41 protein-coding genes and 15 pseudogenes (1 of these 56 running past the window's edge) are annotated in these 57,671 nt (G+C 59.0%); 29 read left to right on the top strand and 27 right to left on the bottom strand.

Going from position 1 to position 57,671, the window contains the following annotated elements:
• A protein-coding gene (locus tag RHE_RS29685; RefSeq protein ID WP_011053319.1) for a hypothetical protein crosses the window boundary here: on the bottom strand, window positions 1–776 show its beginning. Its footprint begins 1,834 nt before the window's first position; only the first 776 of its 2,610 coding nucleotides appear in the window; it begins with the start codon at window positions 774–776; the stop codon falls past the left edge of the window.
• A 323-nt stretch (window positions 777–1,099) separates the two neighbouring features.
• Between RHE_RS29685 and RHE_RS29680 the strand changes: the two genes are divergently transcribed.
• From RHE_RS29680 to istB, 6 genes and pseudogenes are all read left to right on the top strand, one after another.
• Window positions 1,100–1,285, top strand: coding sequence for a hypothetical protein (locus RHE_RS29680; RefSeq protein ID WP_042120089.1), 186 nt, complete (start codon window positions 1,100–1,102; stop codon window positions 1,283–1,285).
• A gap of 169 nt (window positions 1,286–1,454) precedes the next feature.
• A pseudogene (locus RHE_RS29675) lies at window positions 1,455–2,022 on the top strand (DUF6088 family protein).
• A pseudogene (locus RHE_RS33945) lies at window positions 2,015–3,028 on the top strand (nucleotidyl transferase AbiEii/AbiGii toxin family protein). Before RHE_RS29675 ends, RHE_RS33945 begins: the two co-directional pseudogenes overlap by 8 nt.
• Before the next feature lie 94 nt (window positions 3,029–3,122).
• The gene (locus tag RHE_RS34930; protein WP_257784634.1) at window positions 3,123–3,248 is read left to right on the top strand and encodes a hypothetical protein; all 126 of its coding nucleotides are present in this window, start codon (window positions 3,123–3,125) and stop codon (window positions 3,246–3,248) included.
• A 1,477-nt stretch (window positions 3,249–4,725) separates the two neighbouring features.
• Window positions 4,726–6,231 carry an IS21-like element ISRel5 family transposase gene (istA, locus tag RHE_RS29655; RefSeq protein WP_042120085.1) on the top strand — a complete coding sequence of 502 codons (1,506 nt, stop codon included), beginning with the start codon at window positions 4,726–4,728 and terminating at the stop codon, window positions 6,229–6,231.
• Window positions 6,228–7,121, top strand: coding sequence for an IS21-like element ISRel5 family helper ATPase IstB (gene istB, locus RHE_RS29650; RefSeq protein ID WP_004672573.1), 894 nt, complete (start codon window positions 6,228–6,230; stop codon window positions 7,119–7,121). The genes istA and istB overlap by 4 nt, the downstream gene beginning before the upstream one ends.
• A gap of 812 nt (window positions 7,122–7,933) precedes the next feature.
• On the opposite strand, the gene RHE_RS29645 is transcribed toward istB, so the two are convergent.
• Window positions 7,934–10,378, bottom strand: a complete 2,445-nt coding sequence (locus RHE_RS29645) for a beta-glucosidase (protein WP_004674391.1) — start codon at window positions 10,376–10,378, stop codon at window positions 7,934–7,936.
• Between the two features lie 468 nt (window positions 10,379–10,846).
• Between RHE_RS29645 and RHE_RS35180 the strand changes: the two are divergent.
• A pseudogene (locus RHE_RS35180) lies at window positions 10,847–11,027 on the top strand (hypothetical protein); the annotation flags it as partial.
• Between the two features lie 409 nt (window positions 11,028–11,436).
• Here RHE_RS35180 and RHE_RS29635 read toward each other — a convergent pair.
• The 4 genes and pseudogenes from RHE_RS29635 to RHE_RS29620 form a co-directional block, all read right to left on the bottom strand.
• Entirely contained in the window at window positions 11,437–12,303 is an 867-nt protein-coding gene (locus RHE_RS29635) for an ISAs1 family transposase (RefSeq protein ID WP_237353332.1), read from the bottom strand.
• Window positions 12,304–12,589: 286 nt separating this feature from the next.
• Entirely contained in the window at window positions 12,590–13,495 is a 906-nt protein-coding gene (locus RHE_RS29630; RefSeq protein ID WP_004674388.1) for a LysR family transcriptional regulator, read from the bottom strand.
• Window positions 13,496–13,831: 336 nt separating this feature from the next.
• Window positions 13,832–14,574, bottom strand: a pseudogene (locus RHE_RS29625) (SDR family oxidoreductase).
• An 11-nt stretch (window positions 14,575–14,585) separates the two neighbouring features.
• A complete protein-coding gene (locus tag RHE_RS29620; protein ID WP_011053310.1) occupies window positions 14,586–15,368 on the bottom strand; it encodes an SDR family NAD(P)-dependent oxidoreductase in 783 nt (260 codons plus the stop codon).
• A gap of 467 nt (window positions 15,369–15,835) precedes the next feature.
• Here RHE_RS29620 and RHE_RS29615 point away from each other — a divergent pair, with 467 nt between their 5' ends.
• The 5 genes from RHE_RS29615 (at window position 15,836) to RHE_RS29600 (ending at window position 20,414) form a co-directional block, all read left to right on the top strand.
• A complete protein-coding gene (locus tag RHE_RS29615; protein ID WP_009991591.1) occupies window positions 15,836–16,687 on the top strand; it encodes an SDR family NAD(P)-dependent oxidoreductase in 852 nt (283 codons plus the stop codon).
• A gap of 31 nt (window positions 16,688–16,718) precedes the next feature.
• Window positions 16,719–17,420, top strand: coding sequence for a RibD family protein (locus RHE_RS29610; RefSeq protein ID WP_004674381.1), 702 nt, complete (start codon window positions 16,719–16,721; stop codon window positions 17,418–17,420).
• Window positions 17,421–17,442: 22 nt separating this feature from the next.
• A complete protein-coding gene (locus tag RHE_RS34925) occupies window positions 17,443–17,565 on the top strand; it encodes a hypothetical protein (protein WP_009982859.1) in 123 nt (40 codons plus the stop codon).
• Window positions 17,566–18,045: 480 nt separating this feature from the next.
• Window positions 18,046–19,995, top strand: a complete 1,950-nt coding sequence (locus RHE_RS29605) for a multicopper oxidase family protein (protein WP_018446454.1) — start codon at window positions 18,046–18,048, stop codon at window positions 19,993–19,995.
• Between the two features lie 26 nt (window positions 19,996–20,021).
• Window positions 20,022–20,414 (top strand): hypothetical protein, encoded by a 393-nt coding sequence (locus RHE_RS29600; protein ID WP_004674379.1) that lies wholly within the window; start codon window positions 20,022–20,024, stop codon window positions 20,412–20,414.
• A gap of 42 nt (window positions 20,415–20,456) precedes the next feature.
• Here the strand turns inward: RHE_RS29600 and RHE_RS32495 are convergent.
• From RHE_RS32495 to RHE_RS29585, 4 genes and pseudogenes are all read right to left on the bottom strand, one after another.
• Window positions 20,457–21,159, bottom strand: a pseudogene (locus RHE_RS32495) (IS66 family transposase zinc-finger binding domain-containing protein); the annotation flags it as partial.
• A 47-nt stretch (window positions 21,160–21,206) separates the two neighbouring features.
• Window positions 21,207–21,494, bottom strand: coding sequence for a hypothetical protein (locus RHE_RS32490; RefSeq protein WP_008534161.1), 288 nt, complete (start codon window positions 21,492–21,494; stop codon window positions 21,207–21,209).
• 326 nt (window positions 21,495–21,820) lie between these two features.
• A pseudogene (gene tnpB / locus RHE_RS34920) lies at window positions 21,821–22,060 on the bottom strand (IS66 family insertion sequence element accessory protein TnpB); the annotation flags it as partial.
• Between the two features lie 212 nt (window positions 22,061–22,272).
• Entirely contained in the window at window positions 22,273–22,740 is a 468-nt protein-coding gene (locus RHE_RS29585; protein ID WP_004674376.1) for an avidin/streptavidin family protein, read from the bottom strand.
• 195 nt (window positions 22,741–22,935) lie between these two features.
• Here RHE_RS29585 and RHE_RS35220 point away from each other — a divergent pair.
• From RHE_RS35220 to RHE_RS29560, 6 genes and pseudogenes are all read left to right on the top strand, one after another.
• Window positions 22,936–23,109: pseudogene (locus RHE_RS35220) on the top strand (transposase domain-containing protein); the annotation flags it as partial.
• A gap of 242 nt (window positions 23,110–23,351) precedes the next feature.
• Window positions 23,352–23,957, top strand: coding sequence for an FAD binding domain-containing protein (locus RHE_RS29580; RefSeq protein ID WP_237353339.1), 606 nt, complete (start codon window positions 23,352–23,354; stop codon window positions 23,955–23,957).
• 186 nt (window positions 23,958–24,143) lie between these two features.
• Complete coding sequence (locus RHE_RS29575) at window positions 24,144–24,428, top strand: (2Fe-2S)-binding protein (RefSeq protein WP_004674373.1); 285 nt, start codon at window positions 24,144–24,146, stop codon at window positions 24,426–24,428.
• Window positions 24,425–25,186 (top strand): N-acyl homoserine lactonase family protein, encoded by a 762-nt coding sequence (locus RHE_RS29570; RefSeq protein ID WP_004674371.1) that lies wholly within the window; start codon window positions 24,425–24,427, stop codon window positions 25,184–25,186. The genes RHE_RS29575 and RHE_RS29570 overlap by 4 nt, the downstream gene beginning before the upstream one ends.
• Window positions 25,183–25,507 (top strand): annotated as a pseudogene (locus tag RHE_RS32470) (xanthine dehydrogenase family protein molybdopterin-binding subunit); the annotation flags it as partial. The gene RHE_RS29570 and the pseudogene RHE_RS32470, both read left to right, overlap by 4 nt.
• Before the next feature lie 189 nt (window positions 25,508–25,696).
• Window positions 25,697–26,085: pseudogene (locus tag RHE_RS29560) on the top strand (transposase); the annotation flags it as partial.
• On the opposite strand, the gene RHE_RS29555 reads toward RHE_RS29560, so the two are convergent.
• The 3 genes from RHE_RS29555 to RHE_RS29545 form a co-directional block, all read right to left on the bottom strand.
• The gene (locus RHE_RS29555) at window positions 26,036–26,356 is read right to left on the bottom strand and encodes a hypothetical protein (protein WP_008534157.1); all 321 of its coding nucleotides are present in this window, start codon (window positions 26,354–26,356) and stop codon (window positions 26,036–26,038) included. The pseudogene RHE_RS29560 and the gene RHE_RS29555 overlap by 50 nt on opposite strands.
• Before the next feature lie 504 nt (window positions 26,357–26,860).
• Window positions 26,861–27,118, bottom strand: a complete 258-nt coding sequence (locus tag RHE_RS29550; protein ID WP_029875514.1) for a BON domain-containing protein — start codon at window positions 27,116–27,118, stop codon at window positions 26,861–26,863.
• 154 nt (window positions 27,119–27,272) lie between these two features.
• A complete protein-coding gene (locus RHE_RS29545; protein WP_008534154.1) occupies window positions 27,273–27,482 on the bottom strand; it encodes a CBS domain-containing protein in 210 nt (69 codons plus the stop codon).
• Between the two features lie 270 nt (window positions 27,483–27,752).
• Here RHE_RS29545 and RHE_RS29540 point away from each other — a divergent pair, with 270 nt between their 5' ends.
• Window positions 27,753–28,805, top strand: a complete 1,053-nt coding sequence (locus RHE_RS29540) for a type III polyketide synthase (protein WP_008534153.1) — start codon at window positions 27,753–27,755, stop codon at window positions 28,803–28,805.
• A 220-nt stretch (window positions 28,806–29,025) separates the two neighbouring features.
• On the opposite strand, the gene RHE_RS32455 is transcribed toward RHE_RS29540, so the two are convergent.
• A complete protein-coding gene (locus RHE_RS32455; protein WP_257784652.1) occupies window positions 29,026–29,163 on the bottom strand; it encodes a hypothetical protein in 138 nt (45 codons plus the stop codon).
• 775 nt (window positions 29,164–29,938) lie between these two features.
• Between RHE_RS32455 and RHE_RS29535 the strand changes: the two genes are divergently transcribed.
• Window positions 29,939–30,817 carry a response regulator gene (locus tag RHE_RS29535; RefSeq protein WP_029875515.1) on the top strand — a complete coding sequence of 293 codons (879 nt, stop codon included), beginning with the start codon at window positions 29,939–29,941 and terminating at the stop codon, window positions 30,815–30,817.
• Here RHE_RS29535 and RHE_RS29530 read toward each other — a convergent pair.
• The 3 genes and pseudogenes from RHE_RS29530 to RHE_RS29520 form a co-directional block, all read right to left on the bottom strand.
• Window positions 30,783–31,430, bottom strand: coding sequence for a BON domain-containing protein (locus RHE_RS29530; protein ID WP_011053300.1), 648 nt, complete (start codon window positions 31,428–31,430; stop codon window positions 30,783–30,785). The genes RHE_RS29535 and RHE_RS29530 overlap by 35 nt on opposite strands.
• Before the next feature lie 123 nt (window positions 31,431–31,553).
• Window positions 31,554–32,909 carry a trypsin-like peptidase domain-containing protein gene (locus RHE_RS29525; RefSeq protein ID WP_011053299.1) on the bottom strand — a complete coding sequence of 452 codons (1,356 nt, stop codon included), beginning with the start codon at window positions 32,907–32,909 and terminating at the stop codon, window positions 31,554–31,556.
• Window positions 32,910–33,017: 108 nt separating this feature from the next.
• Window positions 33,018–33,901 (bottom strand): annotated as a pseudogene (locus RHE_RS29520) (zinc-binding alcohol dehydrogenase family protein); the annotation flags it as partial.
• Window positions 33,902–34,037: 136 nt separating this feature from the next.
• On the opposite strand from RHE_RS29520, the gene RHE_RS29515 reads away from it, so the two are divergent.
• From RHE_RS29515 to RHE_RS34670, 3 genes are read left to right on the top strand one after another with little or no spacing between them, the layout of a single operon-like run.
• Entirely contained in the window at window positions 34,038–34,337 is a 300-nt protein-coding gene (locus RHE_RS29515; RefSeq protein ID WP_029875516.1) for a hypothetical protein, read from the top strand.
• Window positions 34,338–34,379: 42 nt separating this feature from the next.
• Window positions 34,380–34,634 carry a hypothetical protein gene (locus tag RHE_RS29510; protein ID WP_225880286.1) on the top strand — a complete coding sequence of 85 codons (255 nt, stop codon included), beginning with the start codon at window positions 34,380–34,382 and terminating at the stop codon, window positions 34,632–34,634.
• Complete coding sequence (locus tag RHE_RS34670; RefSeq protein WP_237353325.1) at window positions 34,631–34,741, top strand: hypothetical protein; 111 nt, start codon at window positions 34,631–34,633, stop codon at window positions 34,739–34,741. Before RHE_RS29510 ends, RHE_RS34670 begins: the two co-directional genes overlap by 4 nt.
• Before the next feature lie 426 nt (window positions 34,742–35,167).
• Here the strand turns inward: RHE_RS34670 and RHE_RS29500 are convergent.
• A pseudogene (locus RHE_RS29500) lies at window positions 35,168–35,623 on the bottom strand (pyridoxamine 5'-phosphate oxidase family protein).
• Between the two features lie 129 nt (window positions 35,624–35,752).
• Here RHE_RS29500 and RHE_RS29495 point away from each other — a divergent pair.
• Complete coding sequence (locus RHE_RS29495) at window positions 35,753–36,574, top strand: universal stress protein (RefSeq protein WP_008534144.1); 822 nt, start codon at window positions 35,753–35,755, stop codon at window positions 36,572–36,574.
• 76 nt (window positions 36,575–36,650) lie between these two features.
• Here RHE_RS29495 and RHE_RS34665 read toward each other — a convergent pair.
• From RHE_RS34665 to RHE_RS32435, 4 genes and pseudogenes are all read right to left on the bottom strand, one after another.
• A pseudogene (locus RHE_RS34665) lies at window positions 36,651–37,518 on the bottom strand (HAD-IC family P-type ATPase); the annotation flags it as partial.
• A 167-nt stretch (window positions 37,519–37,685) separates the two neighbouring features.
• Window positions 37,686–38,780 carry a nucleotidyltransferase family protein gene (locus tag RHE_RS29485; protein WP_011053293.1) on the bottom strand — a complete coding sequence of 365 codons (1,095 nt, stop codon included), beginning with the start codon at window positions 38,778–38,780 and terminating at the stop codon, window positions 37,686–37,688.
• 135 nt (window positions 38,781–38,915) lie between these two features.
• Window positions 38,916–39,469, bottom strand: a pseudogene (locus RHE_RS29480) (hypothetical protein).
• 129 nt (window positions 39,470–39,598) lie between these two features.
• The gene (locus RHE_RS32435; RefSeq protein WP_011053291.1) at window positions 39,599–40,273 is read right to left on the bottom strand and encodes a transcriptional regulator; all 675 of its coding nucleotides are present in this window, start codon (window positions 40,271–40,273) and stop codon (window positions 39,599–39,601) included.
• A gap of 920 nt (window positions 40,274–41,193) precedes the next feature.
• Here RHE_RS32435 and RHE_RS31310 point away from each other — a divergent pair.
• Complete coding sequence (locus RHE_RS31310) at window positions 41,194–45,609, top strand: NACHT domain-containing protein (RefSeq protein WP_011053289.1); 4,416 nt, start codon at window positions 41,194–41,196, stop codon at window positions 45,607–45,609.
• A gap of 782 nt (window positions 45,610–46,391) precedes the next feature.
• Here the strand turns inward: RHE_RS31310 and RHE_RS29465 are convergent.
• Window positions 46,392–47,462 carry a hypothetical protein gene (locus tag RHE_RS29465; RefSeq protein WP_011053288.1) on the bottom strand — a complete coding sequence of 357 codons (1,071 nt, stop codon included), beginning with the start codon at window positions 47,460–47,462 and terminating at the stop codon, window positions 46,392–46,394.
• A gap of 182 nt (window positions 47,463–47,644) precedes the next feature.
• On the opposite strand from RHE_RS29465, the gene RHE_RS29460 reads away from it, so the two are divergent.
• Complete coding sequence (locus RHE_RS29460; RefSeq protein ID WP_155248993.1) at window positions 47,645–48,133, top strand: hypothetical protein; 489 nt, start codon at window positions 47,645–47,647, stop codon at window positions 48,131–48,133.
• Window positions 48,134–48,155: 22 nt separating this feature from the next.
• Here the strand turns inward: RHE_RS29460 and RHE_RS29455 are convergent, their stop codons facing one another.
• Together RHE_RS29455 and RHE_RS29450 are read right to left on the bottom strand one after the other, a co-directional pair.
• Window positions 48,156–50,627: a S8 family peptidase gene (locus RHE_RS29455; protein ID WP_011053286.1), complete on the bottom strand. Its 2,472-nt coding sequence runs from the start codon at window positions 50,625–50,627 to the stop codon at window positions 48,156–48,158.
• Window positions 50,627–51,631 (bottom strand): AAA family ATPase, encoded by a 1,005-nt coding sequence (locus tag RHE_RS29450; protein WP_011053285.1) that lies wholly within the window; start codon window positions 51,629–51,631, stop codon window positions 50,627–50,629. Before RHE_RS29450 ends, RHE_RS29455 begins: the two co-directional genes overlap by 1 nt.
• Before the next feature lie 715 nt (window positions 51,632–52,346).
• On the opposite strand from RHE_RS29450, the gene RHE_RS29445 reads away from it, so the two are divergent.
• Entirely contained in the window at window positions 52,347–53,264 is a 918-nt protein-coding gene (locus RHE_RS29445) for a recombinase family protein (RefSeq protein WP_008534020.1), read from the top strand.
• Window positions 53,265–54,310: 1,046 nt separating this feature from the next.
• Here RHE_RS29445 and RHE_RS29440 read toward each other — a convergent pair.
• A complete protein-coding gene (locus tag RHE_RS29440; protein ID WP_011053284.1) occupies window positions 54,311–55,279 on the bottom strand; it encodes an IS481-like element ISRel2 family transposase in 969 nt (322 codons plus the stop codon).
• Between the two features lie 84 nt (window positions 55,280–55,363).
• Window positions 55,364–55,998 (bottom strand): annotated as a pseudogene (locus tag RHE_RS33065) (integrase core domain-containing protein); the annotation flags it as partial.
• 98 nt (window positions 55,999–56,096) lie between these two features.
• Between RHE_RS33065 and RHE_RS29430 the strand changes: the two are divergent.
• The gene (locus RHE_RS29430) at window positions 56,097–57,056 is read left to right on the top strand and encodes an IS4 family transposase (RefSeq protein ID WP_011053283.1); all 960 of its coding nucleotides are present in this window, start codon (window positions 56,097–56,099) and stop codon (window positions 57,054–57,056) included.
• A pseudogene (locus RHE_RS33935) lies at window positions 57,010–57,221 on the top strand (IS3 family transposase); the annotation flags it as partial. The gene RHE_RS29430 and the pseudogene RHE_RS33935, both read left to right, overlap by 47 nt.
• Window positions 57,222–57,671: the final 450 nt, after the last annotated feature.

Here is a 57,671-nt window from a genome sequence, read left to right as displayed (position 1 = left end):
AAGAAGCGCCCGCGATCTGAGCCGTTGGCCGCAATGCCCTTGCCGGCCAGCCCGGTGCCGATCATGATTGCCGCCATGACGTCGTTGAACGAATAGCTGGCGAGATTGCTGGAGGGTAGCGGCGAGACGCTCTTGTCCCACTCGGCATTGGCCGGGAGCTTCGAGACCAGGCTGGCGCCCATGACGAGCCCTTCGAGCGCGGTCTGTACCGCGTGGCGGTAACCCCAGACTTCCTTGCCGCCGGGAGCGCTCAGACGCGAGGTCAGGCGCTCCAGAAGGCCGCCAAGATCAGCCTGACTGACCTCTCCGGCGCCTACCTTGTCGAGCAGCGGACCGAGAAGCGCCTTGACGTCGGCCTTGAACTGATCGCGCACCGCGGGGCTGTCTCCCCCGTAAAACTGCTTGGCCATCGCCTGGATGGTCGGGTTGAACAGGTGGGTGATGTTGTTGGGAACGGTGCTGCCGAATTCGGAAGCGGCAACCTTTTTCAAACCGTCCAGGTCGATCTTGAGATCGTTGCCCGGGTCGGTTTCGGGCGTGCTCACCTTTGCATCGACCAGGATCGCGGTGGCGCCGCTTTTGCTCTGGGTAAACCCGACGAAGCCCCGCGCAGCGGAGATGTCGAGTGCCTGCCCGTTGCCGCTCGGCGCGATCTTGCGTATTTCGCCGGCGTCGATGGTTTTTGTCGATGCAGAACGGCCAGTCACGTCTTTCTGGTCGAGGTCCACGACCAGGGTTTCGACCTCTTTCGATCCGCTGCCAACACGTTCCAACATGATTTCGTCACTCCTGATCGACGGCCGCACCCTGAACGGAGGCCCGGAAAGCCTCGTTAGGTCAGAAGTTTTTCAGTGATATGACAAATGGGTGCTATCGGAGCGGCAAAATTGAACCATTGACCCCCACATAGCGCTTCCAAATTATACCGCAGTACAAATGCTGGTGACACCGCAGTCGCCAAGGTGCGGCGCAATAGAGCACGCTACCGTAGGGAATGCGCTCACGAGACAGATCAAAGTCGGTCCTCGGGCTCGGTTTTCAGACTGCATTGTCCGGCAAATCGGTATAAGCCGTCCTCTCGAACAAATCAGGGGACAACATGGAAACCGTGGAAATCAGCAGCCGCAGCGACTTCGGCCTTTGGGCAATTGAGCGGGCGCGGGAAATCGTAACGTCCGAGGGAACTGCTTTTGCGATGGCCGCTCGCGATATGGACGACGAGGCGCTTGCAAACGCTGCAGCCGCGCTAGGCAAGGCCATCAGCGATGCGATGGTAGAAGTGTGATACGGCCTGATAGATGAATCGTGATTGTGAAGAGACAGCGGGTCACTGACCGATAAAAATTGGTCAGCACCGTCCGGGCTCGCCGTCTTCCCCTCTCATTGCAAACTGTCAGAAACTTGCATATAATTCTGACAAGAGAAATGCCATGCAAAAGCTGACATAGCAAATCATGGGACATGCTGAACGACTGCCGGAAGGACCGCGCTTTCGGCAAAGAGTTTTTTGCATCTCGGAAATCGAGCCGCCCTGGATCAGGCTCTGTCGCGCCTGGCCGAGCGTGGCGAGCTCGTCCGGGCGGGCCGTGGTATCTATATGCGGCCCGTCAAAAGTCGCTTTGGCAGTCGGCCGCCGACGGTCGAACAGGCCGTAGAGGCGGTGGCGCAGCAGCGCGGTGAGGTCATCGTCTCGATGGCGCCGCCGCGGCAAATGCCCTGGGCCTGACCTCCCAGGTCCCGGTCCGCTCCGTCTACCTGACATCCGGCCGTAGCCGGACGATGACCCTTGGACAGCAGACGGTCGAGCTCAAGCACGTGCCGCGCTGGCAATTGGCCTTGGCCGATCGACCTGCTGGCGTGGCGGTCCGCGCACTTGCATGGCTTGGGCCGGAAAGGGCCGATGAAGCACTGTCGCGGATCAAGCGAAAGCTGCCGCCAAACGCGTTCGGCGAGCTGGTGGCGGCGGCTCCGCAGTTTCCGACCTGGCTTGCAAGAAGCGTAGGAAAGGCTGCGCATCGCTGATCTGTTTCTGACCTTGTCAAAGGATAACCGACGCGAAGCCTTGGCGGTGGCGGCCGACCGCACCGGACGGCCCATTCATCTCCTCGAAAAGGATGTCTGGGTCGTCTGGACGCTGCAGACGCTCTTTTCGTCCAAGCTCGGTGAGCATCTCGTCTTCAAGGGCGGCACCTCGCTTTCGAAAGCCTACGGTGTCATCAAAAGGTTCTCCGAGGATGTCGACCTGACCTACGATATCCGCGCCCTGGCGCCGGACTTGGTTGGCGACAATGACGAAGCACTGCCGAAAACCCGCAGCGAGGAGAAACACTGGACCAGCGAGGTGCGAAAGCGGCTTCCGGTCTGGGTGGCGGGCTCGGTGGAGCCGGTTATGGCGCGTTGCGCGTTCAATCTCTTCCGGCGGCAATCCGCCTCGAGGACGATACGCTCTACCTCGACTATGAAGCGGTGAGCAGCGGATCCGGCTATGTCGCCCCGAGCGTCATGCTCGAATTCGGAGCGCGGTCGACCGGCGAGCCGGCCAGTATCCGTCGACTGTGACGCGTCGGGCCAGGTTGATGGTGTCGAATTTCCGAAAGCGAGTCCCCGCGTCATGCACGCGGAGCGGACGTTGTGGGAGAAAGCGACCGCCATCCATGTCTTCTGCCTGCAGGAGCGCCTTCGCGGCGATCGTTTTGCCCGCCACTGGCATGATGTCGTCCGGCTGGACGATGCTGGTTTCGCCGACAAAGCATCCGCGGATCGGCAACTCGCCAATGCCGTGGCGAAACACAAATCCATGTTTTTTGCGGAAAAGGCGGCCGACCGCTCGCCCATCGACTACGCCGCAGCCGTCAACGGCAATCTGGTTCTGACGCCATCCGGAGAAGGTCTGCGTGCGCTCGGCGAGGATTACGCGCGCATGGTCGACGACGGCCTGCTGCTCGGCGATTCCGAGCCGTTCGAGCACCTGATCGAGCGATGCACGCAAATTCAGGCGCATGCCAACAAAAGCGACGCGTCAAAATAAGCAATTGCCGGCCCACAGCCGCACCCTGCCCATTACTGTGAGTGCCCTGTCACCGACGCGGTTTGGCTTCGCGCCAATTATAAGGCGTTTGCTCGTGGCAGGCACCCTTGATGTGATGAGAGTGAAGCTCGGACCCGGTTATTCCGGCTCCGGCCTCGGCGAGGATGTGGCCAAATACCGCACGGGTGCGGGTTCGTTTGAGGAAAGTTGCGCCACGTAAAATGAAGATCCGGTGTGTTTGCAGTGAAGGCATTCAAATTCCCAATTTCAATCTCGCCGGAAGCCCGAGCAAGCTCAAAATCGCTGACGCGAGAATCGACACGGATGTTCCACTTGCCGCAACGGCACGTTCTCGCGCCAAGTGCCGTCCTCCCACTGGCGCGCCGCACGCTTGATTGGCTCTATTCCCGCAGGGGGGGTCGACAAGACGAAGGTCACTTCTTGGCGTCCAGCGGATCGACGTCGCCTTTCATCAGGAAGGCCGCAATCTCGACAGGGCCAGCGCGCGCGGGCGTGACGATGATTTTTGCCATCGCCTTGTCTGAATGAAGATGCGTCGAAGCCGGCTGTGCTGCCGCAGCGATAGGCGCGCGGTGGCGGCGTGAATCGCCAAGTTGCCGCAACGGCCAGCACGAGGAACTCGACCAACGTCTCGGCGGCGAAATAGCGGAAGGTGCATTCCGGTAAACCACGGCGATCGAAACTTAAATCCGTCGCAATCTTCTCGACACTCACGTAGCATGAGCCTCGCGAACAAACGCCGCCACGCCACTATGGCAATTTCACTTCTCCTCCTCGGGATGAAATGGGACCATTCCTGAGGCGCTCTATTCCATCTCGAATACGGAGGATCCGGCATGCCTACGGTGTTGTTCAGACACGACCTCGCTTAACGATGTACTGAAGATTGCAGTCTACACGAAGCACGTTGCAGGCAGTGCTATGAAGTGTTCGCGGAAGATGGTTCGAGGTCTCGTCGGACGCTCTGTCGCGGCGAGCGCGGGACGTGTCTGATGCCCTCGATTTCAGTGAAGAACCATATTTCACGTGTTGCCCACCTGCCGACAACTTCCACCATCGCAAAAATGCACGTCCGCCTACCGAAGCTGAACGCTAACGATCCCCAAATGAGCTCAAAGATCACCTGTCGGCGGCGGCGGCGGAATTGGACTGATGAGGTGAGGGCACAGATTCTTGCCCACAACGTTCTTCAACTCGGCCCAATCCGGCGATATGTTCCCTCATCCTGGTTTCAGGCATGCCTTCAAGGCCCTGTCGGCTCGACACTTGGATTTTACAGGCGCCTGGCTGCTGGCCGACTGCCGCGCCCATTCCGTGATGATAAAAGTATTGTGCCGTGTTGGGTTCTTCACAAATATGTCCAGCACCCGACGTAGTTCTCTGCTCGGAAGCGGTTGAGGTCTGCGCCTTGACGCCGAAGATGGCCCTCTACAAGTTGGGTGACAATGTCCCGAGAGTTCTGCTCGCATTGGTTAGACGGGCAGGCTGGCTCTTTTATGCGTAGCGGCGATCTCGATGAGATTCAGCGTCAATCAGGATGAGACTCGCGCCGGGGTGTGACGGAGTGAGGGCGTAGCCCGATCGTAGTCATACCCCGGCGTGGCGCAGATTTTCGGCGTCTCATGATCGCGGTCGGTCCGGTACATTTGCGGTTTTCTGGATTGGAGAACCAGTTTGTGCCGGGTCGCCATTTAACCGATCATCAGATGAGACTCTTCATGAAGTACCGACAAACGCATTCCGTAGAGGTCGCCGCGTCAAAAGCGTCGATCAGCCGAGCCACGGCATACCGCCTCGCCAAGGAGGTACAACTGCCTTCTCAGAGCAAAGCGCCGCGCGGACGCCGCCGCCCTGATCCCTTAGAGCTGATATTCGAGACCGAAGTCGTCCCGCTCCTGAAGGCCGCACCCGGTATCCGTGCCGTCGCTGTCTACAACGAGATGCTGCGCCGACATCCAGAACTCTCTGAAGGTATCCGCCGCACGCTTGAACGACGCATTCGGTCGTGGCGTGCTGTCCATGGCGAAGCGCAGGGGGTCATCTTCCGCCAAACGCACGAGCCAGGCCGGTTGGGCCTTTCGGATTTTACCGACGCCAGCGGTCTTGGTGTGACCATCGCCGGCCAGCCGCTTGATCACCTGTTCTATCACTTCCGGCTTGTCTGGTCGGGCTTCGAACATGCCCATGTCATTCTCGGCGGCGAAAGCTTTGTCGCGCTGGCTGAAGGGCTTCAAAATGCCCTGTGGTCCGTGGGAGGTACGCCGCTTTATCATCGAAGCGACAGCCTGTCGGCGGCATTCCGCAACCTCGACGCCGATGCCAAGGTCGATCTCACCCACCGATACGATCAGCTTTGCTCCCATTATCGAATGACGCCGACGCGCAACAACAAAGGCGTCGCGCATGAGAACGGCTCTATCGAAAGCTCCCATGGCCATCTCAAGAACTCTGTTCATGACGCCCTGCTGATGCGGGGGGCCAAGGAATTCGACGACCTCAGTTCTTACCGCGCCTTTGTCGATGACATCGTCAGCCGTCGCAACGCTGCCCATGGCAAGCGCATTGATGCTGAGCGATCCCATCTGCAGGCGCTGCCCGAGCGCCGGACCACGGACTTCGAAGAGATTGTCGTTACGGTGTCCCGGACGGGCGGCTTCACCTTGCGCAAGGTCTTCTACACCGTGCCATCCCGCCTGATCGGCCACAGGTTAAGAGTTCGCCTGTTCGACGATCGGCTGGATGTCTTTGTCGGCGGTACGCATCTGATGACGTTGCGCCGAGGACGCGGCCATCCCGACGGCCGACACGACCAGGTCGTCAACTACCACCACGTCATCCATTCCCTGCGCAAAAAGCCGATGGCGCTCCGCGGCCTCGTTTATCGCGACAAGCTCTTCCCGCGTCAGGAATATCGCAAGGCCTTCGAAGCCCTCATCGAGCATCTTCCCGACAAGCAGGCTTGCAAGATCACCGTCGAACTCCTGGCGCTCGCGCATGACCGTGGTTGCGAACGCGAACTTGCCGAAGAATTGGCCAGGATACTCGATGCTGGTGACTTACCCAATCTGGCTACCATGCGAGCGCTCTTCGGTCCGGATCCAGCCAAGCTGCCGACCGTTCATGTGCAACTCGCATCGCTCAACGGTTATGAGGCCCTGATCGGGACGGGAGAAGCGGCATGAAGAACGCCCACGTTATCGATGAAGCACGCCTCGGCATCATGCTCAACGAGCTCCGGCTGCCGACGATCAAAATGCTGTGGCCACGATTTGCCGAAGAGGCGGACCGGGAAGGATGGCCGGCAGCTCGCTTCCTGTCGGCTATTGCCGAGCACGAGCTGGCAGAGCGTGCCAATCGCAGGATTGAACGGCATCTCGCCGAAGCGCACCTGCCGCCCGGAAAGACCTTAGACAGCTTCGCCTTTGACGCTGTACCCATGATCTCGAAGGCGCAGGTCATGGCAATCACCGCCGGCGACAGCTGGCTTGCCAAGGGAGCTAACATCCTCATGTTCGGTCCGCCCGGCGGAGGAAAGAGCCATCTTGCTGCTGCCATCGGCCTTGCGCTGATCGAGAACGGATGGCGGGTCCTGTTCACCCGGACCACCGATCTTGTGCAGAAGCTTCAGGTCGCCCGAAGGGAACTGCAGCTTGAGTCTGCCATCGACAAACTCAACAGGTACGACTTGCTCATCCTCGATGACCTCGCCTACGTCACCAAGGACCAGGCGGAAACAAGCGTGCTATTCGAGCTGATCTCGGCACGATACGAGCACCGGTCGATCCTGATCACCGCCAACCAGCCGTTCGGAGAGTGGAACCGGGTCTTTCCCGACCCTGCCATGACACTCGCAGCAGTCGACCGGCTCGTGCACCATGCCACGATCTTCGAGATGAACGTCGAAAGCTATCGCCGCAGAACTGCGCTTGAGGAAAAACGCCAGCGCGGCCGACCGGCCTCGTTTGCGACAATCAGGACATCAACGCTGTCTGTCGCGGAGCGGCAATCAGAAAACGACGAAGAACTTGTCAGCGGCAATCAGCATGATAATTTGATCCCGACCGCGACCTAAGAATCTCATCCAGATTGTCGCAAGCGTCTCATCCTGATTGCCGCGCTATTAGCTATTTTGCATCGATGGGCAGGCTCAAGGTTCTCTTGGAAGTCAGCATTTAGCTGCCTCACCATGGCGTTGAATAGGCTGAGTCGACCAAAGTGCTGCGCCCATTACCGAAGATTGCGATGAGGCATCAGCGTCCTTCAGCAATCTTGCCAAAGAATGCAGGCTTGCGAGATCGACGTGCGGAACCGCCAGGCTGCGCCAACAACCACTCATTGATCGGTCGAACATCCACGATGGGACCTCAAGAAGTCGACCAGAAGAAGAACCAGAAAGGCTGCAGCGGAAATATGCTTCCCTTTGGACACCGCCTCATGCACGTGAACGGGTTGCCCGGACCAGGGATGCCACGGATACAAAAGCTCGCGAACCTCGGTCCCGTGGGTGTTCTGTCGTCGTGTTGTACAACCATTTCCGGCCGCACTCATCGCTCGGATACCAGACCCCGGCCGAGGCTCTACATCTAATCGCCGCCGGATGAAAATTCAGTGGCAGGTCACTTCTTCCATCCCTTGGTGTCCACCTATTTTGGTGGACACCTCATGCCAAAGCTCACTCAATTGCAGAAGGTGCGGGGAAAATCGCGCTTACGATCGTTCAGAAAACATTGCCTGTTTTTGGAGGCGCAGGCGGTGTTTCGCCATGCCATTAACCAAGTACCGGTTTTGAGGCATTCTCTCACTCAACTCACCCAGCTTCACCGCCAAAACTGCATACGTTGGAACTCGACCACTGCCCAATGTGGTCATTGATTTGCGGCCCATTCAGAGCGCCAAGACAGCGCCCTTTTGCGTGACAGTTAAACTCAAACGGATGTCGGTGGCCGAGAACCCAGCCATCACTGCAAATTCCCCCGCCTCTATCCGCCAACGCCGCTCGGTCGTGTCGAAGAAGGCAAATGTTCGGGCGTCAAGTATGAAACGCAACCTTCGTTTCTCACCGGGTTCCAGGGCAATTTTCGAGAAGGCTTTCAGCTCTTTAACCGGTCTGGGTATAGATGCTTCAACATCGCCGACATAGATTTGCACCACTGCCGAACCTGGCCGCTCGCTGATGTTGGTCAATTCCAGTGTCACTGTCACCGCGCCGGCAGCGTCTGGTAGCCCTACCGTCAGGTCCGACATCGCAAAGCTTGAATAACCGAGACCATGACCGAACGGGAACAGCGGCTTAATGCCGTGGCGGTCGTAGTGCCGATAACCGACGAACACACCTTCGTCATATCGCACATGGCCGTCCTTACCTGGATAGACGGCGTCATCCTCAGTATGTGTGGGGTTGTCAGCCCAGCGCACGGGGAAGGTCTGTGCCAGTCGGCCCGAGGGCTCGGCCTTGCCGAGGAGCACATCGGCGATCGCGTTGCCAGCCTCCTGTCCGGGATACCAGCATTGCAGTACTGCACGAGCACCGGAAAGCCAGGGCATTTCCACCGGTCCACCGGTTTGTAGTACGACGATCGTGTTCGGATTGGCCGCAATTACCGCCTCAACAAGCTGGTTCTGCAGACCGGGAAGTGCAATACCGCGAAGATCGGAGCCCTCGGTATCCCAGTCGCCCGTTCTGCCCACGAAGACTACCGCATGATCAGCCTTTGCCGCGACGGCTGCTGCCTCGGCAATCTCCGCTTCGGCCGAAAATCTGCCTATTCCTACCCGAATTGCGGCGATATAGAGGTTGACGTGGTCGTGCCGGGCGTACTCGGCGACGACCTCGTATGTACGGCCGGCTTCGAGCGTGATTTCACCCACGACCTCTTCGCAGCCTTCTTCAAAGAATGTGGTACCACGTATCCAGGAAGCCCAAGCGTCCACCACAAGTCTGCCGTCCACATAGACCCGGCCAAGCCCGGCCGAGGTTAGTCCGACGCGATAGACGCCGGCTTCCGAGGCTGTGAAGATGGTGCGCATTCTAGCCGAAAAGCGAAGGGGATCGACAAAGCCCTCGGCCACGGGGGGCAACCATACACCAAGGCTCGACGGTTCCTCGACGACCTTCACCGGTTCGCCAGCTAGCTCCCTTCCTTGGAAAAACTCGAAGGTTGTGGGGTTTTCGATTAGCGGCTGAAACCGATAATTGTTGCAGCCCTGAGCGTAGCACAGATTCTCCTCACCCAGCGCGTCCACCAGCCCCTGCCACGGACTGATGACATAGTGAGGGTTCAACTGCGCCGAGCCGCCTCCCATCACCTGCGCGACCTTGGCATTGGGTCCAATGATGGCGACCATACCTTGCTGAGCCAATGGCAGGATCCCGTCATTCTGTAGCAGAACTGCGCTTTCCGCTCCCGCGCGCCTGATCAATGCCCTATGTTTCGGTTGATCAATGGCGTACTCCTTAAACTCGCGATGATCGTTGATAGCGCCGGTGCGTTCCATCAAAGTCAGGATATTGCGCACACAGGCGCGGATCGTCTCGACACTAACCTCGCCGCCTTCGACCGCAGCCAGTAGCTTGGAGCCGCGATCGCGAGTCGGGCCCGGCATCTCCAGATCCAGCCCGGCATTCACGGTGGGTGCGGTCGAACGCGAGCCGAACCAGTCCGACATCACCACGCCGTTAAAACCCCAGTCACCGCGCAGAACCTCGTTCAACAGCCAATGGCTTTCCGCCGTGTAAGTACCGTTTAGCTTGTTATACGAAGACATCACGGCCCAGACCTTTGCCCGCTTCACCGCCGTCTCAAAGGGTATCAGGTAGACTTCGCGCAGCGTGCGTTCATCGATATCTGAAGAGATGGTTGTACGTTCAATCTCGGACTCGTTGCCGACGAAATGTTTTATCGTGGCACCGACTTTCGTGGACTGCAGACCTTCGATATAGCCGACTGCAAGTTCCGCCGTCAGGATCGGATCCTCAGAGAAGCACTCAAAGTTGCGGCCGTTTGTGACGCTACGCTGGATGTTAACGGTGGGGGCTAACGAGACGTGGGCACCTTTTGAAAGAACCTCGTCACCTAGGGCACTGCCGATTTCCTTGGCTAGATCCGGGTTCCAACTCGCTCCGATGGCGATGCCCACCGGGAAAGCCGCTGCAGTCACACCTCCGACAAAAGACCCCGCCCCGCGGGCGCCGTTGGGGCCGTCGGTCAAGCGCAATCTCCCTATCCCTAGGCGGTCGATGGGCGGTAAAGACCAGAACGTATCGCCGGAAAGTAGCGAGACCTGCTCCGCCAAGGTCATATTATCGAGCAATGCTTTCTTATCAATCATCTTCTCTGCTTCTTGAATCTCAATACTTACCTGTCCCAGATCAACATCTCAAGATGCATATCGGGGAAGCTGGTGATCTCGGCGCCATGGAGCCGTCCATCCATAAAAAGGACGCCCGTTTGTTCATCAAGGCGTCGCGTCCCGCCGTCGCGAGGACGACGACATGTTCGAAGCCTTCACATAGCCGAGATGCGGTCACCGCTTTCCATTGAAAACAAGGAACATCGCGGCAATCGATTTCAGCAGTGAAAGTTGTGCCGGCTGCGGCAGCGCCGGTTCTGTTACGGAGTTATTCCTCCGCAAGTTTGTGAGACAGTTCGAACCTTAGCAAGTTTTATCAGACAATCTGTTGACAGACAACCTCGGTCGCGCAGCTTTCGTGTCGTCATTGATGATTCGATGCTTCCCTCGGAGGCGGATCCCGATTGATGAAGTTTCTTCACCGCCTATGGACAAGGATCGACCACAATGGACAGGCTGTTGTCCCGTTTCCGGCTACAGAGTAATCATTTTCGTACTGTCTTTCATAATCAGCATTTGCGCGGTGGGGTTTTCGGGGCACTACGCCGCGGGTCTCCTACAAGGCCGCCTGGAAACCTCGAGCGAGGTGATGCAGGTGCTCTCGGGTTTCCGTGACGTCTCCGCCTCGTCCGTCTGCATCGCCCTCACGCCGTGCTTGAATCCTCCCTACATATGCAGGCATTCCCGGTTGATATCGATCCAGATTGTCTGAGAGCTACCAGTATTCGTTGATCCTGCCGTTATAGCTTTGCCTGCTCGTCTGCACAAATTTAGATATCGAGAGATCAAAAACGGGCGCCTGGAGGAGAGCCGTGGCAGTACCGCATTCGTACCGGCTGGTCGTGTCAGACAGCCGAAGACTTGCGGATTCTCTACCATCATGGATGGCCTCGGCTCAGAGAGGGATCGGAGGCTGTCACGTATTTTTTTCCGCTTTCGGCATGTTAAAGGATGCCAGGCGATCTTGCTGCCAATTATTTTTCTGGCTGCGAGCGACCGCTTTCTGCCGGCACTCAAATTCCCCTGGTGAAGCAGGGCTATCGCATATGAGCGATGATAGAGATGAGGAACTGATCGTCCCACCCTGCCTTCTTGATCTTTCGACGAATGGAGGCCTTATCTGGATGGGCCCGGATGAGGTTGAGGGCAATCTTTCGTAACAGAGCAATGTTTGCCGGTCCGTGATCCTTACGGTTTCTGGCGGCATCCTCGCGGAACTGGACGTCGAGCACCCAGTGCAGTTTGTTTTCGATCTGCCAATGAGTTCTGGTTACCTCGATCAGGGCGGCAGCCGACATGACGGTGGAGAGCAGGAAGTAGCGGACATGGCTGGTCAGACGGCCATCGGCATGACGGCTTGTGGCCTCGACGGAGCCGATGGCCTGCAGGCCGGGGAAGTCGATGTCATTGACGGCGACGATGCAGGCACGGCGTCTTTCGCAGCGGTCATGGTCATTCTCGGCGGCGGTCTGGACGCCGAGTGGCTCGACGTCGTCCAGACGAGCAATCGTCTGTGCCAGGAGGCCGGGCTGATTGGCCTTCAACGCCAGGGCATAGTCGCCGCCGGCGGAAAGGATGGCATGAGCGGTATCGGCGCGGCAATGCAGGGCATCGGCGGTGACGATGGCACCTTCCAGCGACAAAAGCGCAAGCGCATCGAGCGCCCCTTGGACCTCGTTGCGGCCCGGCGCGGTCTGTTGGCCGATGACCAGGCCGCAACCGGCAGCCCAGACCTTGACGAGGGGCAGCGGCGTCGCCTCGTACCGCCTTGCCGTCGACCGCCACCACGCCTTCCATGCCCTTTGCAAAGGCTTCGGTAAAGCGGCTTCGAAGGCAACCTGATTGAGGCAGCGGAAAACGGTGGAGAAGGTGCCATGGCCGGCGATGCCATAGGGCAGCGGCACGATCGTCTTGAGCCACTTCTTTTTGGAAACGCCGAATCGGCCATGTCGGCGCAGCTTTCGGCGCCGCAAACGATCGCGGCAATGGCAATGAACAGGATCGACATCAGCGGATGACGTGTGTTGCGCCCCGAGGGTCGGGCAGATCTTTAAAACAGGTGGCAAATCGATTCATCCGTACCTCCAAATTATCGGAGAGTTCTTGAGTCGATTTGCCTCAGCAAAACAACTCCTTACCATCCATATGCGATTCTCCTGCCTGGTGAAGCTGTCTCGTCTGGCCGTCACTTCAATCGCCCGCAACCGGCGCCTTAAGGTAGTCGAGAAACGTCCGGAGAGCGGACGGCACCTGTCGATGCGAAACGTAGTATGCATGAAAACCCGGCCCGGTAGAGGTCCAGTCCGGCAGCACGACTTCGAGTGAACCGGCCGCAAGTTTGTCCTCGACCCGGGCCTGCAGGCAATAAAAGAGACCGCCTCCCTCCTCCGCCATGCGGATAGATAGTTCCGAATCTCCGAGCGTGAGAAGTCCCGGAACGTCGAGAGAAACCATGCGATCGCCGTCGCCAAGTTCCCATTTGCAGAGGTGATCCGTACCGGTTCGGATCCGGATGCACTCGTGCGTCAAGAGATCTTCCGGCCGCGCGGGCCGCCCTCGTTCGTTGAGATAGGCCGGAGAACCGACTACGATCCATTCGAGTTCGGATGTCAGACGCGACGCGATCATCCCCTCGGGAACCGTTCCCCCATAACGGATGCCCGCGTCAAAACCTTCGGCGACCATATCGATGAAGCGATCCTCGACGCTGACTTCGACCTCGACATCTGGGTAGCTCTTGCGAAAACTGTGCAGTCGAGGAGCGATCAGCAGCTCGGCGGCGTCACGCAGGGTGGTCACTCTCACTCTGCCCGTAGGCCCGCTCCTGAAACTGTCTAGGAGATCCATCGCAGCTTGAATGCCGAGGAAACGGGGCTCCAGTTCGGCAAGCAGCACTTCGCCGGCGGCGGTGAGACTGATGCTCCTGCTTGTCCGATGAAACAGACGGACGCCCAGACGGGCCTCCAAACCCCTGATCGAGTGGCTGAGGGCAGACCCGGAAACGCCGCGAAGCGCGGCGGCCTTTCGGAACCCCCCCGCACGCGCGATCGCGACGAAAGTTTCAAGGTCGGCCAGATCGGCCCGCGTTGATACCATGAGTTATGGATACTCGCACTTGTACTGAAAAAGATCGCCCTTGCCGGCGCCGACCTTGCTTCAGGCCGGCCGGCACCTTCAATCCTTATTTAACTGGCCCTGTATTTGGTATGTGATGGCCGAGGAAGCAGTCAAAAATTTGACCTAGTGATCCATGTTGGATCCTGCGAAGGACGGCGGAGATGGCCCGGTCGCTGAAAAACGAAAACGTCCGGGATTAGATCGTCATGCAATGAAGATCTTCGTGTCCACAGCCACGAGAGACGGCACCGGTTGGTTCCGCGAGGCGGTCTAACAGTCCCGGAGGTTCTAGTTCTGAGCTCTCGAAAACGCGGGCTACCAGTCCTGCCGGGTTGGATGGACGAAATGTCGTTGATCGTGATCTCCGGGGGCTGGTCTAGTGCATAGACCACGGCTTCAGCCACCGACGACGGCGGAATACCCTGCTTGTTGAGCTCTCCGGCGATCTTTCTGCCCGTCTCGTCATGAACCTTGTCGGCCCAGCCGGTATCGATCACGCCAGGGCTGATCATAGACACTTGGATCCCGCTACCCACGCCCACCTCCTTCCTGAGGCTTTCGGTAATACCGCGTATGAAGAACTTCGTGGCTCCGTAAACCCCTGCCGCCTCGCCGACATGAACGCCGGCGATAGAGCTCATATTCAGGATGCGGCCGGACCGGCGCTCCAACATCGACGGCAGCACCGCGGCGATCGCATGCAGATAGCCACGCAGGTTGGTATCGATCATCTTGTTCCAATCGCCGACGGCGGCATCCTTCCAATAGGAAAAGAGCATGAGGCCGGCATTGTTGACCAATATATCGACCGGGCCGTACGTCGTTGTGGCGAACGCGACGAGGGCCTTGGTACTCTCAAAATCCGTGGCATCAGCAACCTTGTAGCTGGCAATACCTCCCGAACCGGTGATGTCTTCGACGATCTGACTGAGGCGTTCCTCATTGCGGCCGGCAAGGACGACGCGCGCACCTTTTTCCGCCAATCCTCTGGCGGTCGCCGCTCCAATGCCCGAGGAAGCCCCTGTGACGATGGCGACCTTGTTTTTCAGATGTGACATGACGTGCTCCTTCACTGCGGTTGGGTCAATTCGGCTTGCCGCGCGGCTTTGACGGGCTCGGGGGTCGTCCGGTTTTCCAACACCTGCCGCTTGGTTTTCTGATCTCCGCCGACGATATGGTCGATGCCGTTCATGAGGGCCTCGAAGCCCTGCTTGGCGACGAGCGTCTTGTCGTTTTTTTGTTGGCCACCGAGCTTCGTACCGCCCATTCCAGCGTTCGCGTGGAAGTCGCTGTTGGTGGCGCCCGGAAGGAGTGCCGTCACCGTGACCCCGGTCGAGCGCAACTCCTCGCGCAGAGATTCCGCGAACATGTAACCGAATGCCTTCGACGGGCCGTAAACGGTTTCGTATGGCGTGGGCAGGGTCGCCGAAACCGAGGAGGTGATGAGAATCCTGCCGCGGCCGTTCTTGACCATATGTTGGACGACGCGTTTGGCCATATGGACGGTCCCGGTTACATTGATCGCAAGCAGGCGAAGCTCATCCTCGAGATCGTTATCGACAAAGGCGCCGCCAATACCGATACCGACGTTCAGAGCCGCGGCTTCCAAGGGGCGCCCCAGCCCCTGCGTAAAGGTCCAGAACCTCTCGACGCCATCGTACGTCGAGGCATCCGCTTTGAACGGATATGCTTCGGCATCAAGGCTTCGTAGCGCATCGGCGGCCTCGTTCACCTTGTCGCTTGAGCCTGAAATGGCGACATCGAATCCATTCTTGGCGAATTGTTTGGCAAGCTCGAAGCCTATTCCAGATGAGCCGCCCGTGATCATTGCGAGTGGTTTATTCCCTGTCATGATTTCACTCCTTTGGTTTGGTCAGCACCACGATCGTCTCGAGGCGCTGGTGACCAAATGCCCGTGGAGCCGATTGGTTACATGAGCAAAATTGATCGGGGCGGCGAGTGAAAATCATCCACCGATCTGGCAGGGACCAGGAGTGCGTTACCTTTTTGGTCCCGTCCGCGGTCGAACTGGCCAGGCATTCCCTACGTCACGAAGGCCCTTGAGTGAACACGGCTCATCGGTGCGTGCGATCCCGCTCACTTCAAGTAGCCGTCGCGCTACCCTATTCTTATAGTGCGATCGAACGGTCGTTCGCAGCCCGCGGATATGATCCGACGACCCAAGCGCCCGAGTAGCGTTGATGGACTTCTCTGCGCTGGTGCCATCGGCCGGCACGCTTCTCGGAGAAAAATTCCACGGCGACGGCTTGTCCGGCACACCTTCCAGCGGTGACGGTCCAATGACGGGAAAGACAAAAAATGAGCGAGAGAATGAACAGCGTCGTTGCTCCTGGCCGCGTTGCGGTCATCACGGGAGCTGCGAAGGGCATCGGCTTGGCAATCGCGAGGGCTCTCGCGGCCCGCGGCATGAAGCTCGCGCTGCTGGATCTCGACGCCGACGCACTTGAGGATGTTACTTCGACACTCGACACGGACATCCTGATCGTGAGCGGCGACGTATCAGATTTGTCGGCACTGACCAGGTTGCGGGACGAAACGATTTCGCGGTTTGGCGACGTGGCCGTCCTAGTAAACAACGCGGGCATAACGCAAGGAGCCGGCCCTTGGGACAATCCTGCAAAGTGGCGACGCCAGATCGATGTAAACTTCGGAGGTGTTCTGGCCGCGCAACACGTCTTCGTGCCCTACATGATCGAAGCCGGTCGCCAGTCGGCCGTTGTCAACCTCGGCTCCAAGGAAGGTATTACGACTCCTCCAGGTAACGCCGCATATTCGGTGGCAAAGGCAGCTGTCAAAGTCCTGACCGAACAGCTGTCGCACGAGCTTCTGAAGGAGACGGGAGGTCGTGTTTCGGCTCATCTCCTCGTCCCTGGCTACACGTGGACACCCATGAACATCGCACTCAAGCCGCAGGGCATTGCGAAACCCGATGAGGCATGGACCGCAGAGCAACTGGTGGAATACTTCCTGGTCCGTCTGCTCGACGAGAATTTTTACATCATCTGTCCGGATAACGCGGTTACGTCTGCGATCGATGCCAGAAGGATCCGCTGGGCGGCCGACGACATGATCCTGAACCGGCCGGCGCTTTCACGCTGGCACCCCGACTGGATGGATAAATTCGCAGCCTGGTTGAAGTCAGGTCACTGACGGTGGAATGTTTGTAGAGGAGAGTAATCCAATGCCCAGACCCTATGTAATCTGTCACATGATGTCGCCGCTGGATGGCCGATTGATCGTCAATGATTGGGCCGAGGCAACCGGCCATTCGGTCGATGAGCTCGTGAAGATCTATGACGGCCTGCATGAGAAGATCGGTGCCGACGCCTGGCTTTCGGGAAGAGCGACGGGAGAAGAGTTCGCGGACGCCGTCGACCGCCCCTATCAAGCAACCGGCACAGCCGCGCGACCGATCCATATCGCCAACCCGGACGCCGGCGAGTTCGCTGTCATCGTGGATAAGGACGGTCGGCTACGCTGGGACAAGAGCGACATTGAGGGAGCTCACCTTGTGGTCCTGACAGGATCTGACGTGGATGATGCTTACCTGGCGGGCCTCACCCAGGCTGGCGTTTCCTATATCGTCTCGGAGAAAGATGGCGTCGATCTGAAAAACGCGCTTGACCTTCTTGGAACCGAGTTCGGTGTGAAGCGCTTGATGCTGGAAGGCGGGGCGCAAACCAATGGCCATTTCTTGAAGGCGGGTCTTGTTGACGAGGTCAGCCTGGTCATCTTCCCTGCGATCGGAGGCAAGTCGAATACACCGGCCATATTCGAGGGCGGCGAGGATGGGCTTGCCGGCAGGGCGAGGCTCACGTTTATCAGCGCCGAAGCCGCTGGCCTCGGCTCCGTGCATCTGAGATATCGCGTTGGACGTCCATAAGAGACGTCCATAGGAGAAGATTGTGGAAGGGCTCCCTCCTGCCGTCGTCGAAATGATCGTCGAGGAGCAGGGCGCGATACTCCTGAGCAAGCAACCTTGTTTCGAGATCATCGCGCAGCGCAGAGAGCCGGAAGAACTGGCGTAGTCTGCCCGTGGTGTCTCTCCGATTAGGCGGTGTGATGAACGGTATGTGACGCCGACATTAATGCCCGCGGCGGTGACCGCGATATGAGCGTCAAGGCGTTGCTCGAGTGCAGCTCGACAAACAAACAAGGTGAGACGCGTATTGCCGCACGTAACGATGCTCCCCACAAAAATGTCGGGCCTACTACACCTGCTGTCAGGTTTGTCAGGTGCGCGCCATGGTGCTGTTCCGCCCGACTTCCTACCGCGCTCTCGTGGAAGTCCTTGAAGCATAGGCACAAGATTCCTTCTGAGGCTCGATCCGGCCAGAGTGGCATGAGTCTTGAAACTTTCTCGTCGCGCGGCGGCAGCTGTCTTCTCCCGAGAAAGCGCGCGAGTCAAAGTCGAATTGCAGGTGAACGCATGGTGACGCAGTAGAACTTTGTGGATGCGGTTCGACCCGGGGAGAACAAAACTCCGGGCAGAGGTTTGGGAGGGTTGTTTGTCTGTGTCTGACAAAATTGCGATCTTCGGTATGGCGAGCGTTTTTTCGGTCACCCATGCGCTATTCGCAGTCGCTCAAGAGGCCAGGGCCGTGACTAACCCCCTGGCCTATATGCTGCAACCTATCACAAAATCCCAGGGGATGCTGAAAACCTTCGAACAAAGCCGGGAGACATTTCCGGGCGAGGTTCTGCTCGATATGAACGCTACCTATCTCGACCGACAGATCTACAATCCGGCCACGGCGCGCTACGACCACGTTAAACTGCGCGGCTATCAAGACGCCCGCCAGACCGGCTTATCCGGTGCCGACACGCCATTGGTTGGACCGACCATCGATCTACGGCCCGGTCAGACGGTGCGGGTAACGCTTCACAACCTGTTCCCTCAGGATTCCACCTGCGGCATCGGCGGTGGCAGTGCCAATACCCCCCATTGCTTCAACGGTACCAACCTGCATTCGCACGGTCTCTGGGTAAATCCGTCTGGCAATGGCGATAATGTGCTGATCTCAATCCGTCCCGGCGTTTCGTTCCAATATGAATACAACATCGCCGTTGAGCATCCCGCCGGCACCTTCTGGTATCACCCACACCTACACGGATCAACCGCATTGCAGGTGTCGAGTGGCATGTCCGGGGCGTTGATCATCCGTGGCGATCGCATGCCGACACCGACCGAGACTGGCGATATCGACCGCCTATTGAAGCAGCCGGGCGGCTCCGATATCGCCGAACGGGTTTTGGTGCTACAGCAGATTCAATATGCTTGCACCGATAACAATGGCGACATCACTTATGATTGCCAGCCAGGACAGGTGGGCGGCATCGAAAGCTACGATCAGTTCGGACCTGGCAGTTGGCCGGCTTCGGGCCGCTTCACCAGCGTCAACGGCCAGGTGCTTGGTCAGTTGGCATTAGCGGAGGCTGGCTCGGTCGAGCGGTGGCGGATGATACACGCCGGGGTTCGCGACACCATCAATTTCGAAATCCGGCGCAAGACCGGGACGACCGCGTTCCGCACGCTTGCGGCAGCGGACACCGACAGATGGATCGATCAGAATTGCGGCAAGGATACTATTCCGTATGGGGTGGTGGCCCAGGACGGGCTGACAATGGCGCAGGTGCAGATGCGGCAGCAAGCGATCCTGCAACCGGGCTACCGCGTTGACGCGCTGGTGGTGTTGCCAGGAGCGGGTGACTACTGCATCATCGATGGCGCCGCACCGGCAGCGGCCAGCGTCAACCAGGAGGCTCCAAGCCGACGGCTTCTCGGCATAGTCACTGCAGTAGGCGGCCATGCCGTCAATGGCGAGATCGGCACCTATCTGCAGGATTGGCTGATTTCGGCGGCTGAGCGCACGATGTCACAGAATGTCGCCGGCAAGGTTATCGATGACCTCAAGAACGAGATGTCGCTCTCAAGCTTTATTCCCCATCCGGACATCGACGCGGGCGAGGTCACCGGCGAGCAGCAACTGGTGTTTAACATCGATGTGAAACAGCCGGGTGCCACCTTCTTCGAGGTTGACGGCAAACCTTATGATCCCAACCGCATCGACCGGACGTTGCCGCTGAGCGGAGTCGACGAATGGACGCTCCGCTCGGATTTCGTCAGCCACCCATTCCATATCCATGTCAATCCGTTTCAGATCATCAAAATTGTCGATGCGGCCGGCAACGATGTCAGCGCGCTTGGCGCCGATGACGACGGCGATCCGCAATATCCAGGCTTGAAAAATGTCTGGAAGGACACGCTGTGGATCAAGAATCCCGGCACCGATCCGTCGGCGCGCTACACGATCACCGTGCGGACGCACTACCAGCGCTATATCGGCGAGTTCGTTCTGCATTGCCACATCCTCGATCATGAGGACCAGGGCATGATGCAGAACATCAGGATCACCCTGCCGGACGGCCAGGGTGGCACCGTTTCCGGCCATCATTAGGGCGTCGATCGCCATTGGGAGGAACTATGAGCTTCACTGGCACTTGGAGTTATCGCAGCCTGATCAACAATCCCGATTTATCGGTTGATTTCAATGCACTGGAATTTGGCCAGGGAACGCTGGTGCTGACCGAGTTGGCTCGGCGCAAGGTCGGCGGAACCATTGGTGGGCCCGGGTGGTCGCTGGAATTGACCGGTACGGTGCGTCCGGGAGACCCTGTCGAGCTGCAATTCACTGGAAAGGGCGATGTGGCCGGCGAGACCTGGATCTACAGCTATCGCGGCTACATCGTGCCGAACTGGCCGAATGGCGTCGATCAAAGGGACGCCATTGTCGGTAGCATCGTCCGCGACGTCCCGCATTCGCATGGGGTCGCCGCAGCCGGCTACGTTGCCTCCTGGTATGCCGTGCGACAGTGATGCTCCAGCATTTGCCGCAGCTCGAAGACATTCGGATCAACATTCACCGGCCAGGGTCTGGGTCGACGGACCGATGCCTCACATTTGAACCGCGTGCTCTGGCGGTTCAGCGGGATGTGCTGCCCGAACTTGTCGAACACGATCGTCGCCAGCAACTGAGGGCCGATGAAGCCGCGCGGGCGTCGCATGGAACGGTGCGGGAGCCTGACTGATCGCCTCGCAATCGCGGCAGGTAAATTTCTCGCGCACCGTCTCGATCACCTTGAATCGGCGCGGGATATCCTCCAGCGTTTCCGTCACATCCTCGCCCAGCTTCGACAGCCGCGAGCCGCCACAGCAGGCACATGCCGTCGGCGCTTCGATGACGATGCGTGCGCGCTCGACGTCTTTGGGCGACGCCTTGCGCACTGGACGCTTGCGGGCGAAGGCGCGCACGGACTGCGTTCTGGCCGCGGCCTCTTGGACGCTCAGTTCGTCCTCGGCGGCCTACGCCACGAGCTCTTCGAGCTGCAAATTCCAACTGATCGATCAGCCGCTGCGTGCGCTCGCGGCGCGGCCCGTGCTTCTCGCGCTCCAGCTTGCCGATCAGCAACTGCAAATGCACGTTGAGCGCCTCAATGCTCGACAGCCGCGCCTTCGCGTTGGCCGCGTCCGCCTCAGCTTGCAGCCGCGCAGCACGTTCGGCCAGCAGCGCCGGATGAGCGCTGGCAAGGTCCGATGGCAGGGTAAGCGGCGGCAATGTCATAACGACATTGAATCAGATTTCTCAACAATCTCAATGCAAAAATTGAGTCAAACCCGGCTGGGGCGCCAGGTTTCCTGCCGTGCGCGCCAGTCAATTCCCTCCAGCGACAACGCATGTTGATGCCCCTCCTGGTGAGGCTGAATGATTCTCAGATCGAGTTGATGAATGGTACGGTTGCGAAGGTCGCGAACCGCGTTGACGACCGCTGGGGAATTTTGGAACAAATATGCTCCGGTTGATTGCTGGTCGATGAGCAGGCGCTTCCGCCTGATTTGAACGTAAATCCAATTGACGGGAATATCGAGCCTGGCGGCAAGTTGTACGGCGCTGAGCAAACTAGGTTCGTGTGTCCATCTGTTGCGCTGTGCCTTTACCTAGATGCCCGCTGCAAGGCGGAGGCGTTGCACAGTGATTGGCAAAACCTTCTCCTCACAATTGGGCGAATGGTGTCCTTCGCGCGTCAGTATTTCAGGCTTCGACATATCCCTGTGTCGCAGACACGGGTATCAGCAAGGTCGATCCACCACGATGTTCAACCTCATACGACGGCGCGAAGTTGCCGCCTCTACGTCCCACCTCACGCATCACATTAAAGGAGCGTCCAAATAACGGATGGCTCGGATCCAGCACCCCGATCTTGTCCGGTGATGATTCGTCAGACTCACAAGCAGGGATATTTCTGTAGACCTTCGAGCAGATAACCGAGCTGCGCCGGTGTGATCACCACCGTGCCGTCAGCGGCTGACGGCCAGATGAAGCGGCCGCGCTCCAGCTTCTTCGTGAACAGACAAGCGCCCTGGCCGTCACGCTAGATAAACCTTCCTCGCTCCAATTTTTTCGTGAACAGGCAGGCCCCCTGGCCATCGTGCCAAACGACCTTGATCAGATCGCCGCGTTTGCCCCAAGGCGGCGCATCCTCGGATGCTTACTTTTGTCCGGAAAGCTTGCCGTTTTGGCCGCATTGAACTCATCAAATAAGGATTTGCGCCGCGCGGACGAGCACGCGGCGCTTTTATTCGGCAGGGAAAGCAGCTTCGTCTAAGCCTTTGGCCATATTCGATGAATTCTTGCTCCACAATCTCTGACGGGCCAGCGCCGGCAGGGCAGAGGAGATTAATCCTTCAAGAGGCTTTTGTTCTCAGTCGTCGGCACGTACTGGAAAGTGTCTTGTCCTTGCTCAATGGCCGGACCGGAGCCGCCTTCGTAAGCGAGGTTCCAGCTCGTGACTATCTCAGTGTTGTTGCCGTTGACCTGTGCGTAGCCGGTCCATCCGGTTGCGGAATTGCAGTTCTCCGTCGAATTGTTCCAGCCGACCGAAAATGCGATGAACGTCCCGTTTACCCTTCCTGTTAGCGGATAGGGCGAGTTCTGGCATCCGGTGCCCTGGGCTCTGTTTACATATTGGCCGGAGACATTTCCGAACGAGTCGACTTGAATGATCATCGTCGAGCCGGACTGGTTCTGCCAACTGCTGGAAGCCGATGCGATGCTTGAAAAATCCTTGAAGTTGCTTGCATCGAAAGCAAGAGCTGAGGTTGCTACAGCAAACACAAGTGCTGCAACTGCATTAGTACGGATCATGGTTTTTCCTCCTGATGTGCGCCGACCGTCGGCGATCGTACCGAAGGTTGCATATAAACTCGTAATAATCAATCAATCCGAGTAGCAATTTCCCGGGTTGAGAAAACCGAAAGACGGGCCGCGCGTTGCGTGGCGCGGCCCGAGAACGAGCATCAGGAGTGAAGACTTACACGATGCAAATTACGAACGGGATAGCGCAACGCTAATATCTTGACCATCATTGGAACGGACAAACTGCATGGCCGCAACCCCGAGAGCTACCTCACGGACGTCCTAACCCAGATCAAAGATTAACCGGTAGATAGGCTTGAAGACCTGTTGCCGTGGAATATGCTTCCGACGGTCTCCACTGCGCAAAAGGCCGCCTGATGGCTCGTTCGATGCATATCTGCACGATCGAAGACGTGGCCACCATGACCGGCGAGAACCTCGAACTGCTCAGAGAGATCGTATCCATCCGAGCAGGGCCGCGGGATTTTGGGCGCCGCGCGTAGTAACGTCGGTTCATGGAGATCGGATCGAACTGCACGGAGATCGGGTGAGAATCGGCGCCGACGGTACGCCATCACTTGACCGCGACAGACCCGATCATCCGCCAACACTTGCCGATCGTGCATGAGGCGATGCATCACGTCACCCATATGACCGTGCGCAACCGCGGCACCTTCGGCGGCAGCGTCGCGCATGCGGATCCAGCGACCGAGATGCCGATGATGACACGGTTCCTCGGTGGGACGGTCATCGCCTCCTCTCAGCGCGGCAGACGCGAAATACCTGCAGCCGATTTTTTTGTCGGATCGCTGGTCAACTCGTTGGAACCGGACGAGTTTGTAATTCGCGTCGAGCTCGACGCGATGAGACCGGATGCCGGATGGGGATTTGAGGAGTTTGCAAAACGCCACGGGGACTTCGCACTCGCTTGCTTTGCGACGACGCTGCATTGTGTAGATGGCAGGGCGTCTGACGTTCGCGTTGGCATGATGGGCGTTGGTGAAACCCCGCTGCGGCTTGAAGAGATCGAGGGCATCATCGAGGGGACGGATGTTTCCGAGCCGGCTCTCGATACGGTGGCGGATCGCCTGGCTGGAATCCTCACGCCCAACACGGATATCCATGCCTCTGCAGATTACCGCAGGCATCTCTCAGGCGTCCTTGCCAAACGGGCCCGTCGCGCCGCCTGGAGCCGCGCGAACCACGAAAGGCTTCAAGCAAGATGAGTGAGAAGACGATCACCGTCAGCGTCAACGAAGCGTATATGACGCGCACGATCGAAGCACGAACGCTGCTGAGCCACTTCCTGCGCCAGGATCCTTTGCCTGACCGGAACCCATGTCGGGTGCGAACATGGCGTTTGCGGTGCCTGCACCGTCATTCTCGATGGAAGGAGCGCACGCTCCTGTCTGATGCTTGCAGTGCAGGCAGACGGAAGCGAAATCGAAACCATGGCCAGGGAAGCGTCGATACTCGGACGAATCCAAGAAGCGTTCCGCCAGCATCATGGCCTGCAATGCGAATTTGTAGGCCCAGTTTCATCGTTGGCGATCATCGACCTTCTTCGCCACCATCCGCTGGAAACCGATGATAAGATCAGGGAAGCGCTCTCAGGAAACATCTGTCGTTGTACGGGCTATGAAAACATCGTCAACGCCGTCCGCGAACTGGCTAGCAAGAGAGGACCTTTAAGATGAAGATGCATTTTCTCGAGGCCGGCCGCCTTCGTATGCGCCGGTCCATCTACGTCCCTGGGGCGCTGAAGGAAGAAGCGATTGAATTGCCGGTTCACGCCACCCTGATGCGCCATCCCCAAGGCAACGCGCTGTTCGATAGCGGATGCAATCCAGAGGCCGCCATCGATCCAGGCGCGCGATGGGGTGGGTTAAGCAAGGTTATGACCCCGATCTTTTCGCCAGAGCGGACGGTCGTTCATCAGTTGAAGACTCTTGCTCTCGATCCCGAGGACATAGATGTTGTGATCTGTTCACATCTGCATCCCGATCATTGCGGCTGCAACGCGTACTTTCGGCGCGCAACGATCCTCTGCCACGAAGCGGAGGCGCAGGCCGCCACGGCAAGCGGTGCAGAAAATCAAGGCTATCTTCGAGGAGAATGGGACCAGCCCCAGGGTTTCCAGACCTTCAATGCCGAGCATGACGTCTTTGGCGACGGGCGCATCGTCTTGCTGCCCATGCCGGGTCATACCCCCGGAATGACCGTCGCCCGTGTCGAGCTGGAAAAAGATGGTTCATTTATACTCGCTTCAGATGCTGCCCCGCTCCAGGCGAGCGTCGACACCGGTATCGCTCCGAGAAATACTTGGAACATCGAACTCGCCGCAGAGGCACTCGCTCGCCTGAAAGCTCTTCGGGAGCGGGGAGCTTCTATCATTTTCGGCCACGACGACGCGCAATGGCAAGAGTTGCGAAAGGGTGTGGAGTTCTACGAATGAGCCAGCAGGACCATTCCGTCGAGCTGCGGCCCAAACTTGTCGGCAAGCGGGACAAGCGCACCGAAGATCCACGTCTGCTGACGGGTGTTGGTCAGTATGTCGATGACATGGCGCCGCGGTATGTTGCATATCGCATTGCGACGCTCCGACCAGCCACATGCCCGAATCCTGAACATCGATGTCGGCGATGCGTTCTCGGTGCCCGGCGTCGTCGCGATCTATAACGCGAGCGACCTGGAAGGAGAGATCAAACCTGCCATACCGACCTCGCGTATGCCTGGTTATTACGCCACCCCCATATGGCCACTTGCACGCGGGAAAAGGTGGCCGTTCTATCGGATCGTGTCCCAGTACGTGGCGTAGGTGACGGTAGGGAGTAAAGCCGAGCGCCCGCGCGCTTCTCGTTGCGCTGTAGCGGGTGATCGGCTTTGCGGGCGGCCATCAGTGTTTTCCGCTAGGGTCGGGTTGTTCAAGACCAACCTGACGGAAAGATCACCGAGGACCAATGACATGATGAACGTGCGCTCCCTTGTTGAGAAGAGTGCCGATGCAGATTTGTTGCGTGAGATGATCGGTCTTGCTGCCGAGCGGCTGATGGAGCTGGAAGTAGGCTCGGCTACGGGTGCAGACTTCGGTGTGAAGAACTCGATGCGGCTCGCACAACGCAATGGCTACCGTGACATCGGGAGACGCGGGCTGGCACCGTCGAGCTTCGCATTCCGAAGCTGCGCAAAGGCAGCTACTTTCCGAGCTTCCTTGAACCGCGCCGCATGGCAGAGAAAGCTCTGACGGCCGTTATCCAGGAAGCGTATATCCAGGGAATCTCGACTCGTTCTGTCGACGACTTGGTCAAGGCCATGGGTATGAGCGGCATCTCCAAAAGCCAGGTGAGCAGCCTAACATCGGGACGAACGCAATCTGCGGGGCGAAGGTGGCTGCGACGGCCATCCTCATCAGCGGCTGGAGATAGATCAGATAACCGCCCACGGTGACAAGGATGCCGATCTGGAGTAGCGGCTCGGAGATGCTGGTCCCAACGAAACTGCCCACCGGTTCCGCTTCCGCAAAGACGATCGACAGCTCAACCCCCTCGAGCGTGGATTCCGATGGCGGCGTCTCGGCCCGATGCAGAACGCGCGCCCCGAGCCAAAGCGTGCTTTTTTCGCCCACCCAGCTTCTTTAGAGGTTGGAGGTGAATTTATCGCGCCCTTCAACACTGCGACCGCGAGATAGAGGGAGACGAGAAAGAGAAGAGACCGGTATGACGCTTGCTCGGTCGCCTCATTGACGATCCGGCGCTGGAGTTCGAGAGGCGCCGCGCCGATAACGAAAAGAGCCAGGGACAGCCCTGCGACCAACGCCTGATGACGCCTTCCCATCAGCCAGATGAAGCCGAATAGTTCGGAGAGCATCGAATCCGTCGCGCCATTTGCGGGACGCGGCCGGACAATTAAATCCTGGAGGGCCAGATGTTCATCGCGCACTCACGGGTCAGAGAGAGCGCTCGACGCGCCCGGTTCGGGAGTCGTCGGATGGCCTCACCAGTAGGACGCTCACGACCGTCCCCACCATGAGGATCAGGATGACGAGGAGAAACCTCGACGCGACGGCGTCTTGCATGACCCTGACAAACATGACGGAAACTCCAGGGACGATTTCATAGTTTGAGAGAGCTCACCATGCGGTAGCCAGGGTGATGTTGTTTACCACGCCGCCGACGCCGCGGATGCTTTCCGCCGCCACCCTGGCCGCCGAGCATTCCAGCTCCGTCTCGACCTCTCCCCTCAGGGTCACTGCCCCGTCGGAGACGGTCGCATTGACGATGGGGAACCTTATTTCGAACTCGGTTTCCAGGCGGCCACGAACGGCCGTCCCTAGGGCCTCGTCGCCGGAAGCAGTACACTGCCGTCGAACATCGAGAAGCGCTCGCATCAAGTCGTGACGGCTGATTATGCCGGCGAGTCTGCCGTTCGGTGTTTGATGTCGTGGGCCTGCAGGAGTTCTGCGAGCTGGCTCGCGGTTGCGCTCGGGGCGGCGCTGACGACGGGCGTCGACATCACGTCCTTGACGCGCCAGCTTCGGGCCTTCACATAGTCCGCCAGTGCATCTTCGCGGTCGCGCGTATGCGGTACCGCCCGTCTCGCCCAGGATGACGCCACCCGGCGCAGCAGGTCTCCCCGGTGACGATGCCGGTGAGCCGCCCTTCGCCATCGATGACGGGCACCGCGCCGATCTTGCTGGCGTTGACGATCTCGACGGCTTCCCTGACGTTGTGTCCCTCGTCGAGCGTCGTCACGGGGTCGTCATGATGTCTCTAGCAAGCATCGCGCTGTCTCCTTTTCGATCGGACAATTACGGAGCCAACTTGTTGAGCGCATTGACGTGGATCAAGGCAGACACGAAGCCGCGGGAGGCATTCTTCACGCGTCGTCGTCTCTGAAGCCTTCCGACGAAGTGCGGCGTCAGGCTCGCCCGCATTGCAACTTATTGAGGATCGAGGCGTTACGGTTCGGTCTCGTCCTCGCGCGGCGTACCAAATTCTTCCCGCGCCGTCGCAAGGAGTCTTATGCAGCAACCCGTCAAGCTGGTATCCGTCGGCACCGCCGTTCCGCCACATGTCATCGACCAGCGTGACGCGGCGCGAGCCTCGCACACCGCGTTCTCATCGCGATTTGGCGATTTCGAAAAGCTGGCAAGGGTGTTCGAAACCTCGGGAATTCGGCGCCGCTATGCCGTCCGGCCGATCGAGTGGTATCTCGAGACGTCGGGATGGCCCGAACGAAACCTCGCTCATATCGAGGGCGCGGGTGCAATGTTCGTCGCCGCCGCCAGCAAGGCTCTCGTGTCGGCGGGCATTGCAGCAGGCGATGTCGACACGATCGTAACCGTCTCCTCGACTGGTATTGCGACACCTAGTCTGGAAGCGAGGGTAAGCCGAGAACTGGGCTTCCGGGACGATGTCGAACGGGTTCCCGTGTTTGGCCTCGGCTGTGCCGGCGGAGTCTCTGGGCTTTCAATCGGGTCACGGCTGGCGGCATCCCGGCCAGGCTCAGTCGTGCTGGTGGTCGCCGTCGAGACCTGCACGTTGGCATTTCGCATGGACAAGCTTACGAAGGCGAACATCGTGGCGACCGCCCTCTTCGGCGACGGGGCCGCCGCCTGCGTGGTGCGTGCTAGTGAGACCGGTCTGGCCGAGGTCGAACTTGCAGGCCAGCATACGTGGCCCGACACGCTAGACATCATGGGATGGAGCGTCGATCCGGAGGGTCTGGGCGTGATCTTCGATCGTGCGATACCACCGTTCGCCGAAACTCATGTGCTGAAGGGCGTAACGTCCATACTCGCCCGATCAGATCTTGCTCCTGCCGACGTTGACCGGTTTGCGTGCCACCCCGGTGGATCAAAGGTTATCACCGCCTTGGAATCGGCGCTTAAACTAAGCCAGGGAACCCTCGACCAGGAACGTGAGGTTCTCTCGGACTATGGGAACATGTCCTCGCCAACCGCGCTGTTCGTACTCGAGAAGCTTCTTGCGCAAGGACTACCCAGGAGAACTGTCCTGACGGCGATGGGACCGGGCTTCACCCTTAGCTGCCTCTCGTTGACGGCTGCAGCATGACCCGGCGATCATTCTCCAGGACGTTTTAAGATCGCATCGTTTGCAGAACGAACAGGACTCGAAACAGGTAGCTGACGCTGCAAAGGCTGCGATTGCCGTGGGACACCCCAAGTCGAAGGCGAGGTTGCCACCTCGCACTCGAATCCTTTCTCCTGCGTGCCGGCGTAGCTGCGGCAGTATGGCTGGTGGTAGTCGCTACCCAATCCGGTCCTCTGTCGCACTAGGAGGAGCGTGCCCAGCGCCAATTCTGGATTTCCGGCAAGTCTTCTCCACGCTCCCGCACGAACGCCCGGTGCTCGTCGAGCTTTGCATGCAAGGCTGCCGTCACATCTGGCACCTTTTCGGCGAGGCCGGGCACGCGCGCGATCGGTCGCGATGTCTATCTGCGTGTATCTGAACCATGCGATCCAGCCATGGCACTGAATGTGCATCGGCAAACAAAAGCGGATTTACAACCAACGTTGTCAGATACGTCTCCCCCAAGCGGCATTGATGTCTCGGAGGCCAGTGTCTCTCGATTACGCCTGTCATCGATCGCCGACCTCGGCAGGCCACAAGGAGTGGGAAACTTTGATCTCCTACGCACTTTGCTCATCGCTTCCCATTCCTAGCTGCATTGAAGCGTATCTGGGGCAGAGTGACTTCAAATAGGCGCTTCAGCGGAGTCCACCGACCGAGGCACTGGATGTTCGCAACCAACTGCCGCTTTTCCGGAAGATGATGAGTTAAGGTGGCAGGAAACGGAATAAGACTGGTTGACGAGAAGCCCGGGAAAAACAACAGAAACTGGTTCGAAAGTTTTTGTTCGTTCATCAGCGCTTTTTGTTGGATTGTGAGAGCACGGATCCTGCCAACTGCTTGATAGCAGTGCTGTATTTCGTGCTCGATAGAACCTGCGAAGCCTTGTCCTCCATCGCAGCTCCTGTCTGCTTTGAGGTGCCCGCCTGCAAGGGCTCTGTTGCAAGATCGACTTCGACTATGTCGGGATGTACCCCGGCGATCCGCCCCGGCAGCTACGTCCTCATTTCCGTGACCGACACCGGCACCGGAATGACGTCCGATGTGATGGAGAGGGCTTTCGACCGTTCTTCACCGCGAAACCGACGGGCTCGGGAACGGGGCTTGGGCTGAGCATGGTCTACGGTTTCGCAAAGCAATCCGCAGGGCACCTGCAGCTCTACAGCGAACTTGGCGAAGGGACGACGGTGCGCCTCTTTCTTCCACGCGCCGACGCCGGAAAGGATTCTCATCCGAACGAGCAGCGGGCTGAGGAAGCCCCGCCTCGGGGCACGGAAACTATCCCGGTGGTCGAGGACGACGCGAGAGTTCGCCGAGTGACGGTCAGCCGCCTGCAGACGCTTGCCTACTTCGTGATCGAAGCTACGAACGGGATCGACGCGTTGAAGGAGCTGGAGGCGGGGCATGACGTAGCGCTCCTGTTCAGTGATGTGGCCATGCCGGGAATGAACGACGACGAACTGGCCCGGAATGTCCGGGAGCGCTGGCCGAGGGTGAAAATTCTCCTGACGTCGGGCTTTTCTGAACCCCATGCCGCGGAAAAGGAGATCGAAGCGGGCGCCGGCTGGCTGAAGAAGCCGTACACTGCATCGGAGATGTCGACCCGTCTCAGGCTGCTGCTCGCCGCGAGGCCTAATAGCGATTCTGCTCGACAGCAGGATTTCAATTTAGAAAAATCAAACCCGAACCTCAATCGCGCTGCCGTTGCGGGGACTCATATCTTTCTTCGCGGAAGATCCCAGCCTACGTCGCCACCCAAGGTCGCTCTCCAACAACAACAATGGTCGCCTTGTGCTCGCGACGGAGGCTCTGCAACGGGTGGTGCGGAATTTCATTCCGAAGACGAGATCTGCGCGCAAGTCGATCAAGGAAATTGGGCTCTATGCGAAGGGCGCTCAGCGGCGCCCTTGCTGCTGAGTGTGGGCAGAGCAGTAACGTCTAGCCAATCCCGATATTCGATCACCCGACCGTCAGTCGGTCGTCGAGAGTGCTGATCCCTGGAGCGGACCATGCAGCGCGCTCCGCCGCCTGCCGTTCCGACCAGGTCTTCACCTTGCCGGAGAGGATTACCTTTCTGCCTTGGACGTCGATTCTGATTGCATCGGCCTCAAGAGCGGCGTCGCGTTGGAAAGCATCCTCGATGCGTTTCTTGACATCCACCGCCGTAATATGCGGCTTCAGCTCCACTAGGTTGGACACCCCTACTACGCCGGCGAGATGCCGCACGGCGTCGTAGGCAGCGTTCTTTTGATATTGCCACTCGACCTCTCCCCGCAAGGTGATCCACCCTTTGAGGACCCGCACCTGCACCGAATCCTTTGGCACGGAAACGTTCCAGTCGAGCATTTTGACAGCTCGCCGGGCGATGTCGTCGTCGTCTGTTTCCTTCGGCCCGAAAATCCGGACCTCGATATCGGCAGCTATTCCGCGCACGCCCTTGACGCGACTAACCACGCGCTCTGCGGCGTCTTTCTCCGCGTAGGTGCGCGCGTGACCAGTCAGTGTGACGATCCCGCTTTCGACCGCGACGCCGATATCAGCCGCGTCGATACTGGGCTCGAATTCCATTTCGTCGAGAATGTTCTGTCTGAGTTGAATGTCGTTCATGACAACCTCCTTCAGGTTTGCGACGTGCCGATCGTGACAGCGCCGCAGATTTTCGTCGTTGATCTTCATCAAGCACGAGAGCGACCTTGGAATTTCAGCGGACAGAACACGGTCTGCGGGCTGCTACTGGGTCTGCACGTCAGCGGCCACGAAGAGGCGGTGGCCGTTCCTCACGACGGTGATGAGAGCACGGGCATGCTCCTTCACGAGTATTGAGAGGAGTTGCCCGACGTCCGTCACCGGCTGCTGGTCGAGAGCGACGATAACGTCGTCCGGCTGCAGGCCGGCCTGTGCCGCGACCGAACCCTCGGCGACGACGACGACGCGGGCGCCGGGACCATCGGGAGAGTTCGCCATCTCGGCGTCGGCGAGAGGGCCGCGGCCGATATGAATGGTACGCGGAGCAGCCGGTTCGGCAACCGGTGCGTCGGACACCACGGGAAATGCTTCTATCCTTCGGCTCGCGCGGTCGATCTGGAAGGACGGCTTGGACTGCAACGGTAGCGATCCCACAAGCCTTCGAACGTCGGACGCGCCGCGCACCGTCCTTCCGTCGACCATCCGAATGACGTCGCCCGGCTGAATTCCTGCATTTGCCGCCGGTGAACCCGGAAGGACTTCGCTGACCAGCGCGCCCGCCCCTTCATCGATGCCGAACGCCTTTGCGAGACCGGGCGTCAGGTCCTGCGTTAAAATTCCCACCTCGCCGCGTACCAACTTGCCGGTCAGGATGAGCTGCCGCATCACGATGCCGACAGTCTCGGCTGGGACCGCAAAACCGATGCCGATGCTTCCTCCGGCGGGGCCGATGATCGCGCTATTGATCCCGACCACGACGCCGTCCTCGCTTACAAGCGCGCCGCCCGAATTGCCGGGATTGGTCGACGCGTCCGTCTGAATGAATCCTTCGTACCCCTCCGATCCCACGGCACGGCGCCCAAGCGCGCTTACGATGCCCATCGTCGCGGTCTGGCCCAGGCCGAAGGGATTCCCGATCGCCACGACGACGTCGCCGACGTGAAGCGAGGACGCGCTTCCAAACTCGGCTTGAACAAGATGATCAGGTGGAATTTGAACGACAGCGACATCCGTCTCGGGATCGGCGCCGACAAGTTTCGCTTGGAAGCGTCGGCCGTCGGAGAGCGCCACCTCGATTTTTGAGGCGCTTGCTATGACATGCTGGTTGGTGACGATGTAGCCGTGGACCTCGTCGATGACGACACCCGATCCGGCCGATTGGAAGCTGTGCTCTGCCGGCGCAGCGTCGTCAGGTAGTCCGAAGAACTTTCTGTAGAAGGGATCAGCAAGCGTTGCATCCGCGTCGTCGAGTTCCCTGCCCTGCACCGAGATGCTGACGACGCTCGGCACGACACGCTGGAGCATCGGCGCGAGCGACAGGCTGTCTGCAACGGCTGGAGCCGACAATAGGCTCTCACCTGCGATGAAGAGCGCCGCCAAGGCGAGCAACGAACGCGACATCTCTGATCTCCTTGCGGAAGCGCCGCCGGTTGTCGGCGGACGTCTTGACGAAGAAGCTTTTGTGTAGCGCAAGCAAAGCGCATTGATCCTTGTCAAGGGGAACATCGGCTACGGAACGATCACGGCGGCTCCAGAGACACGGCCTGCGCGCAGATCGTCGAGAGCCTCGTTCGCATGCTCGAGGGGGTAGACGCTGGTGAAGCATCTGACCCCTGCCGCCTTCCCGATCGAGAAGAATTCCGCCCCGTCGCTCCGCGTCAGGTTCGCCACCGAGACGACCCGCCGCTCGCCCCAGAGCAGACGATAGGGCATGCTCGGAATGTCTGACATGTCGATGCCGCCGCAGACCACCGTTCCGCCCTTCCGCACCACGTCGAGCGCCATTGGCACGAGCTCGCCGGCCGGCGCGAAGATGATGGCGGCGTCGAGCGGCACCGGCGGCTTTTCACCGGAAAACCCGGCCCAGACGGCGCCAAGATCAAGCGTGAACTTCCGTCCGGCCTCGTCACCGGGAAGCACAAACGCATAGACGCTCTGGCCTCGATGCTTGCACACCTGCACGAGGATGTGGGCGGCCGCGCCGAACCCATAGATGCCGATCGTCCTCCCCTCGCCCGCCATCTTCAGGGATTGCCACCCGATGAGGCCCGCGCAGAGAAGAGGCGCGGTCGCCACCGGGTCCGCATCTTCAGGCAGTTCGAACGCGTAGCCCGCCTCGGCCGCCGCATGGGCCGCAAAGCCGCCGTCGATTGTGTACCCGTGAAGCCAGGATCGTTGCACAGGTTCTCGCGACCCTCTCGGCAATATGCGCAGTGCCCGCAGGTATGGCCCAGCCAAGGTACCCCGACTTTTTGACCGACAAGGCGACGAGGAAGGCCCTCGCCCGTTGCGATCACGGTTCCGACAATCTCATGCCCTGGAACGAGAGGAAGCTTTGGCTGGGAGAGGTCTCCTTCGCAGACGTGAAGGTCCGTCCGGCAGACGCCGCAGGCCACAGTCGTATCGCCACCTTCCCCACCTTGGCTTGATCCCGGTCAAACATCCGGATTGATGCTCGTCAAAGACAAACGCCCGGGGACAGATAGGCTCCTGGACACAGCGCCACGACCTCATCCAAAGGAGACGGACATGCGCGAACAAGAAAAGACCGGCAAGACAGAAACGAACGCTGCCACGACCATTCCTCCCGTCGAGCGAACGTCCGCAGACCTTGTTCTCGGACGTCGGGACGAGGATCGCTGGGAAGTGACGGCGGCGACGCCGCGAGGCCAGGCATGGGCGAGAGATCACTTCTGCTGCGCCCTGCGGCAATCCTTCACGGGCACCATGTGTCTCGACATCATGAGCGCCGATCGGCTTCTCAAGGAAGCGCATGACGACGGACTGACGACCGAGTTCGTTAGCCTGTCTGGCAAGGACATATACTGACATGTTCGCCACGGCGCCATCGGCCGAGGATCCCGGCAACGCATGCTCCACCTCGTCGAAACGGCCCACGCGCAGATCGCGCCCAACGGAAGCCTCCACCTCGTTCACGCGGTGGAGGGCCTGCCCTCGTCGGCCTCGCCGAACGATTGGGCGGTTGAGGTGATGGGAGCCTCCGAGACCAGGCTTTCGGAAGCCCCGCGGTCGACCGAGACTCCTGCTTCTATACACGTCCGAGCGGGCAACCCGTCGCAGCTCATCGTCGCCATCGCAAAGGAGATGCCGCCGATCTCGCCGTGATCGCCTCTCGCCGCGACGACGTGCTCGACCGCGTCTTCGCCTCGGTCGTGGACCACGTCGTGCAGCGCGCACCATGCACCGTGCTCGTCTTGCGAACCATCCGATGAGCCGCGGGCTTCACACGACCGTCTTCGCTTCAGCCTCGTTGGCCTGACCGGCGGCGACGTCGCGACACATTTCGGCGGCGTGCGACAACGTTCGTGACCCGGCCTCACACAGTCGCGCCACCTCTCTAGGATACTCCTCCAGCTCGCCCTCGACATAGTCCGAAAGAACCTCGACCGCATCACCGTGGTCGATACTGCGGGCAAGTCGAGTCGGAAATTCAAAGCATCGAAGCCCTCGCCGGGCGGCGGACGCCGTCAAATCCGCAGTGACCGCGGCCGACCGGCAAAGATCTCGTCTTGAATCAGAGCGCCCGCGCGAAACGCGGGTGCGAGGTGAAATTAGATGTGGCGCTTGGATATAGGCCGCGTAGATATGGCATGTGGTGCTCCGATTGTGGGATGCGGGTTCGGCTCGAGCATCGACGGTCATTCCGTTCTGACTGCACTGCGTCCCGACACGGCCGTGACGGCAATGCCGTAGAAGACATGAGGAGAGCCATCGGGCATGGGGAACTCCTGGGGCTTCATAGAGCCGATTTCCCACCAGTCCGAATACTTTTGGAGAAGACCACGCGTGGAGCCGTTCGCTTTGTCGCGCCTCGCTGTCAGGAAATTCCTCGAACCTGCCTTCGACGACGATGCTCGTCCACCCGCCGGCGCTCGAACGCTGCTCGATGTGTAGGCAGACCTTGTCGTTCCCCGCATCCAGTCGAGCTTTTTGCCGGGCATGGTGAAGCTATAGGCGACGCCGTTGGAAAAGGCGAAATAGATCGCCGCCACGTAGAGCTGCCCATCCTTGCAGCATGCCAGATGACCGAAACGCTCGTTCTCCAGGATGCGGTAGCACTCACCGGGGTTGATCTCCGTCAGATTGATCGTCATGGCCGTATCCTCCAGCTTCGATGAAGGCGCGATTATAGGAGCTTCATTGCGCCGCGGCCTTGACCAAGCGCAATGCGAACTCTCTCAGCGGCATGCATCATGACGGAAGTTTAACCTCAGGAGGCAAGCATGAAGCCGCAGTTCCATCTCCCGTTGTCGACCTATCCCGACGCGAGTTCCTTCGCCATAATCGACAATGCTATCGGCCTCGCTAGGCAGAATGACGCCCATCTCGTCGCCAGTATTCCACAAGTCCGGATCCCCCAGGTCCATCCGCCCTTTCCCACCGTTATCGATGTCGAGACATGGCGGGGACAAGCAGAACGGTATAGCCGGGACAGCGGGACTTCGCTGCGGGGACACATCGCCGACGCTATTTCGGAAACTGGCTTCGAGGTGCGAATCCACGGATTCGAGGTCAGGGAACCGTTCGTCTATGAACGCTTTTCTGAAATTGCCAAGTGCTACGACCTTTCCATCGTCGAAGCCTCGGAGCTCTCCCGGCAACTCTCCGAAACGCTGCTATTCGGAAGCGGCCGTCCGCTCGTGCTATTTCCAGCCACCAGCGTCTACTCTCGTGTGGACACGATCGCCGTCGCCTGGGACGGCAGCGCCACCGCAGCGCGCGCCCTTTCCAGCGCACGGGTCTTCATCGAACGCGCGATCAAGGTGCAGGTCATCTCGATCACCGACGACAAGGAGATCGACGAGGCGAACCGCGCCCTCCTGATCTCTTCGTTGAAGCATTCGGGACTCGACGTGGATGACGTATCGATCCAGGCAGGCGGCGAGACCGCGACAGGCGCCATCCAATCGGCCGCGCTGGAACGAAAGGCGGACCTTCTGGTCGCGGGCGGATTTGGCCATTCGCGGCTTCGTGAGTTCATCCTCGGCGGCGTCACTCGAGAACTTCTCGTCAAGGCCGAGCTACTAGTGCTTCTCGCCCATTAGAGGGCGCGAAGGGCGTTAGAATGACCGCGACGTCGATGGCCTCCTGAAGCAATGCCCCGCCGACTGGCGGAAGGTATTGAAGCCGGTCTTCGAGCGTGATCGTGCCAGCCGGCGTGCCGTCAAACACTACCTTGACACGCATTGCGCTGCCTGACCCGTTAGGCCCGGACGGCGGCGCCTCTGCGAAATAGGCGTCTCCTCCGACGCCGACGCGCACGCCATCGACGATTCCGGATCCCGCGGTCTCGGTCACCTCCGATGGGCGGCTCACTACCAACCCACGTCTATGCGCCTCGTCCACCAGCGCGCGTCCGACCACATGGCCCGACGCCTGGTCCAGCGAGGCGGCCAGCCGCAGGATCCTGTTAGGATGCTCCGATCCCTCGATGTGGCCGACTTCGGGCTGTCCCGCGGTGAGCGTCCCCGTCTTGTCGAACACCGCCACGGTGGCCTGGACGAGTGCCTCGAGAGGTCCCGCACCCTTCACCAGAACGCCCTCCTTCGCAAGTGCGACGGGTACGGCCAGGATCAACGGACAGGGCGTGGCGACGACCAGCACGGCCACGATCCTTGACAGGTCTCCGGACATGAACGCCGAGACGCCTGCAATCGCTACCGTGGCGAACAAGAACCACACCGAGAACCGGTCGGCCAGTCGCATCAGCTTCGCCTTGGAGCGCCTCGATGCTTCCACGAGCCTCACTATTCCGGTATTCCGGCATAGGTGCTGTCTCGGCGCGACTTAGAACGCGGATTTCGATCACGTCCCCCTCGTTCGTAGCGCCACTTGAAATGTTGCCATCCCTCGCGATGCGCACCCTTAAGGGCTCTCCGGTCAGGACCGCCTGGTCGATCGTCGCGACTTCGCTGACGAGAGCCCCGTCGGCCGGTACGACGTCGCCCTTGCGTATCAGGAGCACGTCGCCGACCGCGATCTTCTCGATTGACCCCCTTGCTATGTAGATCAGCGCTTCGCCTGCCCGGCGCTGGCCGGGGCCAGATCTGAGACCGTGCGATGCAGATATTCGGCACAGGACCCCGCAGGACCATATTCATCTTCATTGTCTTCACGACTTCGAATCAAATCAACTGCTTAGCCTTGAAAGACGGCCTATTCTCCAAACGGAAGTTCAATTTCTTCGCCGTTTCTTTTTCCGCCCTCGGTCAGGACCGTGTTGAGCCGCTCGGCATCTTGTGCTGGCAGCATTCCCGCCCCGGTTCGAATACCTTCTCGCCATGTAGGCCCGCGCCTCCATGCTTCGTTGTAGACGAGCGCCAAGTCAGTAGATCGCCTTGTCTGCTGCAGCGCTTCGAAGAGCAGCGCAGCTTGTCGGATGTCCTTCTCACGCTTCGCCGGCCCCTGCCCGTCCGTGTTTCGGCGGCTGGCGACTATTAGCTTGTGGACGGCATACCGGGACGGATCAGGGACGACGACCGGAACACCGCTTCGGTGGAGCAGCATTGTCCTGACGGGTTCCCTTATGAGGAAGTCGAGAAAGCGCAGTGGATCCGCGCTGGCGCCACCAAGAGCGGGCATCTTCGCCGGCTGATCGATGTAGTCATCCGAACCACGGTTCGACGTCAGGAACTCAACCCTGTAGCCGTCGGCATTCTGAAACGCTGACGAGACCGCGGCTCCCGATCGATGTGGAACTGGACGAAAGCTGGCGTCGACGCCCTGCAGCAACTCAAGGATCGAAGGCAGACTATCTTCGACCTCCCGACTGATGGCATAGTCCTGGGCGATGTCAGCATCGCCGGTCAGGATCGCAGCCATGGGAAGACGGACACCGAGCAGTCCTGAATAGCACTGAAAGGCCACCGTGCCTATGAGAATACCCCGGAGCCGAAAGAGACCGCCATCGGCAAGAGCCTCGACGATATCGCCCGACATGGCGTCAGGGGCGATCATCCCGCCTTCGCGGGTCAGGGTATTTACCAAGCGCCTGCGAGCGCGTAGATCGTCCTTGTCCCGCTTATGATCAGCTACGCGCTGTGCGATAACCGGATCATCAGCGGAACCGACGTAACGACGTTTCGTACCACCATGTCCATCCGGGATGTCGAAATACCAGTACTTGCGCCCCTTGATGTTTGCCGGGGTGAACCGACCCTCCGGAGGGAAATCGGCCGTCCAAGCGGCGTCGAGCGAGCGCTGACCGAGCTCAGCGAGCATCGTCTGATACATGAGGTCGATGGACTTCATAGCTCGACTCCAGGGTTATACTGTTTTTCAAAAACAGTATAACCGTCGTGAGGATAGGTCGCAAGATAGGATGCCGCCTCTATCGCCTTGAAAGGACACCTGCAACAAGCTTAAAAGGCAGGCAGCGCGTCACGCTCATGGTTCAAACCGCTCCAGCATTTTTCTCAACTGCGCGTTTTGCAACGTTAGCTTTCTGGCCAGCTGATCCCTGAGCATCCTGATCTAGTCATCGAGGCTCATCCCGTTTGCAGTTTGGATAAATTGGGGATCGTTTGCAATCGCCACCGCTTCCTTGCTGCGGCTCCTTTGCTCGCGCGGTGCGACTCGGCAATTCGCTTGAGCCTAGCGGCATCATTCGCAGCGGTGACGTCGAAACCAGTACCACCTGATATAGCGGGATCAGCGACCTCCACGATTTCGGCAACTTCGCCGTCGACCTTGTCGTGGACATCGTTTTCGGCTTCTTCGGATTGCACTGGCACTGCGGAGATTGCAGCGGCTTCATCGTGACGAGGTGGCTCCTCGCTTGCCGGTCGAGCAGCGCTGGTCAGGCTGTCCTCGGCAGGCGTTTCAGTCGGACCAGAACTAGGCAACGCCTCCGGCGAAACCTTCTCGGTCGAGCCGTTTTTTCGCTTTTGTTCGCGTCCCGGTGAGATCAGTCGGGCAAGGAATTTCCAGGGAGACGCCATCTATCCGACCTCGCGTGTTATCCCGCAAGCAGGCAGTGTGTTTTACTTCTGGCAACAGCATCCACCGCCGCCAAAATGTGTATCTTGATAAGCATGGAAATGCGCCCGGCGGTTGACCGGCTGCCTTTATCAATCGAGCTTCAGCCGTTTGCGCAGATCGGCATTTTCAGCGCGAAGTTTTTCAGCCAGAAGCTTGCGCAGCCGTTGATTTTCCTCTTCCAACTGCAATAGGTCTGCCATCTCATCGATCGCGGTCATCGGCGCGGCAGGCGCCGGCTGCACAGCCTTTGGAGCGCGGCGCACCGGTGCGCGTTTGGCACTCGCCGCAGCTTCGACCACCTTTGTCTTGCGCCCTCTCCTCTTCACACCACCGGCGCCGGCCAGAGCAGCTGCTGGCTCTGCCGTAGTGTCAGCTGACGCGGTTTCGAGTGTCGCGGCTTTCTTGGCCCTGGGTTTGCGCTGTTTCTTCGGCGTAATTGGCGTTTCGACAACGGCCGGCACATCGGCACTGGTTGCAGTATCAGTCTCGTCGGCCATGCTCGTCTCCTGTGTATCTGATGCAGTTGTCGACGGCTCAAGAGGCGGTGTCAACAACGACTCAGCCTGATCTGGTTTTGGTAGAGAAATTTCGCTGTTGGATTTGCCACTCTGAGAGCTATCCGACAGAAACGGCATTGCCTCTTTGTCTAGGTCGCGAGCGACGGATTTTAGGTCCACGTTGCCCCAGATCGAGTTCGACCTAGTATCGAGTTTTCGTCTGCCGCTTTTGTACTCGACGGCAAAACTGCGTTGCACTTTTTTCAATATAAAAGCCCTTGAAAATTCACGGGATGATTTGGTGATGGGGTGGTATATCCGAAATAACGATTACCGGACTGCCCGTCTATAGCCACGCTCAAATGTCCACCTCACCTTTCCAGGAGCAGAATTCGTGGCCAGTCGAATGGGGGATGAGACGGGTGAGGCTACATTGGCCCTGAACGAAGTCAAACCGTACTGATTCAAAAGTTGCACGTGGGCAACTTATCGGCGAGCTTCCTTGTTGTGCATCGCCGGAGTTTTAAAAGATTTTCCGCCAACCCCGACGCGGTCTATGTAGCGCATCCAGAGCGCCGGCGTTGCCAGCGCGCACGGGCGAAGGCCCGATCGATCGGCACCACCGTCGTCACGCATGAACTGCCGAACCCTCAATCGAAGAAGCAATGCGCCTGTCAACCTTGTCTTTCTTTGCTCGCCTGCCGGGCCAGTTCCCTTCGATCCATTATGCGATCATTTTAGCTCAGACCGTGAACATCCTTGCAACACGGCGTCCACGAGGCTCCTTGAACAACGGATCGCTTCGGACGGCCGCCTCGGCGCCACCCACCACGTGGATGGTCGGCATCCGAAACCCTGCACCGAAGCAGACTCAGAGCGAAGTCGTGGTGGCCGCTTTGCGCCCCCATTCCGGTCGTTCAGGCATTTCAGCCCTGTCTCCGAAACCAGACATACCTGCAGTCAGCCAAGGTACCATTTGGGATAGTCTCTTGGTCGGTCGAGGACTTCTTTTGCCCATGGAAAACCAGACGTCGCTACTTGGGACGAGCGACCCACTACCATTCTGCAAGGACGATGTCAGACTTTGACTTAACCATTTCTACAATCGCGTTGAGACAGCGCCTGCGCCTTTGTTTGGTGCGTTCTTTGTTCTTTGCCGTTAGTCCGGACGGCGCTAAGCTCTGATCATGAGCGTCAGTCCCGAAGTAAGCACCACACCATCCACCTCACTTGCGTCCTCCGGCAAGAGCCAGCGCGACAATTTCACCGAGCCGACCAAGCGTCTGTTGGCCCAGCGTGTTGGTTGGCTCTGCTCCAACCCGGAATGCACCAAACCAACTGTCGGCCCGCAAAAAGGCGGTCCAGGCACGATGAACATCGGTGTGGCGGCGCACATCACGGCCGCCTCGGAGGGCTTTGCCCGTTACGACGCCCGCCTGACCCCGGAAGAACGGAAAGCCCCGGATAATGGAATCTGGCTTTGTAGCGACCATGCCCACCAGATCGACCATGACGAAAAGGCATTCCCGGTCGAATTGCTTCACAAATGGAAGAAGGACGCGGAAGAAAGGGCGTTTGAACAACTGCTAACAGGTGGCCGCGCCCGCGTGGAGCCTATGGGCACCGAACTCGCGGATGCGCTTGGATATCTCCGCAAGCAGTTTGGCCTTCCACGGAGCGAAGATTTGCCAGCCCTGTTAGAAAAGGTGCGCTCGGCAGCTCAGCGCCACATCGAGACATTCGCTCAGCAGGGCCCCGCCCATGCCGTTTCGCTCTATCTGACATCTGCCTCATCGCGGGGAAAGTCATTCACGCACGTCGAAATGGCCGCAGCACTCCGGTCGTGTGGCGTTCTGGACCTCGTGGCGGAGCCGGGTCAGGGAAAGTCGACCACGTTGGTGCAGCTCGGTGCCAGACTTTTGGAAAGCGGGCCTTTACCGCTGCTGGTCCCGCTCGCAGAAGTCGGCCAGAGCGTGGACGACCTCTTTTCATGGGTAGTTGGTCGTCAGGCATTTGCAGGCATCCGGTCAGAGCATCTCAAGTTTCTCTCAGCGCACGGTGAAATTGCGTTCCTATTGGACGGCTGGAACGAGGTGACACCGGTTGCGCGGCTAGCCCTTATCAAGACCATGCGGGCGCTCAGGCGTGAATTTCCGCTTCTGGTCATCTGCATTACCACGCGCCCACAGGCCGCGGCGGTGCCCTTTGTTGCGCGGACGGTTCACGTCGAGTCGCTCTCCGACGAGCAGCAGGAAGACCTGGCATCCCGGCATGGAAGTGTTGCTCAGGACTTGCTCGACCGTGTGCGCAGAACGTCAGGCGTCCGCGACCTTGCCCGGATCCCGTTTTACCTCCAAGTCCTCCTGCAGGTTGGAGACGCCGGCGCCCTTCCCACCACCAAGGAAAGCACCATCTCGCTGCTGGTAAAACAGCATGAAGATATTCCCGAACGTGCCGAGCAACTTCGACAAAGCATGCTGGGGCAACACAGGCGTTATCTGGGTGACCTGGCCGTCGCCATGATGCAGGCGCGGACTACGGCGCTGGATGACACGGCAGCACGACAGTCCCTACGAGCAAGCAACACAAAATTGTTGACCGAGGGGCTGGTCCAGAACGCCCCGGAACCTGCAAGCGTCTTGGAGACCCTTGTCGCCACGCACGTGTTGGTGCACGGCGAAGGCGACACCTACGCCTTCCAGCATCAGCAATTTCAGGAATGGTATGCCGCCGGGCATGTCGAGGCAATGATGCGTGACCTTCCTAAGGACGCAGGCCTCGAAAGCAGTTTTGCCCAAGAGCTTCTCGACGACCGGCTCTGGGAAGAAGCAATTCTCTTCGCCTGTGAACGCCTTGCAGAGGATGAATCTGGTGTCGCTATCGTCGCCCGAGCGGCGAGACTCGCTATGTCTGTCGGACCGATGCTTGCGGCCGAAATTGTGTACCGGACAGGAGACGCAGTTTGGAGCTTGGTCTCACACGAGGTGCAAGCTTTTGCACGCTCATGGCACCAAGCCGATCAGGTGGACTTGGCGGTCGGATTCATGATGAAGACGGGCCGTGGTGACTTTGCCGACCTGGTTTGGCCGCTTGTTTCCAACTCAAGCGACCAAATCCAAAGCGAAGCTCTCAACATTGGCGATCGTATCCGACCAAGCGTTTTCGGGGGCTACCTGCAAAGTGACTACGATCACCTGCAGGAGCGGGTCCGGGAGAGGCTTGTTTCGGGGCTCATCTTCGGCGGGGGTATTGAAGCTCTCGAAACCGCGTTCGACCTCGCGAAGCGAGACCCCAGCGTCGAGGTGAAGTCAAAAGCAGTGGAAGCATTCCTTTTCCGAGGCGCACCCAGACAGGCGACAGCAGTGCTATATGGCGCTGACAATGAAGTTTGGCGACGCGTTGCCGAGCGGGACTATTTCGACGGACTGACCGCCCCGCCCGCCCTGACGCGTTTGCGAGCGCTGCAGGATGAGGACACCGGCGCAATGGCAAGCCCCGCCCGTAACCTCGCTCGCTCTATCCGCAAAGCCCAAAGCTCGGGGGAGGTCGCCGATCTTGACGCTATCCTGCGCAACGAAAAACTGGACCTAAGGGCGGACCAGACCGCTGCCTTCCATCAGGTCGCTAGCGCGTTTCCCGAAGTCGTTGCCGCGGCAATGACGGACCGTATTTTGACCGGCTCTCCATTGCCATTCCGGGTGCAAGAATACCTGTCGCCCCAGCCAGTCAGCGAGGCGCCAGAACTCGCGACCATCGTCATTGATAGCCAGGAGATAGATGAGCGGACCGGCGGCGCACTCTTCCTCTCAGGACCCGGTATCGTTGCGAGGATGATAAGCGAATTCCTCGAGCTCAAGCCCAAAATTTATGCGAACGGGATGCCGTCGTCTGCGACGTACGCTCCCCTGGGACTGCTTCGAGACAAGATATCAGGTACGCGCCCCGACGTGTTCGTCGAGGCAGTCGTGTCGTTCTCGGCCATACAAGACCACGGCGATATCGAGGCCCTCGCAGACCTTATCACCGCCCACGGCAAACACGGCACGAATGAGCCAATGGACGATGTTCCAGCTGAGGGCCGCCTCAAGCTCGTTGAAGCGCTGAACGGCTGGGCGGACTGCCTCATGCGTTCGGGCCCACCGTCACGCCACGATATGGCCAAAATTGTGGATGCCATGCGGCGCGTGCCGGACTCATCACAAATGAAGTGGGTCTCAGAATTCCTGCTAGAAGACCTCAAGCAGCGGGATGCACTTAAAGAGTTGGCCAAGGGCGGGCGCAACCAAGAGGCGCTGAACGAGTGGCGCACCAGTCATGCACTTTCGTACCGGCAGGCACTTTACGAGATTGGCACTGACGACGCCTATGAAGTTGCAAAATCGCTCCTGCGTCATCCTGAGTTTGGCCATGACGCGGCGATTGCGCTCCGGCTCATCGCCATGCCGACTCTCCTCGACAAACGGGCAAATGTCTGGCCCGATCTGGATCGCGCTCAGGCTGCACGTGAAAGAAGGTCAAAGCAATCCGACCTGTCACTTGATGCGGCCGAGATTATACTCGACGTCGCGGAAGAATTGGCAGCATCCGAACCGCTCTACGGACGTGCCGTGGCATTGGCCGCAATTGCCGTCGTCATGCCGCATATAGTCCGGCCAGAGTTGATGTCGAAGGTTGCCGGCTTGGAGGTGACGTCTCACACCAAGCTCGACTTCTTCAACGGCATGATTGTGGGCGGGCTGCTGCCTTCGGCCGACCTGGTCCTCCAGGAGTTCCGCAATGTCTTGGCCGAAAAGGAGAACAGGTGGTGGGACGACCAGACGTCGCACGCGATCTCCAGTTGGCTAAAAGTACTTCCGAACACCGACCGCCCGACGTCTGTTTTCGACGCCTTAGCGCTGGTTCCTGAAAAGAACCTTCCGCGGTGGCAGATCAGGGATATCCTGCCTCAGCTCAGGCTTTTGGGCGTCGAAACCAAAGCGGGCATGTTGCGAGAGTTTGCCCTCAGGTTTCCCGACATGCTGTCGGAGCATGAGTGGTTCGGCCAAGTGCAAAAGCTAGGGTTCCGCCGCGCGATGGACCTGCTTCTTGAAGGGGTCGAGGGACACCTCGGAAAGGGCTTTGACCTCAGGACAGGCCATTTCCTACTGCCTGAACAGCTTGCGTACGCCATGGCGGACAACGATATGCCCTATCTCTTCGAAAAACTAGCCGCGGCCCGCTCCGACGGAGCAAAGGAGCTGGTTTTCTCGGTCCTTCTGAAAACTTCTTCCGTCGAAGGTCTGATGGCCGCGGCACAATCCTCGGTGGGTCGGCAAACTATACGCCGGCAAGGCGCGCGCGGTGTACAGGACATGATCTATAGCAGAGAGCCGCATAGCCCTGACGGGACGTCGTACGAGCTTAGGCCGCTCAATGCTTCCGAGGTTAGACGGCAGTTGTTCGCGTTGACCGTTTCTCCCGACAAGGATCAAGCGGCGTTCGCGGTGGACTACTTGACCCGCATTGACATGATCCGCCAGGAAGATGGGGCCATCCTGGACGAGCCGAGACATCCTAATATTCAGAGTGGTCGGCCCTGGCCCCAGGTGGCTCCCCCGCATTGAAGCACAAGGGCTCCGCGCCGGCGCAAGCTATCGACAGTGCGCACCGGCCACATGAACTACGGCGGATGCCAAAGTCCGTTCTCGATAACCCGCCGGCGAAGAGCTGTCGGTCTGCTTCCGGCCCCAATTAAGACACTCGTCCTTATCCTTCGCCTTGAACGGAATCGAACCCTCGGACCGGGGAAACGCGCTTCTCCAGTACCACGCCGGATTCTGATGGCACCACATTATTGCTTTGATGCATTCGGCGCCTCGTGGGGCCAAAACAATGCTAGAACGCCGACACCTGCGTGCCTATAGTTGAGTCATCGCTTGCAGGGCAGTCGTGTCTGCGAGGAGGGTAAGGGCTGTGGAGGATAACATGCTCGATATTCGCCAACTTCGCAGCGGTCCTTGCCGCACTGGTTGCGGTCTGGACTGATGGCCGCTTTCTTTGGGAGCGACGTCAGAAGCGCTTGCGTCTGGAAAACCACTTGCGTGATGAGGGGCATAATGATGCGGCCAACGAACGGTCCTCCATCTCGGCATATCTGAGGCGGAAATCGTCGATGCGGCGTTCCGCAGCAACGTCATTCGTCGTCTGGTTTCCGTAGAAGGCTCCTTCTCGTGTATGAGACCGGCGATCTCGAAGAGGACGACTTTCCGCCGCGCAAGGTTCTAGCGCCCCTGCCCTCCGGTAGAGGTGGAGAGCAGCGGCACAGGGCGAGCACACATCGACCGTGATAGAGGATTCTCCACATTTACCCGACGGACCTCTGCGAGCGTTGGAGACTTAGGCTCGTCTAAATGCCTCTAAGAAGGCTGAGGAGACCATAGTTCGGTGTATTGTTCGCCCTAAACGGAATGTCGACCCGAATGCCATCCTCTTCGTTTCGGGAAAGGAACATGCCGCCGGCCTCCAAGACCTCGATCGCGATGTCGCCAAGCCCGTCAAACTCACTCGCGCTCTCCCATTGCCCCAGGCGTTCCCACAGCTCGGCATAAGCGGCTTCAAGCCGCGCGAAGTAGTCAGCAAACCAATGATCGGAAAGGGCGTCTGCGAGACCTTGCTGATCTGAGACCATGATGCCTAAGCCGTGCATCGTGCCGATTAGGTACGATGCCCATTTTATCAGGTTTGCGTAAAGCGGAGGCACTTCCAACAGGACACGATCAATATCGCCGTGCGTGCGATATGCGCTAATAAACCCATTAGCAGCAGCGTCAGTGTCGGCGAGCGCCGTCAAGAACGTCTGGCGGTAACCGTCGATCGGATTTAGACCGAAACCAGCACTCAGCCGGGTAGCTCCATACTCCTGGAAGCAGGCATCAATCACTTCCTCTCTATATTGCTCAATGTAGTCGGCATATCGATGGCGCAGTATCCGCCCTGGTAGGGCCTGATCAAGGGCCGTATGCACTTCAACGTGGCCGCATTCATGGGCAATCGTGTGCACAGCCGACGCAAAGAACTCGCTTTCGGGGTCTGCGATATGCCAGACGTAGTTCACGTCGAAAATCAAATGGGTTTTTAGCAATCCATCTCGCAAAACGGCGGGGGCCATTGCCACTCCGATAACACCGTCCTCTATTGTAGACGCCGTGAGTGGTCGAAGTCCCTCCAAACCCCGATCAATCTGAAGTAGCGTTTCGTGATAGGTGCCAGTAATTGTCACTCCATCAAGATCGGTTAGATTGATGTGTTGCCCGATCACCTGTAGAGAACCGATGAACGCGTGGCCAAAGCCGCGTGCATGGTCTTCATCTTCGAAAGGGCCGCTTACGCTCAGATTAGTTGCAAGTGGATAAGTTGACTGGATCTCGTTAGCCGTGGCGCAAACCTCAATTTCTTCTTCGCCAAGTTCATCGCTCATCCAAAGCCCCGTACGAGAATCACTGCATCAACAAAATCGTATTGTAGAACGTCTTTTAACAAAAGAACTTCAGTTGATCGCCGCGAGAACGATGATTTGCGAACCGCGATGACCTCAAGAGATTGGCCGACTGTCTAAATCTATGGTGCCACATCGCAGTGTCTTTGGATCGGCCCCCGCTGATGCGACGTCTCACCGCGCTGAAGTTCTATGGTCTGGCCTACGCAGCAAGATCAGTGGTCACGACCGGCTTGGAGGCTGTCGACGACTTCCTGGTGATCATGGCTCAGCCCGGCGGCGCCAGGAAAACAATGGAACAGCATGTGTTGCCGGTGGTTGCCGAAAGCCAATTGACTGACATGATTCTCCCCACCCGGAGCATGTATGCGATCGTCTTGGCTTGGTGCGGAGAATTCGGCATGGCGCGGCGGGAACTCGCCGCATTGAGGGAATACGCAATGGATGGGCCACAATCCGAGATGCTAAAAACTCGGGCTAAACATGTCGAAGCTGTCATCGCCGGAACGGTCAGGCTGGAACGGCAAGTGCCGCCGCCGGGATCCTTGGCAAAGATACTGGGGCGAGGGCCCGCCGGACAGCGAAAATTGGGCAGAAACGAAAAGTGCGAGTGTGGATCCGGCCTGAAATACAAAAATGCTGCGGGCATGTAACCACCCATCACTTAACGGGATCTTATGCCTCTGCGACGATCTCGGTTGTCAGAATCGTCTCGACCGCCGCATAGAGATCAACCGCGGCATTAGCCGCACGGATAGTCACGATCAATGAGTAGCGCGCCTGCTGGTTGTATCGATCCAGATACGGTTTTTCCTTCCACCAGCCGCCGACTGGAAAGATACCGATGGCGTCACGCTCCGCAAGGTCGACCGCCGTCCCCCGCCAGAAATCCGAATGCAACGACCCGCTGTCGCGGAATGTTCCCAACAGCCAGCCTTCGCCGACGCTGACGGGCGCACCTTCTTCCTCGCTTCGCGCAGCTTGATTGATGCGCGCCCGGAACTCGCCGACTGTTTCCGTTGCCGTTTTCATCTGGAAGCGCAATCCGTGCGAGGCGTATCTGTGGCGTCTCGTCCAGCCTCGCTCGCCGGGATTCGGCTCGATGAAATAAGATAGCGTGACACGGACCTCGACAGGCGCAGCGCCCAAAGCCAGCAAGTCCTCCTTTGGCCAAGGTAGCTTATGGAGCTTCATATCTCTCATTTTGACCGATCCGGTACCTTCACGTTGGAAGGGTCGAATGTCGTCCTCGATCATCAAGGTCAAATCGTTGTTGGCTGAAAGTAGCGCCCGGCCGAGATCAGGCACCCCATAACCATACCGGCGGAGAAGCGCCTGCAACTGCGTTTTGTTGCCGTGGCAGTTCGTGATGCGGGCGGCCATCGCCGGTGTCCATTCAGCGGAATGGACAAGCAAAGCACGGACGGTCTCTGGCCAGAGCCCCGGCCTACCCACCATAATCTCTGCTGCTAGTTTCGCAGCTTGAGCGGTCGCGGAGCTCGTATCTCCAATCGTAGAGAAGTAGCGGTTTTCTGGACGGAAATGCGTTGTCAGGATGCGAAGATCATCAATCGGCTCACCCGGATTCACGCCATCATACGCCAGGTTCCCGCCCTCCATGACGATATCTGGCTTGACCGGCCACTGGCGATCCCAACTGACGGAGGTCCTGCTCGCGGGTGAGAGTTCTCCAGCTGGCGCAATCGGGGTGTATCCGGCAAAAGCCGCATCGATAACATCAACCTTGTTGGTGAAAGCCCCGATGGTGATTGCGTTCCATGCCTGCGCTGGATCGTCTAGCGGCTCGATGTCGTTGCGAACAAACAGATCGGCCGGCGTTAGATCGATGCGTATGTTTCCGGCCGATATCAGGATCAACCGCTGCGCATCGGTTTCGAAGCACAGCTGGTCGATGGATGAAGACCAGGACGAGGCCCGTCCACGCGACGGGGTCGTGCTGGTTATGGCGGTCGTAATGACGCGGCTTCTGTGCGGCGCCTGAATTTCGGCTCGAGCGATCGCCTCGCCGGTAATCGCGCCGTAAAGATCAGGCTGATTTTCGTCTGCGCCGCCGGGCGGCAGTATTCTAATACTCTCCAGCCGATATCGCATATCGAAGGGATCCTGAGCGGCCAGCGGATCGATCAGATCGTTGTAAAGTGCGACCCCGGCCATGCGCGTGCCATGCCCCTGCCACGCGGGCGTGTCGTCGGCACCCCAGTCGGGATTGATTGTGTGCCAATCATCGACCGATAATACTGGCTCGATCAGGGGATGCGTGCGACGCACTCCACTGTCCAATAGACATATCGCAACGTCATTAGCGGTTTCAGCGACCTGAACACGATCAGCGAGATCGTCGTTCCAGGCTCTTTGCTCGGCGCCTCCAAGACCTATAAAAAACGCCGGAGTATCTTTTGCTCGACGCAATTCAGCAATCGTATCGCTACGTGCGACCACACGATCCATGGTCACCGAGCTCGCAAGCGCTAAGACAACTTCGCGCTCTGGGAACCGGATGGCATGCTGGCGCATCTGTATTTCCAAGGCGGCAGCTATGGCTTCAAACCGCTCGCGCCGACCTTCGCGCAGCCAGACTTCCCACCACACCGCCACGTCCTCGTGGAGCGGAAATAGCGCTTCCTCATCGGTGAAGAGGGAACGCGCCGATGCCAGCTGAGCAGTTTCGATCCTGGAGATCAAAGGCTCATTTCGCGGTCGTCCTTTGTCGGTGTCCGTCGTTCGATATTGCTCAATCTTATTTAGGAAGTAGTTTTTTGCGCGCTCCGGGACAAACACCGAAGCCTTGACAATACCACCCTCCCCTTCTAGCTCGCGGACGGCGACAACCTCCATTTTCTGTTGTCTGTTTGCGAGTTGGTCAATTCCCGCCCCCTCGGAAGAAGGGAGATCGAACTCGAGATAGAATCCACGCGTTTCAAACGCTGTCACTCCGGGCGCGGCGAGTTGCTGCTCAGCCGCCGCGACGGCACCTCCCACGGCGAGCGCCAAAGCCTGGGCATGGGCCTGTCTATTGCGCAGAGGTAGCGCCGGTGGGTCGATTTTCCGGTTAGGGCGCCGGTATGGCTCTACCGCGCCGTTATCTTTAAGCAGAAAATGCGGGCGATTGCGTGGTCCGATTGCCATTATGGCCTGTTGCTCGCATCCATGGCTTCGGCGGCGGTGCGGCGCTCGGCAATCGCGTTAAGTATGCTATCAGGGGTTATTGTGTCCGTATTGTCCAGAATGACGGACTTGGCGGCGTCATCAGCCACACGAGAAATCTCCGCCGGGGAAAGACCTTGGGCGGCGGCAGCGACTTCTGTCCATGATATGTCGGACATTGCGAAGCGATCGAGCCTGTTACGAAGGATCGCTTCGATGAGCGATACATCCGGAAGCGCATATTCAATGACATCGTCGAAACGACGGAAAAGAGCACGATCCAACAGTTCAGGATGATTGGTCGCTGCGACGATCAAGGCGTGGCTTTCATCCTGTTCCACAAACTGTAGGAAGGAATTGAGTACACGTCTGATTTCTCCCACGTCCTGCCTGTCCCCCCTCCTTGCTCCGATCGCATCGAACTCATCGAAGAGATATACGCCGCGGGTTGCGGTCATTGCGTCAAAAACCAGACGCAACTTTGACGCGGTCTCGCCCATGAACTTGGTGATCAGACCGTCCAGGAGGATGGTAAATAAGGGAAGGTGAAGTTCCCCGGCCAACGCACTCGCCGTCATCGTCTTGCCGGCCCCCGGCGGACCGACTAGCAAGATCTTACGTCGCGGCTGGAGTCCGTGGCTACGCAGGTTTGCCTGCTGTCGCTGTTCGGCCAAAATACGATCGAGACGCAGGCGAAGCGGGCGGGCAAGGACCATGTCTGCCAGACGGATGTCGGGATAACGGGCGCTCAGTAGACCGGCGAGCTCACCTTTCGGCTGCACGAGTGCGACCGCTCCACCCGGTCGACGCATGCTCGGCTCTCGCGTCTTCGCTGTATCGACGAGATCCTTGACTTCCTGCGCCAGCTTGCCATGTCCTTGCCGCGCCTCATGGGCAGCCAACTGCAGAGCGGTCGACAGGAATCTCTCCTCATCGCCGGCGATGTGGCTTTTTAAAAGGGTCACGATGTGGCGAGACGTGGTCATTGTTGATTTGCCGTTTCGTTCTGCTTTTGGACTATCAGCTGCAGCGCAATTTGCAACGCAATTCCCGAATAGATAACAATTCAATCCGTTACTATACCGTTCCGAAAATTAATCGGTAGTCTACCGACCCATCCTCAGCAGCATCCGATTTGGCGGAAGCTGCCGGCGTTTGCATCTCGTTAACCATATGAGCCAGCAATGTTCTTTTCTGTCACGGAAGCCAATATGGCAGTACATTCCGTCACTCTTAATGATGTTCCAGGCCACACCTGGCTTCCGATAAGTAATGCTTATCGGAAGCGATTGCTATAACGCCGCAAATCAGCGATGTCGGTCGTCCTGGATCGGCGGATTCGCCCCGGAAATCCGGGCATTTAGGGCAATTTCGCCCGGGATGACCGGACTCTCAATCGCAAAATTCGACGGCCGCCGTCGGCACACATGGCCGGTCCTCATTTCCGGAATTGAGCGCCGGCGCCCTTCAGCAGGCTTCTCCGCCCGCAGCCATCACCAAAGCCGCTGTTTTTCCAGCATTTCCGCCCTGGAAGCCCGCTGACGCGCATTTGCCACCGCGGACGCTCCGTTGCTCGTCCGCGGTAGCATTTTGAGTCTGACGGGCCGCTATTCAATGGCTAAAACACGCTTGCAACTGTTCGATTTCTAACGCATGCCTTATCTGTACAAACTACTTCGAGACAGGGCCGTTACAAGCGCGATGGCAAAGCCACAAACATTTGACAACCAACAATCTCCCAAGCGGCTGATCGGTTATGCCCGGGTGTCGACGGATGAACAGGTCCACGATGCCCAGTTGGACGAGCTGCGTGCAGCCGGCTGCGATCGGATCCATCAGGAGCATGGTTCCGGAGCATCGCGGGCTCGACCGGTGCTGACGCGATTACTCGCTGAACTTAGCGCCGGCGACGTCCTCATTGTCGTGCGCCTCGATCGACTGGCCCGATCCGTCAGTCATCTCTTGTCGGTGATCGAGGACCTCGAGGCCCGCGGCGTGCATTTCCGGTCGATCCGCGATCCAATCGATACGTCGACCCCGCAGGGCATGTTTTCCCTTCAGGTCCTCGGCGCCGTCGCGCAGCTCGAGCGGGCGCTAATCGCTGAGCGTACCAAAGCCGGCATTAAGGCGGCGAAGGCACGCGGCAAGCTTCCTGGAAATCCCGGTCTGCGAGAACGACGGCCGGAGGCGATCAAGGCAATCTCGCAGGCACGGGAGAAGCTCTATCTCGATGAACTCATTGCATCGGCGCAGACGTGGCTGCCGATGGTGCGTCAACTCCGGCCGCAGCACAGTTGGGACAATGTCGTGCGGGTTCTCAATCGCCGTGGCCACGACTGGACCGTCGAACGCCTTCGTCGCGCTGTTCATCGCATGGTACGCGAAAAGCTCGCGGAGAAGGAACTCCTTGCTCGATCCCCTCGCCGGGCTCCCGAAGACTATCTGATGAAGCTGGTGGCGGCAATTGCCATTGCCGATCCCAACCTGTCGCTGCGCGACATTGCCGCGCAACTGGACCAGATGGGAGAACGGCCTGTGCGCAGCGGCAAGAACTGGCAACCGTCCTCGGTGCGGGTCCTGCTGGACGAAGCCCACCGATTTGGCCTCATTCGCCGTTGAGGGCATGGTTCATCCGACGCCCGATGGCAGAGAGTCTTTTCTTGTCGCTATTCGACTGCATAGCCGTCAGGTCCGGCCTTTGGGGATCTGTAGCGCCAGGACCGCTAGTCGCTATCGCTCCGCGGTTTCAGCTCAGCGCCTACATCCTCGCCGCGGAGCCGGCTTCCTCCGCCTGCTCGCCCCCTCCCCCGGAACGTGCTGAAGGCTTCAGCCGCGGTGATTATGATCCGCAGAGGCGCGCGGGCCATGACCCTCGGCGGCGCGGGTAAAAGCAGAGGACAGCCGCTCCCCTCGCTACCAAAAAGCCGTCTCGGCTGCACGACGAATTCGGGCGCGAGCCGGAACTCAGTCAGACAGTATTTGTTTCTTTTACAATCCGTCCGCGTTTCGGCGTTCTTTCAAGGATGCTCGACAATTTGATTGAGCCATTTGTCCGCGCCGCCAGCTATATTTCCTACAAGAATGATTACGGCCGAAGATCTGCAAACATTCGTTTTACGACCAGCAAATTTCGACTGTCCTCGAAGCCTGGGAGGTCTTCGTCCTGAAGCATCCTGCGGAGACCGCCGTTAAGATTACAAAGCAATGTCTCCTTTCAGTCGTGACAAACACCGCGATTGTTCGTTCGAACACGAAGCCGCTCAATCGGCTCCGTGCATCAACTGACCTTACTACACCAGCCGCATAGAAGGGCTGTCGGCCATTCTACCCGGGCAACCATGACCAATGCCCTTAGAACGTCATGTACGATCAAAAATGACCGCCAAGACCCCGCGACCCATGGCGGCGACAGGACGGTACCTATCTCTACACAACCGATCTTGTGAGAGGTGGCGCGAGGAGCGGGTCATGCGCCGTCCATAGTAGCGCCCGAAAATGTCGTTTCTTTTCAGAGTGTTGTAGCTGTGGTCAGCTGACCACCGGAAAAGCAGCTGTTGGCAGTGCGTCCCACCCCAAAAGACTTGCTGGCCCACGACAGCAGAGTCTGGCGAAAAACCTCGATCAGTGGACCCGCTGACCTAGCACTCAATCCTCTCCGGCGGCGACTAGATGTGGAGCCTCAACAGGTTGTCCTGGGTAAGAGCGAGCCTAGTGATTGGTGGTTTTGAGTTTAGACTTCCGTGAGGCCTGTGCCAATTGTAGCGATGAAGCCATCGTGGCAGTTCGGCGGCGCGCATGTCCGAGTTGGGATAGGCGACGGCGTAGGCCCACTCTCTGAGGGCGGTCTGGATGAAGCGTTCGGCCTTTCCGTTGGTTTTAGGCGTATATGGTCTGGTGCGAACGTGCTTGAGGCCGTTGTCGCGACAAGCTTGGCCGAATGGCTTTGATGTGTAGCAGGGACCATTGTCGGTCATGACGCGCTCGACCGCGATCCCGAGGCTGGCATAATAGGCCAATGCCGCCTTCAAGAAGGCCACGGCGCTTTCTTTCGTCTCGTCCGGCGATATCTGTGAGAAAGCGATGCGAGAGGCATCGTCGATGGCCACATGAACGCATTCCCAACCGGCGCCCCAACTCTTGCCTCTGCGCGAACTCTGGCGAGTGCGATCGCCGGTGATGCGGTGGCCGACCTCATGAAACCGGCCGAGCTTCTTGATGTCGATATGAATCATCTCGCCGGGAGCCTGGCGTTCATGACGACGCACAGGCTCGGCCGGCTCGATATCCTTGAGGCGGGAGAGGCCTGCGCGCTTGAGAACCCGGCTCACCGTCGCTGCAGATACACCGGTTTCGATCGCGATGTGCTTGCCAGTCAGGCGCTGGCGGCGAAGCGTGATGATGCGCTCCGCCAGCGCCTGACTGGTCTGCCGGGGCATGGCATGAGGTCGGGAGGAACGATCGAGCATCGCCTCTCGACCACCGGCCTTGAAACGCTCGACCCAACGGGCGACGATCTTGGCCGCGACGCCATAGGCCTGTGCTGCCTGAGCCTGGGTCAGATGCCCTTCGATAACAGCAAGCGCCATTTGTTCCCGGCGCAACGGCGTCAGTCGGGCATTCTTATGAATGTTCATTCGCGGCGATCCTTCCGACTCGAGGTGTGATAGCTCCAGTCTCCTAAATCCGCTTTGAATGGACAACCTCCCGAAAGCTCACAACTAGAGCCTGCGCGCTCCGAGTACGCCAAGTGGCGGAAACGCGAAGCTTTCATCTCGCGCAGCGTTGGAGCCGGTTGCGGCAATGGTATCTGCATCACGTGCCCGGGTCTGGTCCGAGCGATGAGTGCGGCCGGAAGTGGTTGTAATCGTCGGCCCAGCAATGGCGCTTCGGGCATAATCGCAGCCGAGGAACAGGCTTTGGTTGACCATCTCGTCCCGCATCCGGCCGTTGAAGCTCTCGACATTAGCGTTTTGCATCGGCTTCCCGGCGTGATGCCGTGCGACTCGACACTATGATCCTTCGACCTGGCAAGGATGGCATTCGAGGTGAATTCCGTGCCGTTGTCGGAGACGATCATCCCCGGTTTGCCGCGCCGTTCGATGAGGACCGACAGTTCGCGAGCGACGCGACGACGCAAGATCGAGGTGCACGGGATCGCCGCCAGGCATTCGCGGGTCACGTCTTCGACGAAGTTGAGCACGCGAAACCGCCTTCCGCAAGCGAACTGGTCGTGAACGAGATTCAGCGAGCTTCGGGCATTGGCCTTCGCTTCGACCAGGATCGGGCCACGCGTGCCGACAGTGCCGCCCCGGCTTTTCTGCTTGCGAACGGAAAGTCCTTCTTCGCGATAGAGCCCGTAGATGCGGTCGACCCCAACGGCGCTCCCCCCCCCGCCGAAGCCGCCGGTCGCCGGTCGCCGGTCGCGAGGTCGCGCAATAGGGCGACTTCTTTATGATGTGGGCGCGCCTGCCCGACCAACGCTTCGATCTTTTGTCGCGCGTCATGCATGACCATGCACTCATCGGCGGCTCTAAACTGCGTGATGTCGTAGAGACAGTTCGGTTCTGCGACACCCAAACGATCGAGCTGCGCGAGCGCGCCGACCGTCCGGCGCGGCAGGCAACGTTGTGCCTGCGCTTCGGCCAGGCGACGATCAGGCGACCGCAAAACCTGCGCGAAGAAGGGCTGCCCGACGGGGTTAGGCTCAGTTGGGTCGAGGTCGTCGAACCGGACGCACCCGACGGTGTCGAGCCCTTGCATTGGCTGCTCTTGACCACCCATGCGCTCTCCAGTGCGACTGACGCCTGGCAGATCGTCGCTTGGTACAAGCAGCGCTGGATGATCGAGCAGTTCTTCCGGGTGATGAAGACGCAGGGCTTCAAGATCGAAGACAGCCAATTGCAGTTAGCGCCGCGGCTGGAAAAGCTCGTCGCCATCGCCGCCAAGGCCGCGGCAATCGTCCTCCAACTCGTGCAGGACCGCAGTGGCGGCGATCCTCACCCGGCAAGCCTGGCAGTCAGTCCCCACGAGATCAACACGCTCGCCGCCCTCGAAAGCCGCTTCAAGGGCAAGACCAAGCTGCAATCCAATCCCCATCCCAAAGCTTCGCTCGCCTGGGCCGCTTGGATCGTCGCCAAACTCGGCGGCTGGAACGGCTATGCCTCCTCCAAGCCGCCTGGACCCATCACCTTCTTCAACGGACTCAAATACTGTGCCGATGGCTGGGCCTTGCGAGATAGGTATATGCCTCAGTCGTTCGGTGGAGAAATGTTCCACTGGATCATTTGCTTTTGGTCACGAACAAAATCCAGCGACCAGCGGGCAGAGCCTTCGCGTTGGCCAGGATCGGTGCGCGCGTGCCTGCAAGTTCGCTTACGGAAGGGGGTTTCGCGTGCTCAACATCGTCGATGACGCGACGCGAGAATGCCTCGCGGCGATCCCCGGACACCTCGATCTCCGGTCGTCGCCTCGCTCGAAACTCGCAATGATCTCTCCGACAACGGCACCAAACTCACCTCGAATGCCATTCTTGCCTGGTCAAAAGACCATAGGGTCGAGTGGCTCATTGCGTCACCTCGCCCAAGATAGCGGTTGATGAATTCTCCCAGTGTTGTGGAAGTGCCGCCGCGAATCAGCCCCGTAGATTCCGGCGCTGCGGATGGCAGCAGGTAGTTGTTCCTATTGCGTCCTATCCATGCGGCGCCATCGCCCACTCGCGATTAGCCGGCACAGCCGGCCGCCTTGCGATTTGCCGCGCCGGTGCCAATGAATTGATGAAAGGCGGCTGCCATTTCGTGCGAAGACTTCGCTCCTGGTCTTGTTCGTGCGCGACCTTGGGCGCGTTCGTATTGAGATCACGGTCTACTGTTCCCCTAAGAGGCGTCATTTGGCTCGGGAGCCAGACGGTAACCGGCACAATGCCTGCGACAAGCCGCCTTTGAAAGTTGGTGTTTTCCAAGAGGTTAGCTTGGTGGTCAGCTGACCACAACCGAAATCCTCAACGGCAGGAATAACGATCAGCCGCAC

Origin of the sequence: Rhizobium etli CFN 42 (assembly GCF_000092045.1) — a bacterium.
GTDB classification, from domain to species: Bacteria; Pseudomonadota; Alphaproteobacteria; order Rhizobiales; family Rhizobiaceae; genus Rhizobium; species Rhizobium etli.
Note: the sequence above shows the minus strand (reverse complement) of the source record. Positions and strands in the feature narration are given on the sequence as shown.

Coding starts and splice junctions, on each gene's coding strand:
- RHE_RS29680 (WP_042120089.1), top strand. CDS start 1,100: ATGGAAACCGTGGAAATCAGCAGCCGCAGCGACTTCGGCCTTTGGGCA.
- istB (WP_004672573.1), top strand. CDS start 6,228: ATGAAGAACGCCCACGTTATCGATGAAGCACGCCTCGGCATCATGCTC.
- RHE_RS29645 (WP_004674391.1), bottom strand. CDS start 10,378: ATGATTGATAAGAAAGCATTGCTCGATAATATGACCTTGGCGGAGCAG.
- RHE_RS29630 (WP_004674388.1), bottom strand. CDS start 13,495: ATGGTATCAACGCGGGCCGATCTGGCCGACCTTGAAACTTTCGTCGCG.
- RHE_RS29620 (WP_011053310.1), bottom strand. CDS start 15,368: ATGACAGGGAATAAACCACTCGCAATGATCACGGGCGGCTCATCTGGA.
- RHE_RS29615 (WP_009991591.1), top strand. CDS start 15,836: ATGAGCGAGAGAATGAACAGCGTCGTTGCTCCTGGCCGCGTTGCGGTC.
- RHE_RS29610 (WP_004674381.1), top strand. CDS start 16,719: ATGCCCAGACCCTATGTAATCTGTCACATGATGTCGCCGCTGGATGGC.
- RHE_RS29600 (WP_004674379.1), top strand. CDS start 20,022: ATGAGCTTCACTGGCACTTGGAGTTATCGCAGCCTGATCAACAATCCC.
- RHE_RS29585 (WP_004674376.1), bottom strand. CDS start 22,740: ATGATCCGTACTAATGCAGTTGCAGCACTTGTGTTTGCTGTAGCAACC.
- RHE_RS29575 (WP_004674373.1), top strand. CDS start 24,144: ATGCTTGCAGTGCAGGCAGACGGAAGCGAAATCGAAACCATGGCCAGG.
- RHE_RS29570 (WP_004674371.1), top strand. CDS start 24,425: ATGAAGATGCATTTTCTCGAGGCCGGCCGCCTTCGTATGCGCCGGTCC.
- RHE_RS29550 (WP_029875514.1), bottom strand. CDS start 27,118: ATGCGAGCGCTTCTCGATGTTCGACGGCAGTGTACTGCTTCCGGCGAC.
- RHE_RS29540 (WP_008534153.1), top strand. CDS start 27,753: ATGCAGCAACCCGTCAAGCTGGTATCCGTCGGCACCGCCGTTCCGCCA.
- RHE_RS29535 (WP_029875515.1), top strand. CDS start 29,939: ATGGTCTACGGTTTCGCAAAGCAATCCGCAGGGCACCTGCAGCTCTAC.
- RHE_RS29530 (WP_011053300.1), bottom strand. CDS start 31,430: ATGAACGACATTCAACTCAGACAGAACATTCTCGACGAAATGGAATTC.
- RHE_RS29525 (WP_011053299.1), bottom strand. CDS start 32,909: ATGTCGCGTTCGTTGCTCGCCTTGGCGGCGCTCTTCATCGCAGGTGAG.
- RHE_RS29515 (WP_029875516.1), top strand. CDS start 34,038: ATGCGCGAACAAGAAAAGACCGGCAAGACAGAAACGAACGCTGCCACG.
- RHE_RS29510 (WP_225880286.1), top strand. CDS start 34,380: ATGCTCCACCTCGTCGAAACGGCCCACGCGCAGATCGCGCCCAACGGA.
- RHE_RS29495 (WP_008534144.1), top strand. CDS start 35,753: ATGAAGCCGCAGTTCCATCTCCCGTTGTCGACCTATCCCGACGCGAGT.
- RHE_RS29485 (WP_011053293.1), bottom strand. CDS start 38,780: ATGAAGTCCATCGACCTCATGTATCAGACGATGCTCGCTGAGCTCGGT.
- RHE_RS31310 (WP_011053289.1), top strand. CDS start 41,194: ATGAGCGTCAGTCCCGAAGTAAGCACCACACCATCCACCTCACTTGCG.
- RHE_RS29465 (WP_011053288.1), bottom strand. CDS start 47,462: ATGAGCGATGAACTTGGCGAAGAAGAAATTGAGGTTTGCGCCACGGCT.
- RHE_RS29460 (WP_155248993.1), top strand. CDS start 47,645: ATGCGACGTCTCACCGCGCTGAAGTTCTATGGTCTGGCCTACGCAGCA.
- RHE_RS29455 (WP_011053286.1), bottom strand. CDS start 50,627: ATGGCAATCGGACCACGCAATCGCCCGCATTTTCTGCTTAAAGATAAC.
- RHE_RS29450 (WP_011053285.1), bottom strand. CDS start 51,631: ATGACCACGTCTCGCCACATCGTGACCCTTTTAAAAAGCCACATCGCC.
- RHE_RS29445 (WP_008534020.1), top strand. CDS start 52,347: ATGGCAAAGCCACAAACATTTGACAACCAACAATCTCCCAAGCGGCTG.
- RHE_RS29440 (WP_011053284.1), bottom strand. CDS start 55,279: ATGAACATTCATAAGAATGCCCGACTGACGCCGTTGCGCCGGGAACAA.
- RHE_RS29430 (WP_011053283.1), top strand. CDS start 56,097: ATGATGTGGGCGCGCCTGCCCGACCAACGCTTCGATCTTTTGTCGCGC.